At 59.6% G+C, this 41,998-nt stretch carries 37 protein-coding genes; 16 read left to right on the top strand and 21 right to left on the bottom strand.

Features of this window, described 5'->3' with window-relative positions; all coding sequences use genetic code 11:
- Window positions 1–40 precede the first annotated feature (40 nt).
- Genes LOC54_RS02230 through metC form a run of 3 tightly spaced genes read left to right on the top strand, consistent with a single transcriptional unit; the run spans window position 41 to window position 2,673 of the window.
- Window positions 41–556, top strand: a complete 516-nt coding sequence (locus LOC54_RS02230; RefSeq protein WP_279312191.1) for a hypothetical protein — start codon at window positions 41–43, stop codon at window positions 554–556.
- 45 nt (window positions 557–601) lie between these two features.
- On the top strand, window positions 602–1,468 hold the full coding sequence (locus tag LOC54_RS02235) for a sulfurtransferase (RefSeq protein WP_279312192.1): 867 nt from the start codon (window positions 602–604) through the stop codon (window positions 1,466–1,468).
- Window positions 1,465–2,673: a cystathionine beta-lyase gene (metC, locus tag LOC54_RS02240; protein ID WP_279312193.1), complete on the top strand. Its 1,209-nt coding sequence runs from the start codon at window positions 1,465–1,467 to the stop codon at window positions 2,671–2,673. Before LOC54_RS02235 ends, metC begins: the two co-directional genes overlap by 4 nt.
- On the opposite strand, the gene LOC54_RS02245 is transcribed toward metC, so the two are convergent.
- From LOC54_RS02245 to LOC54_RS02260, 4 genes are all read right to left on the bottom strand, one after another.
- Entirely contained in the window at window positions 2,670–4,157 is a 1,488-nt protein-coding gene (locus LOC54_RS02245; RefSeq protein ID WP_279312194.1) for a YifB family Mg chelatase-like AAA ATPase, read from the bottom strand. The two genes, metC and LOC54_RS02245, sit on opposite strands and share 4 nt — an antisense overlap.
- A 33-nt stretch (window positions 4,158–4,190) precedes the next feature.
- Window positions 4,191–5,444 (bottom strand): phosphoglycerate dehydrogenase, encoded by a 1,254-nt coding sequence (gene serA / locus LOC54_RS02250; RefSeq protein WP_279312195.1) that lies wholly within the window; start codon window positions 5,442–5,444, stop codon window positions 4,191–4,193.
- 135 nt (window positions 5,445–5,579) lie between these two features.
- Complete coding sequence (locus LOC54_RS02255) at window positions 5,580–6,398, bottom strand: inositol monophosphatase family protein (protein ID WP_279312196.1); 819 nt, start codon at window positions 6,396–6,398, stop codon at window positions 5,580–5,582.
- Complete coding sequence (locus LOC54_RS02260) at window positions 6,395–7,279, bottom strand: cytochrome c family protein (protein WP_279312197.1); 885 nt, start codon at window positions 7,277–7,279, stop codon at window positions 6,395–6,397. Before LOC54_RS02260 ends, LOC54_RS02255 begins: the two co-directional genes overlap by 4 nt.
- A 134-nt stretch (window positions 7,280–7,413) precedes the next feature.
- On the opposite strand from LOC54_RS02260, the gene LOC54_RS02265 reads away from it, so the two are divergent.
- The 4 genes from LOC54_RS02265 to smpB are packed head-to-tail and all read left to right on the top strand — an operon-like array spanning window position 7,414 to window position 10,459.
- Complete coding sequence (locus LOC54_RS02265) at window positions 7,414–8,160, top strand: 3-deoxy-manno-octulosonate cytidylyltransferase (protein ID WP_279312225.1); 747 nt, start codon at window positions 7,414–7,416, stop codon at window positions 8,158–8,160.
- A complete protein-coding gene (locus LOC54_RS02270; RefSeq protein WP_279312198.1) occupies window positions 8,157–9,029 on the top strand; it encodes a prephenate dehydratase in 873 nt (290 codons plus the stop codon). The genes LOC54_RS02265 and LOC54_RS02270 overlap by 4 nt, the downstream gene beginning before the upstream one ends.
- Before the next feature lie 37 nt (window positions 9,030–9,066).
- Window positions 9,067–9,957: a 4-hydroxy-tetrahydrodipicolinate synthase gene (gene dapA / locus LOC54_RS02275; protein WP_279312199.1), complete on the top strand. Its 891-nt coding sequence runs from the start codon at window positions 9,067–9,069 to the stop codon at window positions 9,955–9,957.
- A 7-nt stretch (window positions 9,958–9,964) separates the two neighbouring features.
- Window positions 9,965–10,459 (top strand): SsrA-binding protein SmpB, encoded by a 495-nt coding sequence (smpB, locus tag LOC54_RS02280; RefSeq protein WP_279312200.1) that lies wholly within the window; start codon window positions 9,965–9,967, stop codon window positions 10,457–10,459.
- Window positions 10,460–10,564: 105 nt separating this feature from the next.
- Here the strand turns inward: smpB and LOC54_RS02285 are convergent, their stop codons facing one another.
- Window positions 10,565–11,284 carry a cold-shock protein gene (locus tag LOC54_RS02285; RefSeq protein ID WP_279312201.1) on the bottom strand — a complete coding sequence of 240 codons (720 nt, stop codon included), beginning with the start codon at window positions 11,282–11,284 and terminating at the stop codon, window positions 10,565–10,567.
- 350 nt (window positions 11,285–11,634) lie between these two features.
- Here LOC54_RS02285 and LOC54_RS02290 point away from each other — a divergent pair, with 350 nt between their 5' ends.
- Window positions 11,635–12,669, top strand: coding sequence for a lipid A deacylase LpxR family protein (locus LOC54_RS02290; protein WP_279312203.1), 1,035 nt, complete (start codon window positions 11,635–11,637; stop codon window positions 12,667–12,669).
- On the opposite strand, the gene LOC54_RS02295 is transcribed toward LOC54_RS02290, so the two are convergent.
- Together LOC54_RS02295 and recG are read right to left on the bottom strand one after the other, a co-directional pair.
- Window positions 12,670–13,419 (bottom strand): EAL domain-containing protein, encoded by a 750-nt coding sequence (locus LOC54_RS02295; RefSeq protein WP_279312204.1) that lies wholly within the window; start codon window positions 13,417–13,419, stop codon window positions 12,670–12,672.
- Between the two features lie 85 nt (window positions 13,420–13,504).
- Complete coding sequence (recG, locus tag LOC54_RS02300; RefSeq protein WP_279312205.1) at window positions 13,505–15,556, bottom strand: ATP-dependent DNA helicase RecG; 2,052 nt, start codon at window positions 15,554–15,556, stop codon at window positions 13,505–13,507.
- Window positions 15,557–15,685: 129 nt separating this feature from the next.
- On the opposite strand from recG, the gene LOC54_RS02305 reads away from it, so the two are divergent.
- Window positions 15,686–15,997 carry a succinate dehydrogenase assembly factor 2 gene (locus LOC54_RS02305; protein ID WP_279312206.1) on the top strand — a complete coding sequence of 104 codons (312 nt, stop codon included), beginning with the start codon at window positions 15,686–15,688 and terminating at the stop codon, window positions 15,995–15,997.
- Window positions 15,997–19,467, top strand: a complete 3,471-nt coding sequence (mfd, locus tag LOC54_RS02310; RefSeq protein ID WP_279312207.1) for a transcription-repair coupling factor — start codon at window positions 15,997–15,999, stop codon at window positions 19,465–19,467. Before LOC54_RS02305 ends, mfd begins: the two co-directional genes overlap by 1 nt.
- Before the next feature lie 3 nt (window positions 19,468–19,470).
- Here mfd and LOC54_RS02315 read toward each other — a convergent pair whose 3' ends face one another.
- Entirely contained in the window at window positions 19,471–20,259 is a 789-nt protein-coding gene (locus LOC54_RS02315) for an inositol monophosphatase (RefSeq protein WP_279312208.1), read from the bottom strand.
- Between the two features lie 60 nt (window positions 20,260–20,319).
- Here LOC54_RS02315 and coaA point away from each other — a divergent pair, with 60 nt between their 5' ends.
- Window positions 20,320–21,408: a type I pantothenate kinase gene (gene coaA / locus LOC54_RS02320; RefSeq protein WP_279312209.1), complete on the top strand. Its 1,089-nt coding sequence runs from the start codon at window positions 20,320–20,322 to the stop codon at window positions 21,406–21,408.
- A gap of 52 nt (window positions 21,409–21,460) precedes the next feature.
- On the opposite strand, the gene LOC54_RS02325 is transcribed toward coaA, so the two are convergent.
- Window positions 21,461–22,555: a branched-chain amino acid aminotransferase gene (locus LOC54_RS02325; protein ID WP_279312210.1), complete on the bottom strand. Its 1,095-nt coding sequence runs from the start codon at window positions 22,553–22,555 to the stop codon at window positions 21,461–21,463.
- A 133-nt stretch (window positions 22,556–22,688) separates the two neighbouring features.
- Window positions 22,689–23,390 (bottom strand): HAD hydrolase-like protein, encoded by a 702-nt coding sequence (locus tag LOC54_RS02330; RefSeq protein WP_279312211.1) that lies wholly within the window; start codon window positions 23,388–23,390, stop codon window positions 22,689–22,691.
- 132 nt (window positions 23,391–23,522) lie between these two features.
- On the opposite strand from LOC54_RS02330, the gene radC reads away from it, so the two are divergent.
- Window positions 23,523–24,167, top strand: a complete 645-nt coding sequence (gene radC, locus LOC54_RS02335; RefSeq protein WP_279312212.1) for a DNA repair protein RadC — start codon at window positions 23,523–23,525, stop codon at window positions 24,165–24,167.
- 3 nt (window positions 24,168–24,170) lie between these two features.
- Here radC and LOC54_RS02340 read toward each other — a convergent pair whose 3' ends face one another.
- The 3 genes from LOC54_RS02340 to LOC54_RS02350 form a co-directional block, all read right to left on the bottom strand.
- The gene (locus tag LOC54_RS02340) at window positions 24,171–25,313 is read right to left on the bottom strand and encodes a 5-(carboxyamino)imidazole ribonucleotide synthase (RefSeq protein WP_279312213.1); all 1,143 of its coding nucleotides are present in this window, start codon (window positions 25,311–25,313) and stop codon (window positions 24,171–24,173) included.
- Window positions 25,310–25,822: a 5-(carboxyamino)imidazole ribonucleotide mutase gene (gene purE, locus LOC54_RS02345; protein ID WP_279312226.1), complete on the bottom strand. Its 513-nt coding sequence runs from the start codon at window positions 25,820–25,822 to the stop codon at window positions 25,310–25,312. Before purE ends, LOC54_RS02340 begins: the two co-directional genes overlap by 4 nt.
- A 106-nt stretch (window positions 25,823–25,928) precedes the next feature.
- Window positions 25,929–26,129 (bottom strand): YdcH family protein, encoded by a 201-nt coding sequence (locus LOC54_RS02350; protein ID WP_279312214.1) that lies wholly within the window; start codon window positions 26,127–26,129, stop codon window positions 25,929–25,931.
- 187 nt (window positions 26,130–26,316) lie between these two features.
- On the opposite strand from LOC54_RS02350, the gene LOC54_RS02355 reads away from it, so the two are divergent.
- Window positions 26,317–26,487: a YdcH family protein gene (locus LOC54_RS02355; RefSeq protein WP_279312215.1), complete on the top strand. Its 171-nt coding sequence runs from the start codon at window positions 26,317–26,319 to the stop codon at window positions 26,485–26,487.
- A gap of 42 nt (window positions 26,488–26,529) precedes the next feature.
- Here the strand turns inward: LOC54_RS02355 and LOC54_RS02360 are convergent, their stop codons facing one another.
- The 8 genes from LOC54_RS02360 to LOC54_RS02395 form a co-directional block, all read right to left on the bottom strand.
- Complete coding sequence (locus LOC54_RS02360; protein WP_279312216.1) at window positions 26,530–27,126, bottom strand: DUF1013 domain-containing protein; 597 nt, start codon at window positions 27,124–27,126, stop codon at window positions 26,530–26,532.
- 216 nt (window positions 27,127–27,342) lie between these two features.
- Window positions 27,343–27,804 (bottom strand): Hsp20 family protein, encoded by a 462-nt coding sequence (locus LOC54_RS02365; RefSeq protein WP_279312227.1) that lies wholly within the window; start codon window positions 27,802–27,804, stop codon window positions 27,343–27,345.
- 188 nt (window positions 27,805–27,992) lie between these two features.
- Window positions 27,993–28,220 carry a 50S ribosomal protein L31 gene (gene rpmE / locus LOC54_RS02370; protein WP_279312228.1) on the bottom strand — a complete coding sequence of 76 codons (228 nt, stop codon included), beginning with the start codon at window positions 28,218–28,220 and terminating at the stop codon, window positions 27,993–27,995.
- Between the two features lie 89 nt (window positions 28,221–28,309).
- Window positions 28,310–29,989: an NAD(P)/FAD-dependent oxidoreductase gene (locus tag LOC54_RS02375; RefSeq protein WP_279312217.1), complete on the bottom strand. Its 1,680-nt coding sequence runs from the start codon at window positions 29,987–29,989 to the stop codon at window positions 28,310–28,312.
- Between the two features lie 151 nt (window positions 29,990–30,140).
- Window positions 30,141–31,712: an efflux transporter outer membrane subunit gene (locus LOC54_RS02380; protein ID WP_279312218.1), complete on the bottom strand. Its 1,572-nt coding sequence runs from the start codon at window positions 31,710–31,712 to the stop codon at window positions 30,141–30,143.
- A gap of 6 nt (window positions 31,713–31,718) precedes the next feature.
- A complete protein-coding gene (locus LOC54_RS02385; protein ID WP_279312219.1) occupies window positions 31,719–35,015 on the bottom strand; it encodes an efflux RND transporter permease subunit in 3,297 nt (1,098 codons plus the stop codon).
- 31 nt (window positions 35,016–35,046) lie between these two features.
- Window positions 35,047–38,226, bottom strand: a complete 3,180-nt coding sequence (locus LOC54_RS02390; protein WP_279312220.1) for an efflux RND transporter permease subunit — start codon at window positions 38,224–38,226, stop codon at window positions 35,047–35,049.
- Entirely contained in the window at window positions 38,223–39,443 is a 1,221-nt protein-coding gene (locus tag LOC54_RS02395) for an MdtA/MuxA family multidrug efflux RND transporter periplasmic adaptor subunit (RefSeq protein WP_279312221.1), read from the bottom strand. Before LOC54_RS02395 ends, LOC54_RS02390 begins: the two co-directional genes overlap by 4 nt.
- A 232-nt stretch (window positions 39,444–39,675) precedes the next feature.
- Here LOC54_RS02395 and LOC54_RS02400 point away from each other — a divergent pair, with 232 nt between their 5' ends.
- The 3 genes from LOC54_RS02400 to LOC54_RS02410 all read left to right on the top strand — a co-directional run bounded on the left by LOC54_RS02400 (window position 39,676) and on the right by LOC54_RS02410 (window position 41,839).
- A complete protein-coding gene (locus LOC54_RS02400) occupies window positions 39,676–39,981 on the top strand; it encodes a CsbD family protein (protein ID WP_279312222.1) in 306 nt (101 codons plus the stop codon).
- A gap of 149 nt (window positions 39,982–40,130) precedes the next feature.
- Window positions 40,131–40,751, top strand: a complete 621-nt coding sequence (locus LOC54_RS02405; RefSeq protein WP_279312223.1) for a ribonuclease HII — start codon at window positions 40,131–40,133, stop codon at window positions 40,749–40,751.
- Window positions 40,748–41,839 carry a site-specific DNA-methyltransferase gene (locus LOC54_RS02410; protein ID WP_279312224.1) on the top strand — a complete coding sequence of 364 codons (1,092 nt, stop codon included), beginning with the start codon at window positions 40,748–40,750 and terminating at the stop codon, window positions 41,837–41,839. Before LOC54_RS02405 ends, LOC54_RS02410 begins: the two co-directional genes overlap by 4 nt.
- Window positions 41,840–41,998 lie beyond the last annotated feature (159 nt).

Raw genomic sequence — 41,998 nt, forward strand, 5'->3', positions numbered from 1 at the left:
AAAACAGGAGACATACACAATCAGGCCGGGTCAATTGCTCATGAAAATCCCGGGTCAGTTCTCAACGAAAATCAACAGTCTGCAGTCGATCCAGTATCAGCGTAAGCAGGAATACGAAATCCGGCGGCCTGCGCTGATCACGATTCTTCCCGACCAGGCCGTCCAGAGATTTCTCCAGCGTGGCCCCGGTGATTTCGTCAACCTTTCCGATGAACGCAGGGAGGCCGGACGCGAGCTTGCTGCAAGGGAAATATCGCGCATTATCCGCCTTATTGAATCCGGGCCGATTGGATTGCAGTTCAGCGTCCTGACCGAGAGCGAGAATTCCACAAACTGCGTTCTTCTCAGGGGACGCGAGAAAACCATGCTCGCGATCAATCCTTTCCGCTGTGATGCCAGCCCGTATATCTCGACCGGTGTGTCGCTCGTCACGAGCGCACCGGAAGCGGTGAACGCACATCAGAAAGTTGTTGAGGATCTGTGGAAGAAATCCATCAAAGGTATGGAAGCCGCCCAGTATCTCAGAGGTCTGCTTGCGGAGAACGGATTTCAGTGATTGTCTTGGCTCTCCGATAGTTTACCGTGCGGAGGGCCGGAATATATGTCACCCCTGATTCAGGCAGAGAATGTTATGGCTCTCCTGCAGTCCGGTACTCCGGCCGGACGCGTCGCTGTTTTTGATGCGACGGCGCGTCTCCCCGGGCAGCAGGATGATCCTCAGGAAGTCTATCTTCTGGGTCATCTGAAAGATGCTGCAAGGTTTGATATCGACGTTTTTGCTGACGTGGATACGGCACTTCCGCACATGGCCCCGTCAGCCGGTCGGTTTGCGCGCCTTGCGGGCGAGGCCGGACTGACACGTGACGACACGGTTATACTGTATGATCAGGGAAATACCGCTTCGGCCTGCCGTGCGTGGTGGCTGTTCCGCCTGTTCGGTCATGAAAAGGTATTCATTCTTGATGGCGGCCGTCCGGCCTGGGAGGCAGCGGGCGGGGAGTGTGTGACAGGAAGCGTCCCGGTTGCTGAAAAAAAAGTCTATGAGACCCGCCCGAAAATGAGCCGACTTTCCGGAGCAGGTGACATGCTGCGGAATATAGACACAAAAAATGCCCTTGTTCTTGATGCACGGCCCCAGGCGCGGTTTGAGGGGGCGGCTCCGGAGCCCCGCCCCGGGCTTGCCTCAGGCCACATACCCGGCTCACGCAATCTTCCTTATGGCGGCCTGCTGGATCAGAAAGGCTGCTTTCTTCCGGTTGATGAACTTAAGAAAATCCTGAACGGCAAAGGTGCCGAGCCGGATCGCACGATTATCGCCACCTGCGGGTCAGGGCTTTCTGCGGCCGTTATTGTTGTTGCGGCCGAACTGGCCGGATTTGCGGACACATCCCTTTATGACGGCTCCTGGACGGAATGGGGTGCGAGGTCGGGTCTTCCGGTAGAGCAGGGTCCGGAGCGCGTCGTATGAGCAGTCATGAAGAAGTGTCCCGGGGATGGGAGCGCCTGGCTACGCTGCTGATCCGGGCAGGACGCGACGAGAATCTTCCTGCTGAGGGAAAATTCGTTAATCCTCCGGTGACGCGCGGCTCAACCGTTCTCTTCCCTGATCTTGCCAGCCTGAATGCACAGGGCATGAAGCGGTATGATCACGAGGCCATCTATGGCGCGATGGGAACTCCGGTGCAGCACGTCCTTGAGCGTGCGGTCGCTCTGGTTGAGGGAGGAGAGGATACGCAGATCGTCTCGTCCGGTCTGTCTGCCTGCACGACCGCGCTGCTGACTTTTACGGCATCCGGGGGGCACGTGCTTATTCCGGACAGCGCATACGGGCCGACCCGGCGTTTTACGGATACGATGCTCAGGCGATTCGGTGTGGAGACCACATATTATCCTCCCTGCGTGTCAGTGGCGGAGATGGAGCGCCTGATCCGGCCCGAGACGCAGGTCATTTTTGCGGAAAGTCCGGGAAGCCATACTTTTGAAATTCAGGACATTCCGGCGCTGTCCGATCTGGCTCATCGGCACGGCGCGCTTCTGATACTGGATAACACATGGGGGTTCGGAATTTTCGAGCCTTTCCGCCATGGCGTGGATGTCTCCGTTCAGGCTCTGACGAAATATGCTGCAGGACATTCCGACGCGATTATCGGAGCGCTGACAGTTGCAGATAAGACACTGTGGAAGCGGCTCCGCGACGCGGCCATTCAGCTCGGGCAGCTTGCCGGGCCGGATGAATGCTGGCTGACGCTCCGTGGCCTTCGCACCATGAGTGTCCGTCTGGCCCGACAGTCCTGTTCCGCGCTGGATGTGGCGCGCTGGCTGGCAGACCGGCCGGAGGTGGAGCGGGTGCTGCATCCTGCCCTGCCTGATTTTCCCGGATATGAGCTTTGGAAGCGGGATTTTAACGGAGCAGGGCCGCTGTTCAGCGTCGTTCTGAAGGAACGCTATAGCCGTAAATCCATGGAAAACATGCTGGACAGCCTGCATCTTTTCGGAATCGGAGCCTCCTGGGGCGGGTTTGAGAGCCTTGTCCTGCCAACGACAGGATCCGTCAGCCGCACGGCTACGGAAGCACCGGTTCAGGCGACGTTCAGACTGAATATCGGGCTTGAATCCGTCCGGGATCTCTGTGGCGATCTGGAGCAGGGATTCTCGGCTCTGAACGGTTCCTAACGCTGGCGGAAAGCTGCCGCTTCCAGCACATGCGGCGGCCTGATCACATCTGAACTGTCGAGGTCCGCGATCGTGCGGGCCACGCGCAGGAGCCGTGTGAAGCCGCGTGCTGACATACGGAATTTTCGTGAGATATCCGCAAGGAATTTTCTCGCGTCCTCGGTCGTCTCGCAAGCCTCAGGCGCGGCTTCCGCGTTCCTGCGGCCTTCGTTCCTGTGATACTGGCGCGTCCTTGCCTCGAGCACGCGTGCGGCAACCGCGGCGCTGTTTTCAGAAGGCGGAGCATAGAGAATATCAGCCGGAGAAAGCGGTTCTGCAGAAACCTGCAGATCAATACGGTCCAGAAGAGGACCGGACAGCTTGCCAAGGTAATCTTCTCCGCAGCGGGGAGCCTTCCGGCACTCCCGGGCAGCATCCCCGAGATAGCCGCACCGGCACGGGTTCATCGCGGCAATAAGCTGAAACCGGGCAGGGTAGGTGACATGGGCCGCGGCACGCGCAATCACGGCCTCTCCGGTTTCAACCGGTTGCCTTAAAGCCTCGAGCGCCTGACGGGAAAATTCAGGAAGCTCATCCAGAAACAGAATGCCTCTGTGAGCAAGACTTACCTCTCCGGGCTTTGCCCGGGCGCCGCCACCGATCAGCGCAGGCTGACTGGCCGAGTGATGCGGAGCGCGAAAGGGAGGACGCCTTACAGGCAGGCCTGAGGGAAGAAGACCTGCAGCGCTGTAGATACGTGTTACATCCAGTGTTTCACGCAAGCTGAGGTCTGGCAGAAGACCGGGGATGCGCGCAGCCAGCATGGATTTTCCGGTTCCCGGCGGCCCGCACATCAGCAGGGAATGTCCGCCCGCGGCAGCAATCTCGGCAGCACGACGGGCTGACTCCATACCCCGGACATCTGCCATATCGGGAGCCGCCGCGTCCTGAACATCTGCCTCGCATATTGCACCTGCCGGCGGAGACAGAACCTGCTCACCACGGAAATGACTGATGACGGCCTGCATGCCCGGTGTGGCCAGAATATCCCGGTTGCCACCGAAGATTGCCTCTCTTGCCTGGGATGAGGGGCAGATCAGGCCAAGCTCAAGCGCAGAGGCGCCGACGGAGGCTGAAATGACATTCGCTACACCGTTGATCGTGCCGTCCAGAGAAAGCTCACCGAACGCGGCATAGCGTCCGAGTTCCTCTCCGGGAATGACGTTCATGGCAGCCAGAAGAGCCAGAGCGATCGGCAGATCGAAATGCGATCCCTCTTTCTGCAGATCGGCAGGAACGAGATTGATCAGGATACGCTTCGGAGGCAGCGCCATTCCGAGAGAGGCGAGGGAGGCACGGACACGCTCACGTGCCTCTCCCACGGCCTTATCAGGCAGACCGACAATCAGAAACGCAGGAAGCCCGGTTGCCACCTGCACCTCGACCCAGACGGGAACCGGTTCGATTCCCGAAAAGGCAAAGCTGCGTATGCGTGTGTTGATCATAGCGATCCCGGTTCATGCCCGGGATGCGCGCAATCAGACACCGCGATAGAGCAGGCGGGCGCGGATCGTCCCCTCCAGAGCGCGCAGACGCTCCAGAATGTCGTGATCCCTGTCGGTGCTGCCGCCAGTATCGGCTTCCACCACGACATAGCCGACCTCTCCGTCCGTCTGCAGATACTGCGCCGTGACGTTGCATTTCTCGCGGCTGAAGATGTCGTTGATGGCGGACATAATGCCCGGGACATTATGGTGGACGTGCATGAAGCGTGTTCCGCGCGGGCCGGTCGGAAGCTGAACCGACGGAAAATTCACGGCTCCGAAGGTCGATCCGATGTCGGAGTATTCAACGATCTTCTTTGCAACCTCAACGCCGATGCGCTCCTGCGCCTCAACGGTCGAACCGCCGATATGCGGAGAGAGGATCACGTTATCCAGCCCCTGCAGCGGAGAGGAGAAGCGCTCTCCGGCCACTTTCGGCTCGGCAGGGAAGACATCGATGGCCGCACCCAGCAGATGCCCGGATTTCAGTGCCTCTGCCGCCGCATCAAGGTCGATCACATTGCCACGGGCGTTGTTGATCAGGAACGAGCCGCGCTTCATCGTCGCGATCTCTTTCGCGCCGATCATGTTTTTCGTGGAGGGCAGGGCCGGCACGTGCAGGCTGACCACGTCACTCTCATGCAGCAGTTCATCAAGAGAGGTGGTCGGAGAGGCGTTACCGTGACCGAGCTTGTCCACTACGTCATAATAGATCACGCGCATGCCCATGGCCTCAGCCAGCACCGAAAGCTGCGAGCCGATAGAACCATAGCCGATAATACCGAGCGTCTTGCCGCGCACCTCCCAGCTGTTCGTGGCCGATTTATCCCATTCCCCGCTATGGCAGCCGCCTGAGCGCGAGAAGATTCTCCGCATCAGCATCACGATCTCACCGATGACGAGTTCGGCTACGGAACGGGTATTGCTGAAGGGGGCATTAAACACCGGAATTCCGAACTCCCGCGCGGCATTGAGATCGACCTGATTGGTGCCGATGCAGAAGCAGCCGATGGCAAACAGACGATCCGCACTTTCAATGATCTCACGGGTCAGCTGCGTGCGGGAGCGGATTCCCACGACATGCGTCCCGTGCAGCGCCTCGCGCAGCGCTTCTCCTTCGAGCGCACCTTTATGACGCACGACGTTCTCATAGCCGCTGGCCTTCAGCAGAGCGACCGCGCTGTCATGGATACCCTCCAGCAGGAGGATACGGATCTTGTCTTTAGGGAGGGAGAGAAGGGGAGCCATAAGCCTCGCTCATCACTGTTACGCGGCCCGGCTTTCTCCGATGTCCGAAGACATTCTGCACACACGGAGAGAAACGCTCCTTTAACCGGGCGGGAGGCGGTGTGTAGCACGTTCTTTCCGGCGCCGGAACCGTGCTCAGTGCAGGGCGGTTTTGAGAGAAGTGACGGCCTTGTCCAGAAGATCACGATTCCCGACAGCAAGAACCGTACCATCGCCGTTAAAATCCAGAGGCTTACCCGACCAGTCAGTCATGCATCCGCCAGCCCCCTCCACGACGGGCTGCAGGGCCGCCCAGTCCCAGGGCTTCATGTCACATTCGGCAATGATATCGATCTGCCCGAGCGCCAGAAGTCCGTAGGCATAGCAGTCTCCGCCCCAGCTGACCCGGCGGCAAGCCTGCTTCAGCGTGGCCCAGGTAAAGCATTCAGGAGCGGATTCAAGCATCTCCGGAGAGGTGCAGCTCAGTTCCGCATCTCCAAGCGAAGGGCAGGGACGGGCTGCTGCAGGAAGCGGTGTCCTGTCCTGATGCCACATGGCAGGGCGGAACAGAGTCTCGCGGCCCGCAACTCCGATCCAGCGCTCACCCGTAACCGGCTGATCGATAATGCCGATCACGGGTCTGTTCTCATACATCAGAGCGATTAATGTGCCGAAAACAGGCCGTCCGGTGATGAAGGCGCGCGTGCCGTCCACGGGATCGAGCGTCCAGCAAAAGGGTGAGTCCGCGTTGGTGCGTCCGAACTCCTCACCGAGAATTCCATGATCCGGATGCAGCTCTTCCAGAAATGCCCGCATGACACGTTCCGCACCGCGGTCAGCAACGGTCACCGGAGAGGCATCGGCCTTGTTATCCGCGTGCAGGGGCGCGCGGAAAAGCGGCCTGATCACGGCACCGGCAATATCCGCAAGCATGAGAGCAGTCTTCAGGCAGGATTCTGTCTGGTCCGGGGTCATTTTCCGGTATCCTTATCCGGGGATTTCAGGCTGGAAAGCCATGCAATCAGGGCGGCACGCTCTTCAGGAGCCCGGATGCCGGCAAACATCATTTTCGTTCCGGGAGCCATATCAGCCGGAGAATTCAGCCAGGTGTCCAGACGTTCATGAGTCCAGACCCCTCCGAGTTTTTTCAGTGAATCGGAATAGGAAAAATCCTGCACCGAAGCCACCTTCCGGCCCGCCACACCCCAGAGCGGCGGTCCCATCAGGGACGGGCCTGCGGGTGTATAGCTGTGGCACATCGCGCAGTTTTGCTCCGCAATGGTCCTCCCCTTATCGATAAGAGCATCATCCTGCGGGGCAGGAGGAGACTGTTCTGCCGCAGCCGCATCTTCTTTCGGGTTCATCTTCGCGGACTGAAGCCAGGCAACGATATCGGATCGGGTCCGGGCATCGTGAACACCGGGAAATGCCATGCGTGTGCCGGGAGCGAAGTCCGCCGGAGAGGACAGCCAGTCATTGAGCTCTCCGGTCGTCCAGTGCCCGCCTTTGCGGGACACAAGTGCTGCGGAGTAATCATATCCGGACCGGGCCGCCATGCCACGCGAGGCGACGCCATACAGGTCCGGCCCCACCATATCCGGCCCGTCCGGAGCGAAGCTGTGGCACATGGCGCACTGGGCTGCCGCCGCCGCCGCACCGGCCTCAGGATTGCCCGGGATGGTATTCTCCGGTCCGGAGGAGTGGCTGTCCGTCTTGTCTGCCCCGGGCATCTTCAGGGACACAGGGACCGGTGTCGTATCCGGCACGGCCAGAGAGCCGGCCAGCCAGCACATACCGCCTGTTCCGGCCACGATCACCGCGGCCATGGCAATGCGGTTCAGTGAAATAAAATCCATAAGTCTCAGCAATATCCGGAGTCAGGCGGCGGGCTGTTGCGCCGGGGGAAGGTCTTTTCTAAAGTGCGGGCCGTTTTCTGTGAAGACGGCTCGTTGCAGTCTCGCATCTTTATCGTGGTTTTCATCCGCTCATGATCCGCCCTCTGATTGTTATCCCGGCCCGAATGGGCTCTTCCCGTCTGCCCGGGAAACCTCTGGCAGATATTGCGGGACGCCCGATGATCCTGCACGTGGCCGAGCGCGCCAGGGTATCCGGGGTCGGGCCTGTCGTCGTGGCTGCGGCAGAAGAGGACATTGCCGCCGTCGTCCGTCATGCGGGATATGAAGCCGTGCTGACCGCACCGGATCTGCCCTCGGGATCGGACCGGGTGCTTGAGGCCGCGAGGATCGTTGATCCTGAAGAAACACATGACGTGATCATCAACCTTCAGGGCGATCTTCCTCTCCTTCGCCCCCGGGATCTGTATCGCGCGCTTCTTCCGCTGCAGGATGAGGCGGTTGATATCGGCACGCTGGTGGCACCGGTCACGTCTGAAGAGGAGGCTGCTGCGGAATCCGTGGTCAAGACGGCATGCAGCTTCGGTCCGGAAGACGAGGAATGTGCGCGGGCGCTGTATTTTTCGCGGAACATCATCCCATGGGGGCAGGGGCCTTTATGGCATCATGTCGGAATCTATGCGTGGCGGCGCACGGCGCTGAACCGTTTTGTATCTCTTACGCCATCAGGTCTGGAGCAGCGTGAGAAACTTGAGCAGCTCAGGGCGCTGGAGGCCGGAATGACGATAGGCTGCGCGCGTATTGCGGATGCACCGCTGGGTGTGGACACTCCCGCCGATCTGGAACATGTCCGCCGTGTGGCAGAAGAGGAAGGCCGGTCATGACCCGGAAGACAGAGAATATTATCGCCTTCCAGGGACGGCCCGGAGCCTATTCCGATCTGGCCTGCCGCCGTGCCCGGCCAGGCTGGACAACACTGCCCTGCGAAACCTTCGCGGATGCCATCGCCGCCGTCCATAACGGTGAGGCGGAGCAGGCCATGCTGGCGTGCGAAAATACGCTCGCCGGACGAGTCCCCGACATTCACGCGCTCCTCCCTCAGGCAGGGCTGCACGTCGTGGGTGAGTTCTTTCAGCGCGTCGAACACTGCCTGCTGGGCGTGCCCGGAGCGCAGATCAGTGACATAAAACGCATCCACACTCATCCCGTAGCCATGGATCAGATCCGTGTATTGCTGAAAGAGCTCAAAGCCCAGCCGGTTGTGGAATTTGACACGGCCGGCGCAGCCGAGCTTGTCGCCGGATGGGGACGCAGGGAAGATGCAGCCGTTGCGTCCGAACTTGCCGCTGAGATGAACGGGCTGAGCATACTGCGCCGGAACGTGGAGGATGCCGCCCACAACACGACGCGCTTTTATATCGCGGCCCGGGAGCCGGTGCAGATTGCCGCAGACGCACAGGACGTCATGACAACGGTCCTGTTCGGGGTGCGGAATATCCCGGGCGCACTTTACAAGGTGCTGGGCGGGTTCGCTACGAATGCCATTAATATGACACGGCTGGAAAGCTACATGCTTGACGGCTCCTTTGTCGCAACCCAGTTTCTGCTGGATGTGGAAGGAAAGCCGGATGATCCGGCACTGGAAAGAGCTCTGGCGGAACTCGAGTTCTTTTCCGAGCAGGTCCGGATACTGGGCGTCTATCCGGCCTCACCGTTCCGCAAGAAAGATATCTCCCCCGGGCTTGCAGCCTGATCCGTCCGCAGCAAGAAAAATGACAAGGCAGTAACAGATGGCCGTTCAGCTTTCCGGGTCCATTCCCGCTCTGATCACCCCGATGAACAGGGGCGGGTCCCTTGATCTTCCGTCTTTCGAACGGCTGATCCGGCATGTGATCGATGCCGGATCGACAGCAATTGTCCCCGTGGGGACAACGGGCGAAAGCCCGACATTGTCCCATGATGAGCATCACACGATTGTCGAGAGCGCGATCAGGAACGCAAAAGGGCGTGTGCCGGTGATCGCAGGCGCGGGATCAAACAGCACGAGCGAGGCGATCGATCTTGCGAAATATGCCGAGTCGGCCGGGGCAGACGCCATCCTGAGCGTTGCGCCGTATTACAACAAGCCGACGCAGGAAGGGCTGTATCAGCATTTTGCGGCGATTGCGGATTCAATCCGTATCCCGGTGATTCTCTACAACATCCCCGGCCGCTCCGTGGTTGAGATTTCCGTGGAAACCATCGCGCGTCTGGCTTCAATCGGGAATATCATCGGAATCAAGGACGCTACGACCAATCTGTTCCGGCCGTTGCAGGTGCGTCAGGCTGTTGGTTCGCAGGATTTCACGCAGCTGTCCGGAGAAGACGGAACTGCCGTGGCGTTTCTGGCTGCGGGTGGTGCAGGCTGCATCAGCGTTACGGCAAATGTTGCGCCGGAGCTTTGCGCCGGAGTGCAGTCCCTGTGGCAGGAAAGGAAGATTTCCGAAGCGATTGCGCTGCAGGATCGCCTGACACCGCTGCACGACACCCTGTTTTGCGAAAGCAATCCGGGTCCGGTCAAATATGCCGCCAGCCTGCTGGGTCTGTGCGGAGAGACCTGCCGCCTGCCGCTCGTGCCTCTGTCTGATGCCTCGAAAGCAAAAGTGAGAGCGGCCCTTGTGTCTGCAGGTCTTCTGAACTGAACGAAACATGGCAGAGAAAAAAAACAAAAGCGGTCTGATCGCGCACGGCATCGCAGCCCAGAATCGGAAAGGTCGCTTCAACTACTCCATTGAGGAGACGGTTGAGGCCGGTCTGGTCCTGAAGGGGCCGGAAGTGAAAAGCCTGCGTATGGGACGTGCAACGATCACGGAAGCTCATGCCGGGGAGCGCAATGGTGAGCTCTGGCTGTTCAACAGTTTTATTCCCGAATATCAGGGTGGTGTTCTGTCGCGATTCGACAGTCGTGCCCCGCGTAAACTTCTCCTCCATAAGAAACAGGTGGAGCGTCTCCTTGGTGCCATTTCCCGCGACGGGGCAACGCTGGTGCCTCTCGATATTCACTTCAATACACGCGGTCTTGCAAAAGTGACGCTTGGTCTCGGCCTGGGACGCAAGAAGGCTGATAAACGTCAGGCGATTGCTGATCGGGACTGGCAGCGGGATAAAGCCAGGCTGATCCGGAACAAGGGGAAGGATTTCTGATCCTGAACACCGGTCCGTCAGGGTGTTACAACTGATGTTTTCCAGACAATAAAAAACCCCGGAAGAGATCTTCCGGGGTTTTTCGTATCAGGCTGAAAGCCCGGCTCAGTCGAGAGACAGAGCGGCCGCTTCCGGACCTTTCTGGCCCTGCACGACCTTGACGTTCGTCGCCTGACCTTCAGCAAGGCTGTTCAGGCCGGAACGCTCCAGAGCAGAAGCGTGGACGAAAATGTCCTTACCGCCGCCGTCCGGCGTGATGAAGCCGAAGCCTTTGGTCGCGTTGTACCATTTGACGATACCACGGATTTCCTCGGCATCAGACAGATCCGGAGCGGGACGCGGGGCGCGGGCACCACCGAAGCCACCGGCTCGCGGGCCTGCAGGAGCACGGGGACGCTCCGGCTGCGCAGTGCTCTCATCAACGGAAAGAACCTCTGCAACCTGGCGACCTTTCGGACCCTGGCCAATGCGCACTGAAAGCGTCGCACCCGGGCTTGCGCTGCTGTAGCCTGCCTGGGAAAGAGCGTTGGCATGCAGGAAAACGTCGCCTGATCCGTCAGCCAGCTCGATAAAGCCGAAGCCTTTCTCGCCGTTGAACCATTTGACGGAGGCGTCAATGGCCGGGCCGGATGCGATCACCTGCGGGCCGCCTGCACCGCCACCGGGACGACGCGGGGCAAAACCACCGCGATCACCGCCGCCGCCATAAGGCGACTGGTAGGCAGGGCGCTCTCCATATACGGGGCCGCCACCACCCATAAAATCATCATCAAATCCGCCGCGGCGGGGGGAGCGGGGGCTGCGGTCGGTCCTGTTACTTCTCAAGGGTCTTGATCCCGGGGTCTGACTTGGCGACAAGGTCGCGTCTGGTGAAATGAAACTTCCCGAGGGGGAAATGCGGCCCGGAGAATACTCCCCGGCGCAGTCACGACCAAAGCACAGACAGGGCACACGTTTCTACTATCTTTTACGTCATTGATGGAAGAAAAGATGAAATTACTGCAATAATTGCTCTGTCTCAAAAAAATGGTCTTTTCCCGGAGACACCGTTGCAGATTAGCCATAGTTTCCGAGGCGTTTTTTTCCGAGGGCTTCCTGCCGTTTCTTCTTTAGATTAATCAGCGGTCATCAGGGTTGTATCGGGTTTTCCGGAAATAACAGGCAGAGGGAATGGAATGAGACAGGATATCCGACTGACAAAGCAGAAGATTCTTGTCTCTTTGATGGCTATCGCCGGACTGACACCTGTTTCGGCAGCGATGGCGACTCCGCTGCAGGATAAGCAGGGAACCTGGACAATCCAGGGCGAGAACGACGCCGTCTCGACGCTCAACGGCACGTCTGACCAGTACTATACGTCAGGTCTGCGTGTGAACTGGACGTCCGGAACCGATAATCTCCCGAAACCCTTTGCGGATATGACCAGCGCGATTCTCGGAAAGGGGATGCAGAGGGTCAGCATGGGAATCCAGCAGCTGATCTTCACCCCGAGCGACACGCAGATAGCCGTGCCATCTTCGCGCGACCGGCCCTATGCCGGTCTGCTGCTGGGAACGGTGAATTTTATCAGTGATACTGACCTGTCACGTGGCATTTTCGGTATTCAGGCAGGTATGATGGGGCCGTCCTCCCTGGCGCGCCAGGTGCAGAACGGTTTCCATGGCGCCATCGGCGATACGAAAAACAAGGGCTGGAGCCATCAGCTCGCCAACCAGCCGATCTTTCAGATCCAGTACGGACGGATCTGGCGTCTTCCGGTCGCACGAATCGGCAGCGAATCACGCGGGATCAGCTTTGATGTCCTGCCCGCCGCCTCAGCACGTGCGGGCGACTACCGAATCTCCGGAACACTGGGCAGCACCTTCCGTTTCGGGCAGGGACTGGATTCTGATTTCGGTATTTCCACGATCGGAGACGGAACCGACGGCACCAACGCCTACAAGGCCACGCGCCCGTTTGCCTGGTATGCCTTTGGCGGCGTGAACGGCACCGTTGTCGGCTACGATGCAACGCTTCAGGGCAACACGATGCGCAGCAACTCCCCGCACGTGGATATGAAGAGAACCGTCGGACAGATTCGTGCCGGTCTGGCCGTCATGTTCTACGGCGTCCGCCTGTCCTATGCCCAAGTTTGGGAGACGCAGGAATTTACAACAGCCCGCTCCGGACTGTTTAACTACGGCTCGCTGATGCTTTCGGCTAAATTCTGATCAGATACTGCCCGGGGGCTGCGAATCCGGGAGGGCGATCGTTGGTCGCCCGATCAGATACCCCTGGATTTCCTCGCAGCCATGGGCGTCCAGGAAGCCAAGCTGTTCCTCTGTCTCCACGCCCTCAGCACAGCATGTCATACCCAGAGCGTGAGCCATATAGAGTGTTGATCGCAGAATCGTTTCCACACGTGCATCAAGCCCGAGGCGGCTGACAAAAACACGGTCCAGCTTGATCTGATCGAACGGCAGGTTGATCAGTCTCTCCAGAGACGCGATTCCCGTTCCGAAATCATCCAGAACGATCCGCACCCCAAGGGCCCGAATGCGCGCAAGCTCCCTGCCGGCACTTTCTGCCGGACCGAAATCACCTTTTTCCGAAAACTCGATCTGAAGACGCGCAGGGTCCAGCCCGCTCTCCTGCAGAGCGGTCGCGACAGTGGCGGCAACTCTTTCCGTTGCAAGCCAGGCAGGAGACACGTTAACGGAAACACCGACGGGCTGAACCCATTCCTGAGCCAGACGGCAGGCCTGATGAAGGACCCAGCGGTCAATATCCTCAATCAGGCCGCGCTCCTCGGCACAGGCGAGAAAAACATTCGGATCGACGTAATCATGTTTCGGGCGCTTCCAGCGAACCAGCGCCTCGAACGCAACGACATGCTCGGTCCCTGTTTCCAGGACCGGCATCCAGTTAAGCAGAAAATCACCCTGCCGGATTGCGGCTTGCAGGTCTTCGTGCATCGTCATGGTTCTTCAGGCCGCCGGTTTCTCAGGTAGGAAAGTAAGAAAAAAATCTTTCCGGATATATAACAGGCATACTGATAACGACATATTACGACGCGCCAAAGGCATGTCCGGCGTTTTCTTTTCCGAACAGTTTCAAAAGCATATCCTCGCCCCTGATCGGTCCGGTCATCTCCTGGCGGGCGATACCAGAAAGCCGTTCCAGATCCTCAAAACGGACCAGACGAAAGCCCGGAACACCGGCCTGGCGTCTGCCGGTCAGATCTCCTCCGCCGCGTTGCCGGAAATCCTCGTCGGCAATTCTGAAGCCATCCTCACTATCCCGAAGGAGCGTCAGTCTCTGCCGTGCAGACTGAGAAAGATCTGGTTCATGCAGCAGCAGGCAGAACGATTCATCAGCCCCCCGGCCGACACGCCCGCGCAGCTGGTGAAGCTGCGCCAGACCAAAGCGTTCGGCATGTTCAATCACCATAATGGTGGCCGAGGGGACGTCCACCCCAACCTCGATGACCGTTGTCGCAACCAGCAGGGAGGTCTCTCCCTTTGCAAAGGCAGCAATGGCAGCCTCGCGCTCCTCCGGAGTCTGCTGCCCGTGCGCAAGCCCGGTTCTGTCGCCGAAACGCTCCCGGAGCGTTTCGAAGCGGGCCTCGGCGGCAGCAATTTCCAGCTCCGTGCTTTCGCTCACAAGAGGACAGACCCAGAATATCTGTGCACCGCTCTTCAGAGCACGGCCAACTCCGGACACGACCTGCTCCAGGGAGGACAGGCTGTGCAGAGATGTGCGGACCGGCTTGCGCCCGACCGGTTTGCCATCGAGGCGACTGACCTCAAGCTGCCCCCATCGCGTCAGAAGCAGCGTTCTGGGAATCGGCGTTGCGGTCATGACCAGCATATGCGGCCAGTCGCCCTTGGCGCTTAGTTCCAGGCGCTGCTCAACGCCGAAACGATGCTGCTCGTCCACGATCGCCAGTGCGAGATCATGAAACACGACCTTTTCCTGCACCAGCGCATGCGTCCCGACGATCAGCCGTGCAGATCCGTCTGCAATTGCCGCCAGCGCCTCTTTCCGGGCTTTCCCGCGAACGGAGCCGGAAAGAAATACGACCGGAGCAGGGGAGAGGCGTCGGAATGTCGCGTAATGCTGACGTGCCAGAATTTCCGTGGGAGCCATGATGGCAGCCTGAGCCCCGCATTCCGCAGCGTTCAGCATGGCCATCAGTGCAACCAGTGTCTTGCCCGCACCGACATCGCCCTGAAGCAGCCGGGTCATCCGGTATCCCGACCGCAGATCGGCCGCGATCTCTTCCGTAACGCGCTGCTGAGCCGGTGTCGGTTCATGTCCGAACCGGGACAGAGCTTCCCGGCGCATGTCTCCGGAACCTGCCAGCCTGCGGCCCGGCATGTCGCGCATGGCCGCACGGGCGCGCCTCAGCGCGATCTGACCTGCAAGCAGTTCATCACAGGAAAGCCGCTCATGGGCGCGTGCCCGCACAGCCTCCCAGTCCGGATATGAGGGAAGCAGATCGCCGGGAAAATGCATCCATGCCAGTGCAGTGCGGAAATCCGGCCAGTGTCCCATGGTCAGAACATGATCCGGGTGCCATTCCGGCAGATCCGGCACGCGGGCCAGAGCCTCCCGGAGAATGCGCCGCAGCTGCCCGGTGAACAGACCGGCCGTCAGCGGCCACACGGCATCCAGCAGAGGAATCCGGCCTGTATCGCTGCCGGGAAGCAGATAGTCCGGATTGGTGATGCCAGGACGCCCGGCAAAGGACTCCATCCGGCCGGACACGACGAAAGGTGCCCCGACCCGGAGGGATTTTGCCTGCCATTTTGAGAAAAAAGTCAGATCGCACTCGCCGGTACCGTCGCTGAGCACGGCGCGAAACGGCTGCCGGGTCTTCGCAGGCGGCGTGATCCGGACGATTATTCCTCCGAACGTCGCGATCCGGCCGGACTCCGCGGCTTCCACGCAGGGACGGAAGCGCCGGTCCGTGATCGTCTCCGGCAGGTGATACAGCAGATCAAGGATCTGCCCTCCGCCCGTCGCCCGTCTGAGCAGCCTGCCCAGCGCCGGTCCCGTCCCCGGCAGGGTCTCGACAGGGGCGAGCAGAGGAGACAGAACGTCAGTATCCCGCACGGGCTGTCATCCTTGTGACCCGGCTGCAACCCGGTTTCTGTCTGTCCTGTGCAAGGTTCGTGCTATCTCCCGCCGGAATGACGGCCAGGATGGCCATCCGCTTTCACCAGAGGTATAGAGCAGCTTCTCATGGAACAAAACGGAACCATATCTCCCGCAGCCACCGACAGCCTGACTGTCCGTCGCCGCCGTCTCTCCTTCAGGGCCGCACATCGCGGAACGTTTGAGACAGACATCCTGATCGGCGGATTTGTCGAGGCCCATGTGGATAAGATGGACGACGCGCAGCTTACCGATATGGAGCAGGTCATGCAGATGCCTGATCCCGAACTGACGGACTGGCTGTTTGGCCGTCTCCCGCTGCCTGAGGACAAAGCAACGCCCATGCTGTCGGCAATGGTGAGATGGTGCGCCGGAAAAGGCAGGGAATCCGCCGTTTAATGATTCAGACGTCTTCTTCCGCACATATCACGCCGGTCTGGGGCGTTCCGGAAGGATATGATGCCGTCCTCCTGGGCCGCAGGGCTCAGGAACATAAGGGATCTGTCCTGCACGTCGCCCGCGATGATGCGGCGATGGAGCGCCTCGCCACGCTGCTCGCGTTCTTTGCGCCGCAGGTCGAGGTGCTGCGTTTTCCCTCATGGGACTGCCTGCCCTATGACAGGGTGTCGCCCAACCCGGTTCTGGTCGCGACCCGCGTGGCGACACTTTCCCGCCTGCTGGAGCCGCCTCCGGCTGCCCGCGTGGTCCTGACCACACCGGCCGCGCTGCTCCAGAGAGTGGCCCCGCGCGAGACATTTGCCGGACAGTCCCTTGCCGTATCGCAGGGAGAGACGCTGGATTCCACATTCCTGACCGATCTTCTGATCGCCAACGGCTACACACGCACCGATACCGTGATGGAGCCCGGAGAGTTTGCCGCACGCGGCGGTATCTTCGATCTCTGGCCGGCGGGTCAGGAGGAGCCGGTCCGCCTCGATCTGTTCGGCGACGAGGTGGAGAATATCCGCCACTTCGATCCGGGCTCGCAGAGATCAACCGGACAGGTGCAGGGCATGGTCCTGCGCCCGGTCTCGGAATTCTCGCTCGATAAGGACAGCATCTCCCGTTTCCGCTCGGGCTGGCGCGACCTGTTCGGACCGGCAGCCGCCTCTGATCCGATTTATGAATATGTGTCCGATGGACGGCGCTATCCCGGTCTGGAACACTGGCAGCCGCTGTTTCAGGCAACGATGGAAACCCTGTCCGACTATCTTCCGGACGCAGCCATATCGCTCGACCCGCAGGTGGAAGAGGCGATCTCGGCCCGTCTCGAGATGATCCGGGATCATTATGAGGCCCGCCGCGAGCCGCCGCGGGAGGGAGAGACACCCTATCGCCCTCTGCCGCCGCATCTGCTGTATCTCGACCGGAAGGGAATCGACGCGTGGTTCGCGCGGATGCCTGTCACGGCATTCAGCCCCTTCGCAAAACCGGACGGCGCAGCCGGGATCGATGCCGGGGGACGGCCCGGCAAGATGTTCTCCCGAATCGTTGCACAGGGAGAGCGAGAGCAGGTTTTCCGTCTTCTGGGCGATCAGGCCCGCGAATGGGGTGAGACCGGCAGACGGAGTTTTGTCGCAGCCTGGACGCGGGGATCGCGCGAGCGCATCGCAACGCTCCTGAAAGAAAACGGAATCACCGCACAGTCAGCCGAAACCTGGCCGGATGCACGCAAAACCAGGCCCGGAACCGTCGGCCTGCTGACGCTCGGGCTGGAACGCGGTTTTATCGCTGACGATATCGCGGTCGTCTCCGAACAGGACCTGCTCGGAGAGCGGATCGGCCGTCCGCCCCGCAAGCGTCGCCGCGCGGACGAGCTGATTGCCGAGGCCGGGGAGATCACCGAGGGCGATCTGATCGTCCATCAGGAGTATGGAATCGGGCGCTATGACGGGCTGGAAACCGTCACAGTCGGCGTGGCACCGCATGACTGCCTGCGCCTTCTGTATGACGGGGGCCAGAAGCTCTATCTCCCCGTAGAGAATATCGAGCTTCTGAGCCGCTTCGGATCAGATCAGGCCGGTGTCGCACTCGACAAACTGGGCGGCACGTCCTGGCAGGCGCGCAAGGCGAAAATGAAGCAGCGTATCCGGGATATGGCCGGAGAGCTGATCCGCACCGCTGCCGCCCGCGCCCTGCTTGAAGCCCCGTCCATCCGCCCGGCAGAGGGACTGTGGGACGAATTCTGCGCCGGATTCCCGTTTGTGGAGACGGAAGATCAGTCCCGCGCCATTGCCGATGTGCTGGATGACATGGCCTCGGGCCGCCCGATGGACCGGCTCATCTGCGGCGATGTCGGATTCGGCAAGACGGAGGTAGCGCTGCGGGCCGCGTTTGTCGCCGCAATGTCCGGGGAGCAGGTGGCGGTCATCGTCCCGACCACGCTTCTCGCAAGACAGCATTTCCGCACGTTCGAGGCCCGGTTCAGCGGCCTGCCGCTGAAAATCGCGCAGCTCTCCCGGATGGTCACGGCAAAGGATGCAGCGGACGTCCGCAAGGGGCTGGCCGACGGAACGGTGAATATTGTCGTGGGCACACATGCTCTTCTGGCAAAAACCGTCCAGTTCGCGGCACTCGGCCTCCTGATCATCGATGAGGAACAGCATTTCGGCGTCTCCCATAAGGAGAAGCTCAAGGCGCTCAAGGACGGCGTGCACGTCCTGACGCTGTCCGCCACACCGCTGCCGCGCACGCTTCAGCTTTCGCTTTCCGGCGTGCGTGAGATGAGTCTGATCGCAACACCGCCAACGGACCGCCTGGCCGTGCGCACCTTCATTATGCCGTTCGACAGCGTGGTGGTCCGGGAAGCCATCCAGCGGGAACGCTTCCGTGGCGGGCAGATATTCTGCGTCGCCCCTAGGATCGAGGATCTGGATCGTCTGGGTGAAAGGCTGCGAGATATCGTGCCGGACGCAAAGGTGGTGCAGGCACACGGACGTCTCTCACCCACCGAGCTTGAACGCGTGATGACCGAATTCTCGGACGGGAAATACGACATCCTGCTCTCGACCAATATCGTCGAAAGCGGACTCGATATGCCCGCGGTCAATACGCTCATCATCCACCGGGCGGACATGTTCGGCCTGGGGCAGCTCTATCAGCTCCGCGGGCGCGTCGGACGCGGGAAACAGCGCGGCTATGCGTATCTGACCTGGCCGCAATCCCATATTCTGGCCGCATCCTCCCAGAAACGACTCGAGATCATGCAGTCGCTCGATACGCTCGGCGCGGGCTTCACGCTGGCCTCGCACGATCTGGACCTGCGCGGCGCAGGCAATCTTCTGGGAGAGGAACAGTCCGGCCATATCCGGGAGGTCGGGATCGAGCTGTATCAGCAGATGCTGCAGGATGCCGTAACCGACATGCGGGCGGAGCGGGGCAGGGAGCGGGCGGAAGACCGCGAGTGGACCCCGAACATTATCCTCGGCCTGCCGGTGCTCATTCCGGAAACCTATGTCCGGGATCTTCCGGTACGCCTCTCGCTCTATCGCAGAATCGGCGCACTGGCATCCGATGCCGAGATGGAGGCCATGGAGGCAGAGCTGATAGACCGCTTCGGCGGGCTGCCTGATGAGGCAAAAAACCTCCTGGAGGTCGTCGCCATCAAGAGGCTCTGCAAGGAAGCGGGCGTAGAGCGTCTGGAGGCCGGGCCGAAAGGCATGGTCCTCCAGTTCAGGAACGGCATCTTCCGCAATCCGGAAGGGCTTATCCGCTGGATGGGTAAGTGGAAGGAAGGCACGATCCGCGTGCGTCCCGACCAGAAACTCGCCATCCTGGGCGATCTGGAGAACGCACACCGTATCGGTCTTGCGAAGAAAGTCACCTCTGCTCTCGCGCAGCTCAGCCGCCGCGCGGAGAAAGCAGCCTGATTCTCAGGCCAGCGGAATACCGGTGGCGGCGGAGACAGCCTCCGCCACCCCGGGTGCCGCAGCCAGAATCGTACCAGGCCCGGTCAGGCCGCCATCGCGCAGGAACGGAGACACCACAGCCCCCGCTTCCTTAAGAAGCGGCAGCGCCCCTGCAACGTCCCACAGATTGATGACGATCTCGATATAACCATCCAGCCGCCCGGACGCGACATCAGCCAGCGCCATGGCACCGGATCCTCCGGAACGTGGCATGGCACCTGAGGCAACCACGGCTTCCATCTTCTCCAGAAAAACCGGCATGGGCACACGGTTGCTCCAGCCCATCTCGATCATTGCGCTGCGCGTGTCAGTCACGGGGGAGGCGTGAATCCGTCTGCCATTAAGAAACGCCCCCTTACCGATCATAGCCGTGTAGGTCTCGTTCAGAGCCGGAGCCTGGATAATACCGGCAACAGGCCGGTCCCCCTCCAGAAGACCAAGCGACACACACCAGCGATTCCGTCCGCGTGCAAAGTTGGAGGTGCCGTCAATGGGATCGACAACCCAGCGCAGACCGCCCTGCCGGGTCTGCCCCTGTTCCTCTCCCTGAAAACCGTCTTCCGGGAAGAGAAGACTCATCCGCTGCGATATAAACGCCTCGACAGCACCATCTGCCTCGGTCAGCCAGTCCTGAGCCGATTTCTGCGTTCCGGCAGGCCCTCCCGGAGGCGGACGCATGGACATGGCAAGCCGCGCCGCATCCGAAACAACGGCGCGGGCAGCTTCAAGACGACATTCAAGGGAGGCACTCATAGGATTTTTCAGACTCCTGAACAGATCGGGCAAATGATATTGCCTGTACATGACAGCGCCGTGACTTCTCCTGAAATTGAGCACGGGAGAGTTGCGGAGTGTCTCAGAAACACTCATGTTTCTCACGAGCCCGCCATGGCGGCTGAGATATGTCGTTATCAGGGAGGCCATCGCAAATCCATGATCTGTCTGAAGGAAACCGGTCTGGCCGGTCTGACTGAAGAGGCAGCAGGTTCCTCTCTGTGGCGCGTGTTTGACCGTGCCGAATGGAGCAGGCTGCGCTTTAACACGCCGCTGTCCCTGTCCGGTGCTGACCTTGATCGTCTCAGCGGCGTGGTGGACATGCTGTCCCTGGATGAGATCGCCCATATCTATCTGCCGCTGTCCCGACTGCTCAATCTGCAGTTTCAGGCCGCCCGCTCACTCAAGGCCGTGCAGGATACGTTCCTCGGTCAGCCGGTGCGGAAAAGCCCTTTCATCATCGGCGTGGCCGGAAGCGTGGCTGCAGGAAAAAGCACCTTCGCCCGCGCGCTGAGAACAATCCTCAGCCGCTGGCCGGAACATCCCAATGTCGATCTCGTCACGACCGACGGTTTTCTCTACCCGTCCAGAGTCCTCGAAGAACGCGGGCTGATGCAGCGCAAGGGATTTCCCGAAAGCTATGACCTGCGGGACATGACCCGCTTCCTATCGGAGGTGAAATCAGGTGCTGCCGAAGTGCATGCACCGGTCTATTCGCACGTGCTCTATGATCAGATCGCCGGGGAAACCCAGACGATCAGACAGCCCGATATCCTCATTTTCGAAGGGCTGAACGTCCTGCAGCTGTCCCCCGGAGCCAGCCTCCTGACTTCGGATTTCTTCGACTTCTCAATCTATCTCGATGCGGACGAAACCAATATCGAGGAATGGTATGTCAGCCGCTTTCTCGTCCTGAAAAATACAGCGTTCCGTGACAGCAAATCCTATTTCCATCGCTACTGCAGACTGACGGACACAGAAGCGGAAAAGCTGGCCCGGACCATATGGAAAAATATCAACCACCTGAATCTGAAAGAAAATATTCAGCCATCACGTGAGCGCGCCCGTATTATCCTGCACAAGGGCGCAGATCATCGCGTGAGTGAGGTCAGGCTTCGGACGGTCTGATCTGAGATCCGTAAAAAAGGCCGGTGAAGGGAAACCCGCACCGGCCGGTCTGTCAGAAAATTTTATGCACCCAGCCGTGCCGGTCTTCGACCTTGCCACGCTGCACATCAAGCAGCGCCTGCTTCAGGGACGAGGCAATCTGTCCGGAGCTGCTGCCTGACCCGATCGTATATTCCCCGGATGCCATCCGGATTTTTCCGATCGGCGTGACGGCCGCAGCCGTACCGCAGGCAAAACACTCCACCAGATGGCCGCTCTGTGCATCGGCAACCCAGTCCTCGATCGCATACGGCTCTTCCCGGACATCAAGACCGCGCTCCCGGGCGATGGTCAGCAGCGTCTCACGGGTAATGCCGGGAAGAATTGTGCCGGACAGCGGCGGCGTGCGGATTGATCCGTCATCAAACACGAAGAAGATGTTCATTCCGCCCATCTCTTCCACAAAGCGATGATGAACGGCATCAAGGAACACCACCTGATCGCAGTCGTTCTTCTTTGCTTCGGCCTGTGCAAGCAGGGATGCGGCATAATTGCCGCCGCATTTCGCAGCACCGGTACCGCCGGGAGCCGCGCGTGTGTAGGTCTCGGACACCCATACCGACACCGTACCGCCGCTGAAATAGGATCCGACCGGAGCGGCAATGACCATATAGAGGTATTCGGAAGCCGGCTTGACGCCGAGGAAAGCCTCGCTGGCAATCATGAACGGACGGAGATAAAGGCTGCCGCCCTCGATCCGGGGAATCCAGTCACGATCAATCTTCACCAGCCGGTCGACTGATTCCAGAAAGATGCTTTCCGGAAGCTCCGGCATACCCATCCGCTCAGCCGATTTCTGAAACCGTCGGGCATTGGCCTCCGGACGAAAAACGGCGGCTCCGCCATCCTCCGTCGGAAAAGCCTTGAGTCCCTCGAAAATTTCCTGAGCGTAGTGCAGAACGGCTGCGGAAGGATCAAGCTGTATGGGCCCGCGGGCTTTCACCTGGGCATCATGCCAGCCGCGCTCTTCGGTGTAGCGGACAATAACCATATGATCCGTCGCAACACGCCCGAAGACCGGCTGTGCCATCAGTTCGGTCCGGCGATCAGCAGAAAGCGCATCCGGATTGCGCGTGACGGTAAAGGTAAGTCCGCCTGAAGTGCTCACGACGTTATTCTCCCGTAAGGACAGGTGTATGAAGCAGGATCCGGGTGTCCGTAAATGCCGGACCCTCGCGTATCGCATCCTCTGCCATTATCGTCCATATCCCGGGGATCATTCCGGATGCGATTAAGTGCTGTCAGATATGCACCGCAGCAGCAGCGAACTGCTGACGCACCATATCCGGCAGATCGGAAGGAGAACCGGCAATGGCCTCGGCACCGGCTTCGGTCAGCTCCTTCAGCCCTCCGTATCCCCACAGCACCCCGACAGCCCGCATGCGGTTTGCATGCGCGCCGCTGATATCAAAACGCCTGTCACCCAGCATCACCGCCTGATCCGCGGAAACATCCTGCTCACGCATCAGGGAGGCGATCAGCTCAGGCTTCTCCGCACCGCTGTCATCAGGTCGTGCGCCATAGACATCCTGAAAGTTCTCCAGAAGTCCGTTCTGTTTCAGAATAGCCTTCGCCAGATGCACGGGCTTGGACGTCGCAATGAACATACGCGTACCTGAATGACGAATGGCCGCAATCGCCTCGCGCATACCCTCAAACACCGGCGTCCGCTTCATGCCGTCTCCGTGCTCGTAATGCTTCCGGTAAAGCGTGACTGCCAGATCGGCCCGGTCATCGCCATACTGATGCAGAATCTCGCGCAGAAGTGCCGGCAGAGGCGGCCCGACCACCCAGGTCAGATCCATCGACAGGTCAGGCTCATGACCCATATCCCGCAGAACATTATGGATGGAATGGATAATGCCCTCACGGGAGTTGATGATCGTGCCGTCCAGATCGAAAAGCACGGCAGGGCGACGTGAAGGCGTGGAAATAAAAGTCATAAACCTGTCCGGTCCTGTCTTAACGTCCGCGCATTATAGGGTATCTTTCATACATTACGATTCCTCGTGGAAAATGTGGTGTCACCGATGCTGACAGAACTGTCCCGTACTCCTGCCCGGACAACAGCCGGGATGATCGCTCAGCATTCTCCGGAAGCCGCAGATCAGAGTCAGGATCGGGATCGCCTGATACGCTTCATAAGCGTGGCCATGCCAAAAAACGAAAACCCCGCCGGTCTGGCAGACCGTCTACTCCATCAGTTCGGATCATATGCCTCGGTGCTGTCCGCCTCATCCGAAGAACTGCGGAGCATACACGGCGTAGGTCAGCACATGCTGTCAGGACTGCGCGTAATCAGGGAAGCCGCGCTGCGCCTGCACCGAAGCCGCCTCATGAAAGACGCGGTTCTGGAAAACCGTGAAAAACTCTATGAATATCTGACGGCTGTACTCGCCCGTGAGGTCATAGAACAGTTTCATGTTCTGTATCTCAGCCCGTCCGATCATCTGATCACGGACGAGGCGCAGGCTCGCGGAACGGTCAACCACACCCCCGTCTATCCGCGGGAAGTCGTCCGTCGTGCTCTTGAGCTGGATGCCGCGTCCGTCGTGCTCGTGCATAATCACCCGAGCGGTGATCCGTCGCCCTCAGCAGACGACATCAGCATGACACGACAGGTGATCAGCGCCGCTTCCGTGCTCGGGATCACCGTGCGGGATCACATCATCATAGGAAACGGCCGCAGACTCAGCTTCTCGGAAGCCGGTCTGCTTTAATCACTACATCCCAGGACGTTCAGCCAGACAGCCCAGTGCATCCTGAACCCCGAACTCGCCCGGAAGAGCGCCCCTCGGGAACAGAATATTCACATGCCCCATCTTTCGCCCGGGGCGGGCTTCCGTCTTGCCATAGTGATGCGGAATCATTCCCGGAGACGCGATAATCTCCGGCCACAGCGCCATATCATCCGGCCCGACAAGATTTTTCATGACCGCATCGGAATGACGCATCAGATCCGTCACAGGCAGACCGGCCACAGCACGGATGTGAGCCTCAAACTGGTCCATCCCGCACGCATCCATCGTCCAGTGACCGGAATTATGCGGCCGCGGAGCAATCTCGTTGATCAGAAGGTCACCATCCCTGGTCACGAACATCTCGACACCCAGAATACCCGTCAGATCAAGACGCTCAGCAATACGCAGGGCCAGCGCTCTGGCTTTACAGGCCAGCTCGGGATCGATCGGGGCAGGGGCGAGAGTAATATCAAGAATACCGTCCCGGTGTCTGTTTTCCACCGGATCAGAACAGCCCGAAGACCCGTCCGCCGAGCGGACGACCATCACGCTGATCTCCCGCTCGAAATCCACGACAGCCTCAGCAACAAGGGGATGAGGCCGCAGCTCTTCGAATGCCGCCAGAAAACCCTCACGGTCATGAACCCGGCGCTGACCTTTCCCGTCATAGCCCAGACGCGTGGTCTTAAGAATGACCGGCCATGACAGACGCTCCTCTGACAAGGTGACATCATCAGCAGACGTGACGGCAAGCCAGGGGGCAACCGGAATATCGGCCCCGGCCATAAAGGCTTTTTCAGCCAGACGGTCCTGACTGATCCGGAGTATCTCCCCGGAAGGACGGACAGGCTTCAGAGATGAGAGAAGGTCCAGCCCCTCAGCCGGAATATTCTCAAATTCGAAGGTAATGACATCCACCTGCTCGGCAAAGCGATGCAGGGCAGCCTGGTCATCAAAAGCCCCCAGAGTAAAACTCCCGGCTGTCTGAACGGCAGGCTCGTCCTCTGACTGGGCCAGAACATGGACGCGATAGCCCAGCCGCGCCGCAGCAACAGCCGACATGCGGCCAAGCTGGCCACCCCCGACAATACCGATGACCGATCCCGGCGGAAGAGCCGTGCTCATTCCTCAGGAACATCCGCTACGGACGCCGTCTGCAGCGCGCGCCATGCCTCGACACGGGCAGACAGTTCCGGATCGGAAAGCGCCAGAATCTGGGCTGCAAGCAGAGCCGCGTTCTTCGCTCCGGCCTTGCCGATGGCCAGTGTCCCGACCGGAACACCGCCGGGCATCTGCACAATCGACAGAAGGCTGTCCATTCCCTTGAGCGCATGGCTTTCGACCGGCACGCCAAGCACCGGAAGATGCGTCCATGCCGCACACATGCCGGGCAGATGAGCCGCACCACCCGCACCGGCAATAATCACCGAAAGACCTCTTCCGGCCGCAGTTCTCGAATATTCTGCCAGACGGTCAGGCGTCCTGTGCGCCGAGACGATCCGTGCTTCCCAGGAAATACCAAGAGATGTCAGGCATTCCGTCGCGTGCCGCATGGTCTCGTGGTCGGACTGGCTCCCCATGATAACGCCGACATGCGGCTGCGCAGCCACCTCTGTCGAATTATCAGGATGCATCTCGGAAACGGAAGTCTCGGGTCTGTTCATAAGGTTACAACTTTCCTGACGGCGGATCGCTCCGGCGATACGGCGACGGGGCCGGGCACAAAACGGGGAAGGGGGATCAGGCGATATTATCCGGAATCAGCCGGTTTTCGATCCAGGCAATCTCATCCTTGAGCAGAAGCTTACGCTTCTTCAGCCGCTGGAGATGAAGCTGATCAGCGCTTTCACTCTGAAGCCGTCCGATAACCGTATCAAGATCGCGATGTTCGCTGCGAAGCTCATGGAGTTTTCGAAGAAGAGTATCTTTGTCACACAGCATCGCCGGATCGTCGCCCCAATAAAGAACCTGTGGTCTTCACGCCGGATGCTAGGGCAATTCGCTGAGAAATACCAGTAACCGCCTGCCTGCGGAAAGCATCATACATGGACAAAATTTCATGAAAATATACGCTGTATCGGGGTTACCCTCGGGAGACTCAGACACGGAAAGAAGGGAGCCGTATCCGATGGATCTCACCCCCCGCATTGAAAGTCTTGCCCGTCGCCATTCCATTCTTGATCAGCAGATCAGTGACGAAGATCACCGGCCGATGCCTGATCAGAGGGTCCTGATGCGCCTCAAACTTCAGAAGCTGCGCATCAAGGAAGAAATAGACCGTCTGCGCAACGCAGGATAAGGCCAAAGGGGAGCAGGGAGGCTGATCTGCCTCCCGCTTCCCTTATTCTACCTCGCTCTCGTCAGGCTCTGAAACGGGCACCATCGTCGGTAGCGGCGCCTCGTGTCCTTCACGGATCAGACGCTCGTTGGCAGCCGTCACGGCGGCGTTCAGGTCAGACTGACTGCACAGACCAATGGTCACAGGGTCGCGCGGCTTGATGTTCTGCGTGTTCCAATGCTCACGGTCGCGAACCTTGGCAATCGTGTCTTTCGTCGTCCCGAGCAGGCGTGCGATCTGCTGATCCTGAAGCTGAGGATGATTGCGCAGAAGAAAGGCAATACCGTCAGGGCGGTCATTACGACGCGCGACCGGGGTGTATCTCGCGCCCTTGGCCCGGCGCTTGACAGGATTCTCAGACGCAAGAATTTTCAGCTTACGTGAGGAATCAGCCTCGCAGCGCGTGATCTCAGCCTGCGTCACCTGATTGTTGGCGACCGGATCGTATCCCACAATGCCCTGAGCAACCTCGCCATCCGCAATCGCCTGAACCTCAAGCGGGTGCATGCCGCAGAATTCAGCGATCTGATTGAAGGTAAGGCCGGTTTTCTCAATCAGCCAAACGGCTGTCGCCTTGGGCATAAGCGGAAGCGTCGTCATCAGTCCGTCCTGTCGCTGCGTTCTGTCGGCGCTCTATCATACCGCAGGACCATCAGTATTTCTGAAACAGCCTCAGACAGTCCTGCCAGCGCGCATCATTGAACCCGGTTAATGACTGCCCGCGCCGTGCGGGTCAAGATTGTGTTTCGGAAATCCGGCTGTTTTTTCCGGATTTCCGAAACGGGATGCATCATTCCTGCTCTGCAGAAAACGGACCTACGCCGCCTGAGGCGCTGCTTCCTCGCGCCCCTGCGCATTTCCGGTCCGGATGCTGATCCGCACGGGTCTGAGCTTCTCCGGCTGCAGACGCTTTACGGACACACTGAGCAGACCGTTTTCCAGAGAGGCATCCTCCACCTCCACATGGTCAGCCAGCGCAAAACGACGCTCAAACGCCCGGCGTGCAATACCCCGATGCAGCAGTTCACCCGCGGTCTGACCAGTCTCAGGGATACGGCCCGACACGAAAAGCGTGTTGTCCTGCACCGTTACGTCAATATCATCAGAGCCGAACCCGGCAACAGCCATGGTCAGAACGTAGCTGTCATCACCGTTCTTCTCGATATCGTAGGGCGGCCAGGACGGTGCCGCCTGATTCCGGGCCGCATTGTCAACAAGACGGGCAAGACGATCAAAACCGATGGCGGTACGGAAAAGGGGAGCAAAATCGCTGCTCATCATAACCTCCTCAGAAGCAAGGTCATCCGTTCCGGCTCCCTGGATGGCAAACCGGCGGATTATGAAAAACATCGAAACCCGGCTGGCGTTCCGACCCCCTGAACGTGGAAAGCCCCGCACTCCTTTTCAAGAGGCGGGGCCGCAAACAGACCGCTGAAAGGTCCGCCCGTCCTGACGGTTTCTGAGTCTTACGACTTGCGGGTACCGATACCGGCGAAGCGCTTGTTGAACTTCGCAACCTGACCCCCGGTGTCGAGCATACGCTGCACGCCGGTCCACGCCGGATGGGATTTCGTATCAATATCCAGGCGCAGCGTGTCACCGGCCTTGCCCATGCAGGAACGCGTCTTGTACTCGGTGCCATCAGTCATGATGACATTGATCTCGTGGTAGTCGGGGTGGATACCGGCTTTCATGGCTGTCTCTCTGCTGCTGGAATGAACCCCGATGCCGACCGGGGTAAGAACGCGCGCATTACCAGACACGGGCGCACAGATCAATGTCTTCAGCCATAAACTCCGGTCTTTCCTCCCCGGACCAGACCATCAGCCTGCTGTCCGGACAGATCCAGCGCGACGGCTTCCGCAATCCGGATCCCGTCAATCGCCGCAGAGAAAATCCCGCCGGCATATCCGGCCCCTTCTCCGGCAGGAAAAAGCCCCCGCGTATTCAGACTCTGCCCGTCATCACCACGCGTGATCCGCAGCGGAGAGGACGTGCGCGTCTCAATACCGGTCATCACCGCATCCTCAAGCGCAAAAGCGTCCAGCTTACCGGCAAAGGCAGGCAGAGCCTCACGAATGGCCGTCACGACGAAATCAGGCAGACACAGAGAAAGATCCGTCGGAGTCACGCCTGGCTTGTAGGACGGGACGACACTGCCCAGCGTCTCGGAAGGACGACCGGCAAGAAAATCTCCCACACGCTGGGCCGGTGCGCGATACCCGCCGCCACCTACCTCCCACGCCTTCCGCTCCCAGTAACGCTGCCACTCAACACCCGCCAGCGGCTCATCCGGGTAATCCTCGCCAGGCCGGAGCTCAACCACGATTCCCGCATTCGCATTACGCTCGGCACGGGAATACTGGCTCATCCCGTTCGTCACCACACGCCCTTCCTCAGAAGTGGCTGCAACGACCGTCCCGCCAGGGCACATGCAGAAGGAATAGACCCCGCGTCCGTCAGACGCATGATGCACAAGCTTGTAATCAGCAGCCCCGAGCAGGCTGTTTCCCGCCTGAGAGCCGAACCGCGCCTCATCAATCAGAGACTGGGGGTGCTCGATCCGGACCCCCATGGAAAATGGCTTGGCTTTCATCACCACGCCCCTGTCGTGCAGCATCGCGAAGGTATCCCGCGCACTGTGGCCGACAGCAAGAATGACATGCCGGGCAGGCAGAACACTCCCGTCCGAAAGCCGCAGACCGCTCACGCGCAGTTCACCCTCAGGAGCTTCCTCCGTCAGCAGATCCTCAACACGCGTGCCAAAGCGATACTCTCCGCCCGCCGCCTCAATCTCAGCCCGCATATGGCCAACCATGGAAACAAGGCGGAAGGTGCCGATATGCGGCTTCGACAGCCAGAGAATTTCCTCCGGCGCCCCGGCCCGCACAAACTCCTGCAGAACCTTGCGACCCAGATGCCGCGGATCACTCACCTGGCTGTACAGCTTTCCGTCCGAAAACGTACCCGCACCGCCCTCACCGAACTGAACATTGCTTTCGGTCGTCAGCTCACCGCGCCGCCAGAGCGCGAACGTATCAACCGTGCGCTCACGCACCTGCTTGCCTCGCTCCAGAATGATCGGCCGGAGCCCCATCTGCGCCAGGATAAGCCCCGCCATCAGCCCGCACGGACCTGCGCCGATCACGACAGGACGCAGATAATCCAGGCGGCTGGTCAGGGCAGGAGCGTTGATATCGACAAATCGATACGCCATGTCCGGAGCAGGAGAAATATTCGGTTTTCCCGCAATGCGCGCCAGAACGGCAGCTTCATCCGCCACCTCCGCATCAAGCGTGTAAACCAGCCGGATACGCCCCCGCTGCCGCGCATCATAGCCACGCCTGATGATCTCCAGGGACCGCACATCATCAGGACCGACACCCATCCGGTCCGCTGCGGCATGTGTCAGGTCTTCGGGGGTATGGTCCAGAGGAAGCCGGACTTCAGTCAGTCGGAGCATCGGTTCTTTCACAGCGCGATCAGAAAACGGACAGCTCCTTACCACATTTCAGGAGCAGTCATCCCGGAGAAGGTCAGATAAAAATTTACTTTAAAAACAAAAAATTATAAAAAAGTCCTCATAATATTACGTATAAGAAAACGTACGCAACCTACTGATTTTTATCCTTTTGTATAAAGGACGGCAGAAACGGATTATCAGTCTGCATGGAATCCTTGGACGGCAGCAGAGAGGCATCCCATCCTCCGCCCAGACCACTGACCAGATTGACCGAGGCCAGAACTCGGCTCTGCTGAATTCCCAAAGCCGTCTGCGCGTTACTCAGCGCCGTCACTTCAGCCGTGATGACCGTCGTGTAGATCTCCGTCCCGCTCAGATACTGATTCATGGCAACTTTCGCAGCCTTCTGCGCCGTCTCAAGAGCAACCTGCTGTGCATCGGCCTGTTCGGCCAGAATACGCAGATTGGAGAGCTGATCCTCAACGTTCTGAAGTGCCGTCAGAACCGTCTGGCGATAGGTCGCAACATAGGCGTCATAATTCGCATCCGCCTCATGAACGGCAGCCGTCCGGGCTCCTCCTTCGAAAAGAACCTCCGTAGCCGAAGCCCCAAGCGCCCAGATACGATTGGCAACCTGAACCAGTGTCCCGACCGGATCACCGCTGTAGGAATACGACGCACTCAGTTTGATATCCGGGAAGAACGCAGCCATCTGCGCACCGATCTGAGCGTTATATTCCTCCATCCGCCGCTCCGCCGCAGCGACATCAGGCCGCCGCTGCAGCAGAGAGGCCGGTACCGTCACGGGAACAGCTGGAATATATCGTGTCAGAGCGCCGGGAAGAATGTTCAGATCCGCAGGCGGCTTACCCATCAGAACGGCAATCGCATGCTCATACTGAGCCCGCGCCACACCGGCCTGAACGGCCTGAGCCCGCGTCTGCTCAAGCTGCGTCTTTGCCTGCAGAAGAGCCGAAGGCTCAGCCGTGCCTGCCTCATACTGGTTTTTCACGATCTGATAGGAATGTTCGTAATACCGTGCATTCCGCTCAAGCAGATCTTTCAGACTGTCCTGATAACGCAGATTGAAATAGGCCGTTGCAAGCTGTGTCTGATAGGACAGGGTCATATTCGCCAGATCAGCTGCACTTGCCTGCGCCTCTGTCACCTGCGCCTGAATCTGCCGTCTGATCTTACCCCACAGATCCAGATCCCAGCTGGCCGACGGCCCCATGGAATAGGTCGTATCCGTAGAGTTTGACTCAATATATGTGCTCGTTTTCGAGCCCGAACCATAATTAACCAGAGCCCCGCTGCTGGCAGAACGTGAGCCGCGCCCCTGCGAGTTCCTGTTGAAGCCGAGCGATCCGCTCAGCGTCGGGTAAAGCTGAGCGCGGATACCGTTGATCGCCGCACGGGCGTTGCGGTACCGGGCTTCATACTGCACGAGATTCTGGTTGCTGATCGCAACCTGCTCCTCAAGCCCGTTCAGAATGGGATCATTATAGATTTCCCACCATTTTCCCTTGGGCACGGCCGCAAGAACCGGCTGGGCATAGGACCAGCCCGCCGCTGGTTTCAGTTCCTTGAATACCGGGGAAATAATAGCGGCAGGGCGCTTGTAGGACGGGCCGACCATACAGCCGGAAAGACAGACACCACTCAGGGCAAGTGCGGCACGCGCGTGAAGACGGGACCGGCGGGATGAGAGAGCAATGCTCATGAGCGGTCAGATTTCCTGAGGTTCGGATAAAGAGCGGCTGAAGAGACGACGGACGGCCCTGCGGGTCCTGAAGGCCAATCTGTCCAGTACGATATAGACAACAGGGGTGGTGTAGAGCGTCAGCGCCTGGCTGACCACAAGCCCCCCGACAATGGCAATACCAAGCGGGTGACGCAGCTCCGCTCCGTAACCATTGCCGATAATCAGCGGCACGGCCCCCAGAGCAGCAGCCAGAGACGTCATCATGATCGGGCGGAAGCGCAGAAGGCATGCGCTGCGGATCGCCTCAACCGGATCGGAGATGCCCGAACGCTCGGCCGAAATGGCGAAATCGACAAGCATGATCGCGTTTTTCTTGACGATCCCGATCAGCAGAATCACCCCGATCATGGCCATCAGAGAAAACTCCTCGCCGAAAATCTCCAGAGCAAGCAGCGCACCGACACCGGCAGAGGGCAGGGTGGAGAGAATTGTCAGAGGATGGATGTAGCTCTCATACAGCACACCAAGCACGACATAGACCGCAATCAGCGCCGCAAGGATCAGCAGCGGCTCATCATTGACGGATTTCTGGAACTGGGCAGCATTTCCGGCAAAATCACCATGAATGGACGCCGGCATATGCAGCTCCACGGTTGCCGCACGGATAATCTCCACAGCCCGGCTGAGCGACGTGCCAGCAGCCAGATTGAAAGAGATCGTCGCGGCAACCGACTGCCCCTGATGATTGACCGAAAGAGCCGTGCGCGCCGGGAAGATAGTCGTCAGGAACGTCAGCGGAACCATCGGCTCCTGGGACGTCGATACAGCCGAACCGGTCGAGGCCGCAGCCCCCCCGGCCAGGCTGTTGGCGATCTGATTACGGAAATTCTGCTGGGCGGTGCTCATTGAGGAAGAGGTGGAGGACGTACGCACCCTGATCGTGTTCGAACGCGCGCTTCCGCTGGCGCTCCCGCCGGTTGTGCTCACCCAGACCTGCCGGATCGCCTCCGGAGAGGCGGAATATTCCGGAGCAACCTCCATCACGACATGGTACTGATTGAGCGGGTTGTAGATCACCGAAGCAGATCGCTGCCCGAACGCATCATACAGTGTATTGGAAATCAGCTGAGGCGTGATCTGCAGCCGGGCCGACGTGTCACGATCAATATCGGTCACAACCGAGCTTCCGCCCTGCTGCACGTCACTCGACAGGTCACGCAGCTCCGGATGTCTGCCCAGTTCGGCCAGAAGCCTTGGGATCCAGTAATACAGTTCCTGAGAGGAATCCCCCTCAAGCGTATACTGGTAGGCCCCGTCGCCCGAGCGCCCGCCGGCCCGGACTCCTCCCGGCTCCATCAGGAAAAGCTGCGCGCCAGTAAGGTTTTTCAGCCTGCGATCAATCCGGCTGATCAGAGAGGAGGCCGGACCACGTTCGGATTTTTCCTTCAGCTGAAGAAAGAAATTCGCCTGATTGGCTGTCCCGCGTCCGCCGAGAAAAACGGAAACACCGGCCACATCCCGCTTTTCGGACATGAGCACATCCGTTGCCTCACCGATCTTGCTCAGCATCCCCTGAAACGAGATCGACTGATCCCCCCGCAGATGCCCCATCAGCATCCCGGTATCTTCCGTCGGGAAAAAACCCTTCGGCATCCGGATAAAGAGCGCGACAATCAGGAGCAGCGTCAGAGGCAGGGACAGCAGCACCAGTCGCCTGTGCCGGAGCGCCACGTCCAGACTCCGCTCATATCCCCGGAGCATCGCCTGCATCATGTTCTCCGACAGATCGGAAAACCTGCGTATCAGACCCGATGAAGCCACAGCACCTTCATGAGCGGCATCCGGCGCCCTGAGAAGCCGCGATGCCAGCATCGGCGTAAGGGACAGGGAAAGAAACATGGACAGGATGATCGTGATGGACAGCGTGACTGCAAATTCGTGAAACAGTCTTCCCGCCACACCCTCAAGAAGCAGGATCGGAATAAATACGGCAATCAGGGACAGGGAAATGGACACAACCGTAAAGGCAACCTCGCCGGAGCCGCGGATCGCCGCCTCGTGCGGGTCCATACCCTGCTCGGTATAACGCGCGATGTTCTCCGTCACGACAATCGCATCATCAACAACAAACCCGGTCGAGATCGTCAGCGCCATCAGGGAAAGATTATCAAGCTGATATCCGAACAGCTTCATGAACGCGAAAGTACCGATGATCGACGTCGGCACGACCAGAGCCGGAATCAGGGTCATCCGCAGGGAACGCAGGAAAAAGAACGTCACGGCCGTAACCAGCACGATCCCGACCAGAAGCGTAAGCTTCGTATCACTCAGCGCATCACGGATCGTCACGGACCGGTCCAGCCCGATATGCAGATCCACATCGCCGGGAAGTGCGGCCCTCAGGGCAGGAAGATGCTCCTTGATCTGATCGGTGGTGCGAATGACATTCGCACCGGCCTGGGCAAAGACAATACCGATCACCGCATGGCGGCCGTTAAAGAACCCTGCGTTCCGTATATCCTCCACGCCGTCATGCACGGTCGCCACATCCGACAGACGCACCGGACGGTTATTGCGCCAGGCAATCACCAGATCACGATAGGCCTGCGCCTCCTGCGCCTGATCATTGGTCTGCAGCGTGTAGCGCATGCCGTTCTGATCAATGATGCCCTTCGGAGAATGTGCGTTGGCCGAGGCAAGAGCCGCACGGACATCCTCAAATCCGATCCCGTAGCGATAAAGCGGATGGGGGTTGATTTCCACACGAACGGCGGGCAGGGCGGAACCAGCCACCTCAACTTCACCCACCCCCACGATCTGGGACAGGTGCTGCTGCAGCACATTCGTCGCGATATCATAAAGCTGGGCAGGCGTGCGCGTCGGAGAGGTCAGCGCCAGGATCAGGATCGGCGCACCGTTCGGATTGGCCTTGGAGTAGTTCGGATTCTGCCGCAATGAGGTCGGCAGATCGGCACGCGCGGCCTGAATCGCTGCCTCCACATCACGTGCCGCACCGTTGATATCGCGATCGAGCGAGAACTGCAGCGTGATCCGCACCTGGTTCTGGGACGACTGGGACGTCATCTCCATAATGCCCGCAATCTGCCCCAGACGCCGCTCCAGAGGGGCCGCCACAGTACTGGCCACCGTCTCCGGAGAGCCGCCAGGCTGGCGGGCCTGCACCTGGATCACCGGAAAATCAACATTCGGCAGATCGGCAACCGGAAGCTTCATATAACTCAGGATACCGGCCAGCAGCAGCGCAACGGTCAGAAGGATCGTTGCAACAGGCCTGTCGATAAAAATCCTGACCGGATTCATAGGCAGATCCGCTCAGGATGCACCGGACCCGTCATATCTGCGTCGGAGCCTGTGCCGGAGACGCCTGTCCCGACAGCGGAGCCGGTCGCCAGCGCTGTGCCAGACGGTCCAGGGCAAGATAGATGACAGGGGTCGTAAACAGGGTCAGAAGCTGGGAAAGCGCCAGCCCGCCAATGATGGCAAGCCCGAGAGGACGCCGCAGCTCGGCTCCGGTCCCGCTGGAAATCACCATCGGCAGTGCGCCGAGCATGGCCGCCAGAGTGGTCATCAGAATGGGACGAAAGCGCAGTGTCGCCGCCTGACGGATGGACTCAAGAGACGTCTTGCCCTCAACCCGCTCAGCCTCCAGCGCGAAGTCGATCATCATGATCGCATTCTTCTTCACAATGCCGATCAGCAGAACGAGACCGATAATCCCCATCACGTCCAGCCCCGCACCGGCAATACGCAGTGTCAGCAGCGCGCCGATACCGGCAGAGGGCAGGGTGGACAGGATCGTAATCGGATGAACGAAGCTCTCATAAAGAATACCGAGCACGATATACACCGCGACAAGTGCCGCAAGCACAAGGAACATCTCGTTCCCCAAAGACCCCTCAAACGCCGCCGCAGTTCCCTGGAACGCCGTCTGGAAAGACGCCGGAAGCCCGATATCCTTCTGCACCCGGCTGATCGCCTCGGTCGCCTGACCAAGCGTATAGCCGGGCGCGACGTTGAACGAGATGGTCGTGGCCGGAAACTGCCCGAAATGCGTGATGAGCAGAGGTGCCGTCTTGCGGGTCACCTGCGTTACGGCCTTGAGCGGCACCAGCCCCGCCGTCGGTGCACGCGTCGGCCCGGAAGTGCTCGTCCCGGTGCTGCCGGAAATACCGGGCAGATAAAGCTGATCAAGAGATCCGAGATTCTTCTGAAACCTCGGATCAGCCTCCATGATGACCCGGTACTGATTGGCCTGGGTATAGATCGTCGATATCTGACGCTGGCCGAATGAGTCATACAGCACGTTGTCGATCGTCTGCGGCGTGACGGAAAAACGCGCGCCGGTCGAACGGTCGAGCGTCACCATCGCAACCAGCCCCTCGGCCTGAAGGTCGGACGTGACATCGGCCAGAGCCGGCTCTTTCCTCAGACGGTCCAGAAACTTCGGAACCCAGGCCGTAATCTCGGCGGAATCCGGATTTTCCAGAAGAAACTGATACTGCGTGGCGGCCACGGTCGTATCGAGCGACAGATCCTGCACCGGCTGGAGGTAGAGCTTCACCCCCGGCACGCCCGAAGCCTCCTCCATGATCCTGTCCGCAATCTCCCTGGCACTCAGGGAGCGGTCATCATGAGGCTTCAGATTGATCAGGAAACGCCCCTGATTGACCGTCGGATTCTGCCCGTCGATCCCCGTAAAGGACGACAGGGAAGCAACATCCGCATCCTTCAGGATGACACGCGCCAGAGCCTGCTGGTGCTCCTTCATCGCATCAAAGGAGGAGGTCTGCGCCGCAACGGAAATTCCCTGAATGACACCGGTATCCTGCACCGGGAAAAACCCCTTGGGAATTTCCCAGATCATGAACCCGGTCAGAAGCAGGGTGAAACCGAACACCGCCAGGGTCAGCCTCTGATGATCCAGAACCACGTCCAGCGCCCGGTCATACGCCGCAATCAGACGCTCGGTCGCAACTTCCATGCGTGCGGACCAGCGCTCGAACGCAGTGGTCGCCCCGGACACATCATGCGGCCGCTCCGTCAGCATCAGCGCACACATCATCGGAACCAGCGTCAGGGAGACAATGGCAGACAGAACGATGGTAATGGCCAGCGTGAAGGCAAACTCATGGAACAGCCGTCCGACCACGTCGCCCATGAACAGAAGCGGGATCAGAACGGCAATCAGGGAGACGGTCAGGGAGATGATGGTAAAGCCGATCTCTCCGGCCCCGCGGATCGCCGCCGTCTTCCGGTCCTCGCCCATCTCGATATAGCGCGCGATATTTTCAATCATCACGATGGCATCGTCCACCACGAAACCGGTCGCGATGGTCAGGGACATGAGCGAGAGATTATCGAGCGAGAACCCCATCAGATCCATCAGGGCAAACGTGCCGACAATGGACAGCGGAACGGAAAGACTGGGGATGATGGTCGCCGGAATGTTGCGGAGGAAGATAAAGATCACGGCAACAACCAGGACAAGCGCAAGAAACAGCTCGAACTCCACGTCCGCCACCGATGCGCGGATCGTGGTCGTCCGGTCCGTCAGCAGTACGATGTCGATCCCCGGCGGCAGGGACGCTCGCAGCCGGGGCAGCTCCGCCTTGATATTATCCACCACGGAAATCACGTTCGCACCCGGCTGGCGCTGCACGTTCAGGATCAGACCCGGCGTCAGGTTCGCCCAGGCCGCAAGCTGATCATTCTCCGCTCCGACCACCACCTCAGCTACGTCCCGGATACGGACAGGACCGTTGTTCTGATAGGCAATGACCTGACTGAGAAGCTGCTCCGTACTCGTGATCTGCCCGTCCACCCGCAGCGTGGCCGCACGCTGCGGACCATCGAACGTGCCGGTCGGGGAGTTGATGTTCACATTGCCGATCGTCGTCCGCAGCGTGTCCAGATCAATCCCGTAGGACGTCAGCTTGGGAACGTTCACACGCACCCGGATCGCCTTGCGGTTGCCGCCCGACAGCGTGACAAGGCCAACACCGCTGATCTGACTGATCCTCTGCTCCAGCCGGGTATCGACGTAATCCTCGACCTCGGGCAGGGGAATGGTCTTCGACGTGATCCCCAGTGTCAGCACCGGCGTGTCAGCCGGATTGACCTTGGCATAGACCGGCGGGGCAGGGAGATCGGTCGGCAGCAGCGAACCGGCCTGATTGATCGCGGCCTGAACCTCCTGTTCCGCAATGTCCATCGACATCGTCAGACCAAAACGCAGCGTAATGACCGAAGCCCCGCCCGAGGAGCGGGACGTCATCTGATCCAGCCCCGGCATCTGCCCGAACTGAGTCTCCAGAGGCGCGGTGACGGAGGTGGACATCACATCCGGCCCCGCACCGGGATAGAACGTCTGAACCGTGATGGTCGGATATTCCACCTGCGGCAGGGCCGAAACCGGCAGGAAGTGATAGCCCAGCATACCCGCCAGCATGATCGCCAGCATCAGCAGCGTCGTGGCAACAGGCCGCTCGATGAAAATCCGTGAAGGGTTCACTGAGCGTGCCCCGCCTCATCCGCATGCTGCGGACTGTCCGCCGGAATGGTGACCTTCGCCCCCGCCCGCAGATGATCCGTCCCGTCCGTCACGACACGATCCCCGGCAGAAAGACCGCTCTCAACCACCGTGCGCTGTCCATCGGTGATACCGGGCTTCACGTCGCGGGCCTCAACCGTATTGTCAGACTTCACGACATAGACAAACTGCCCCTTCGGCCCCGTCTGAAGCGCGTTGGACGGCACGATCACGACATTATGCTGCGTATTTACAAGAAGCCGCGCATTGACGAACTGGTTGGGGAACAGACGCTCATCCTCGTTCGGGAAAATCGCACGAATACGCACGGTGCCCGTGGAGGTGTCGATCTGACTGTCGAGCGCACTCACGCTGCCATCGGCAAGCCGGACGGAGTTGGAGCTGTTCCAGGCAGAAACCGGCAGCGTCCCGACCTCCCGCAGCCGGCTTGCAACCTGATCAAGTTGATCCTGCGGCAGGGTGAAAATCACGGAAATCGGCTGCATCTGCGTCAGAGTCGCCAGACCGCTCGTCTGACCTGCCGTGATGTAGTTCCCCTTATCCACCGCACGGATGCCGATCCGTCCGTCCACCGCAGCCGTAACATGACAGTACACAAGCTGAAGCTTCTGATTATCGACCAGAGCCTGATCGGATTTCACGGTCCCTTCAAGCTGATGCACCGTATATTCCTGATCCTGCGCCGTCATCGCGGAAACACTGTCCTGACGTATCAGACGCTGATATCGCGCATTGTCCCGTCGGGCCTGGTCCAGCTTGGCCTGATCCTGCCTGAGCTGTCCCTCATACTGCTCAAGCTGCACCTCATACGGGCGCGTATCGATCAGGGCGAGAAGATCCCCTTTCTTAACGTGCTGCCCTTCCGTGAACAGTACATCCATCAGATACCCGTCGATACGGGTCTGGACCGTAACGGTCGTAATCGGAATAACGGTGCCAAGCTCGGTCAGGACAACCGGCATATCCCCTTTCGTCACGGACTGAACCGCAACAGGCTGCGGCATGTCCCCCGGAGCGCCGTTCCGGGCATGATGCCTGACCGCACCCTGCCGTGATCCGTGCAGCAGCAGACTCAGAATGATGAGACCGGAAACAAGGAGAAGAATGATAATCCATAACCAGCGGCGGCGCGGGCGTGCTGGCGGCGCGGAACCGGAAGCAGTCGGCTTGTGATCCATGCGGGAGATGTGTCCGTTACTCAGGTCTGATGATGCACGCACCGGAAGGAAACCGCGCAGCGATTCCGACGTTGCCTTTGGAAGGTGCCAGAATACATTTCCTGCCGCAGAGGGGAAGAGCGTGGCGTGTATCGCCCCGTTACAATTTTGCCCGTACTGCGTCATACGCAGGAAAGTGTATGGTTTTCCCGTGGGTAAGCACCCGCAACATGAACCGGATCAGGAGAAAGACATGTCCGAAGACAAGCTGAACGCAGCAGGTGAGAAGCTGGAGGCCGCGGCACAGAAAGTGACAGGACACATCAAGGATGCCGCAGGCGGACTGACCGGTGATGCCGGACTTCAGGCCGAAGGAAAGGTGGACCAGCTTGCCGGAATGGCCCGGGAAGAATTCGCCGATCTCTATCAGGAAAGCGAAGGCTTTCTGGAGCGCGTCATAACCTTCGTCCGCGATAAACCCCTGCCTGCACTGGGCATCGCCTGGCTCGTCGGTGTCATTTCCGGCCGTATTCTGCTGCCGCGCCGCCGCAGAAAGTAATTTTTTTCACGGAATAATCAGGTTTTATCCCCGGGGAGTCTTCCTGACTCTTGCGCGAAACCCCTGAATGATGGTTTTTCTTATCCCGAGCCGAAAAGTTCCGCAGGCCCGTGTCCTGCGGAGCATCACCAGCCCGGGTAAGGACCTTCATGCCTGATTATTCACGAGAAGCCAGGCATGGCGGGCGCGTTGCAGGGGTGGATGAGGCAGGCTGCGGACCACTGGCCGGTCCGGTCATCGCCGCTGCCGTCGTTCTTCCCGCTGCCCCCGGGGAAAGTCTGTGCTCTCTTCTGAATGATTCCAAAAAGCTGACGGAACGTCAGCGACGGCAGGCGTTCGACGCGCTCCATGCCGAGCCTGGTGTCGAAATCGGCGTCGGTGCCGCATCCGTCCGTGAAATTCACGAACTCAATATTCTCAATGCCTCTCAGCTCGCCATGCGCCGCGCCATCTCCCGCCTGCGCCACCTCCCGGAGCTAGCTCTGGTCGATGGCAGCCGCAGGCCCGCACTGCCATGCGCAGTCGAGACGGTCGTGGGAGGAGATGCTCTCAGCCTGTCAATCGCCGCCGCCTCCGTCGTGGCCAAGGTCACACGGGACCGCGCCATGCACCGGCTCGACCGGCGCTGGCCCGCCTATGGCTGGGCAAAAAACGCAGGCTACGGAACAAAAAAACACAGAGAGGCGCTGGCCGTATCCGGCGTCACCCCGCATCATCGTCAGGATTTCGGAACGGTAAAGCGCTATCTTCAGCAGGAGTTATATTCGTGAGCGGAGCGGCACTGATGGACATCCCGCTTGATCAGATCCTGAGGGGCGACTGCATCGAGACCATGAAATCGCTGCCTTCGGGAAGCGTAGACTGCATCTTCGCCGATCCGCCATACAACCTCCAGCTCCGCGGAGAACTCCGCCGCCCGGACGATACCATCGTGGACGGCGTGGATGACGACTGGGATAAATTCTCGGACTTCGAAGCCTATGACCGCTTCACGCGCGACTGGCTGAGCGAAGCCCGGCGTCTGATGCGCAAGGACGCGACCATCTGGGTTATCGGCTCCTATCACAACATCTTCCGGATCGGCGCCATCCTCCAAGATCTCGGGTTCTGGATCCTCAACGATATCGTCTGGAGAAAATCAAACCCGATGCCCAATTTCCGGGGGCGTCGCTTTACCAACGCGCACGAGACCATGATCTGGGCCGCCCGCGACCAGCAGAGCCGATACCGCTTTAACTATCAGGCGATGAAAGCCCTGAACGACGACGTCCAGATGCGCTCGGACTGGTATCTGCCGCTCTGCACCGGAAATGAGCGCCTCCGCAACAAACACGGCCTCAAACTGCACCCGACGCAGAAGCCGGAAAGCCTGCTCCACCGCGTTCTCGTCGCCTCCACGAACGTGGATGATATCGTGCTTGATCCCTTTACCGGAACAGGAACGACCACCGCTATCGCCAAGCGCCTGCGCCGCCGCTATATCGGCATCGAACGCCATCCGGACTATGCCGATGCAGCACTGGAACGCGTGGAACAAGAAACACCCCTGGCCGATGATGCGGTCCTGACAACCCCGATGAAGCGCGAAGCCCCGCGCGTGCCCTTCGGCAGCCTGGTCGAACAGGGCATGATCCAGGCCGGAACCATCGTCAGCGACAAGGCCCGCAGACTGTTCGCAACAGTCTCTCCGGACGGAACACTCGTTTGCGGAAACAAGCGCGGCTCAATCCACAAACTCGGTGCAATGCTCACAAATGCCCCGTCCTGCAACGGATGGACCTTCTGGCATTTCGAAAGAAGCGGAGAATTTCTGCCGCTCGATATTCTGCGCGCGGAGAGCAGAGGGGAAAAGCGTTAAAAGCACCGCCAGCGTCTCAGATAATATTCGGAAATGACTGAAATGAATTTCGATAAGTTTTTGGCACGTAAATTTCGTCGAATAGAGAGTGTTATGCATTTTGCGTGAGCAGGTTGGCTGCGTTTTTCAGCATGAGACCTGCGAAGGCGATGGTGTGCA

This window comes from Acetobacter sp. AN02, from assembly GCF_029759835.1.
Taxonomy (GTDB): Bacteria; Pseudomonadota; Alphaproteobacteria; order Acetobacterales; family Acetobacteraceae; genus Acetobacter.

Coding starts and splice junctions, on each gene's coding strand:
- LOC54_RS02400 (WP_279312222.1), top strand. CDS start 39,676: ATGTCCGAAGACAAGCTGAACGCAGCAGGTGAGAAGCTGGAGGCCGCG.
- LOC54_RS02290 (WP_279312203.1), top strand. CDS start 11,635: ATGAGACAGGATATCCGACTGACAAAGCAGAAGATTCTTGTCTCTTTG.
- LOC54_RS02230 (WP_279312191.1), top strand. CDS start 41: ATGAAAATCCCGGGTCAGTTCTCAACGAAAATCAACAGTCTGCAGTCG.
- radC (WP_279312212.1), top strand. CDS start 23,523: ATGATCGCTCAGCATTCTCCGGAAGCCGCAGATCAGAGTCAGGATCGG.
- smpB (WP_279312200.1), top strand. CDS start 9,965: ATGGCAGAGAAAAAAAACAAAAGCGGTCTGATCGCGCACGGCATCGCA.
- purE (WP_279312226.1), bottom strand. CDS start 25,822: ATGCATCCTGATAATTCGACAGAGGTGGCTGCGCAGCCGCATGTCGGC.
- LOC54_RS02365 (WP_279312227.1), bottom strand. CDS start 27,804: ATGAGCAGCGATTTTGCTCCCCTTTTCCGTACCGCCATCGGTTTTGAT.
- LOC54_RS02385 (WP_279312219.1), bottom strand. CDS start 35,015: ATGAATCCGGTCAGGATTTTTATCGACAGGCCTGTTGCAACGATCCTT.
- LOC54_RS02255 (WP_279312196.1), bottom strand. CDS start 6,398: ATGACCCCGGACCAGACAGAATCCTGCCTGAAGACTGCTCTCATGCTT.
- metC (WP_279312193.1), top strand. CDS start 1,465: ATGAGCAGTCATGAAGAAGTGTCCCGGGGATGGGAGCGCCTGGCTACG.
- LOC54_RS02330 (WP_279312211.1), bottom strand. CDS start 23,390: ATGACTTTTATTTCCACGCCTTCACGTCGCCCTGCCGTGCTTTTCGAT.
- LOC54_RS02395 (WP_279312221.1), bottom strand. CDS start 39,443: ATGGATCACAAGCCGACTGCTTCCGGTTCCGCGCCGCCAGCACGCCCG.
- LOC54_RS02235 (WP_279312192.1), top strand. CDS start 602: ATGTCACCCCTGATTCAGGCAGAGAATGTTATGGCTCTCCTGCAGTCC.
- LOC54_RS02350 (WP_279312214.1), bottom strand. CDS start 26,129: ATGCTGTGTGACAAAGATACTCTTCTTCGAAAACTCCATGAGCTTCGC.
- LOC54_RS02360 (WP_279312216.1), bottom strand. CDS start 27,126: ATGACGACGCTTCCGCTTATGCCCAAGGCGACAGCCGTTTGGCTGATT.
- LOC54_RS02315 (WP_279312208.1), bottom strand. CDS start 20,259: ATGAGTGCCTCCCTTGAATGTCGTCTTGAAGCTGCCCGCGCCGTTGTT.
- LOC54_RS02245 (WP_279312194.1), bottom strand. CDS start 4,157: ATGATCAACACACGCATACGCAGCTTTGCCTTTTCGGGAATCGAACCG.
- LOC54_RS02295 (WP_279312204.1), bottom strand. CDS start 13,419: ATGACGATGCACGAAGACCTGCAAGCCGCAATCCGGCAGGGTGATTTT.
- mfd (WP_279312207.1), top strand. CDS start 15,997: ATGATTCAGACGTCTTCTTCCGCACATATCACGCCGGTCTGGGGCGTT.
- LOC54_RS02380 (WP_279312218.1), bottom strand. CDS start 31,712: ATGAGCATTGCTCTCTCATCCCGCCGGTCCCGTCTTCACGCGCGTGCC.
- LOC54_RS02375 (WP_279312217.1), bottom strand. CDS start 29,989: ATGCTCCGACTGACTGAAGTCCGGCTTCCTCTGGACCATACCCCCGAA.
- LOC54_RS02260 (WP_279312197.1), bottom strand. CDS start 7,279: ATGGATTTTATTTCACTGAACCGCATTGCCATGGCCGCGGTGATCGTG.
- LOC54_RS02305 (WP_279312206.1), top strand. CDS start 15,686: ATGGAACAAAACGGAACCATATCTCCCGCAGCCACCGACAGCCTGACT.
- LOC54_RS02340 (WP_279312213.1), bottom strand. CDS start 25,313: ATGAGCACGGCTCTTCCGCCGGGATCGGTCATCGGTATTGTCGGGGGT.
- LOC54_RS02270 (WP_279312198.1), top strand. CDS start 8,157: ATGACCCGGAAGACAGAGAATATTATCGCCTTCCAGGGACGGCCCGGA.
- LOC54_RS02355 (WP_279312215.1), top strand. CDS start 26,317: ATGGATCTCACCCCCCGCATTGAAAGTCTTGCCCGTCGCCATTCCATT.
- dapA (WP_279312199.1), top strand. CDS start 9,067: ATGGCCGTTCAGCTTTCCGGGTCCATTCCCGCTCTGATCACCCCGATG.
- rpmE (WP_279312228.1), bottom strand. CDS start 28,220: ATGAAAGCCGGTATCCACCCCGACTACCACGAGATCAATGTCATCATG.
- serA (WP_279312195.1), bottom strand. CDS start 5,444: ATGGCTCCCCTTCTCTCCCTCCCTAAAGACAAGATCCGTATCCTCCTG.
- LOC54_RS02405 (WP_279312223.1), top strand. CDS start 40,131: ATGCCTGATTATTCACGAGAAGCCAGGCATGGCGGGCGCGTTGCAGGG.